The following is a 41,074-nucleotide window of genomic DNA, read 5'->3' as shown; positions in this document are numbered from 1 at the left end:
ACAACCCCCACCCCCCCCCCCCCCCCCCCCCCCCCCCCCCCCCCCCCCCCCCCCCCCCCCCCCCCCCCCCCCCCCCCCCCCCCCCCCCCCCCCCCCCCCCCCCCCCCCCCCCCCCCCCCCCGGGTGGTGCCTGGCACGTCCGTGGGCACCGGCACGACGCGGTTCTCCACCAGCCCCTCGAGCAGCACGCCGGCTTTGGCCAGCAGCGACTCGTAGCGCTCGTGGGAGAGGACCTCGACGGTGTCGAGCAGTTCGACGCCGGTGTAGGCGCCCCACGGCAGCCGCAGGCCGCGGCCGAGGGTCTGCTCGGTGAGCACGTCGGAGATGGACGGCCGGAGGGAGCAGATGACGTAGATGTTCTTGACGTCCCAGCCCTCCTTGAGCATGTCGACGCTCACGATGACCCGGACCGGGCTGTCGGGCTCCTCGACCGCTGCCAGCCGGGCGAGGGCGTCGTCGGCGGCTTTGCTGTGCACGGTGAGCACTCGGGACTCGTAGTCGTGCTCGTACATGCCGGGGCGGCGCAGGACGGTGCTGACCGCCTGGGCGGCGTCGATGCTGTCGGCGACGACGAACATCACCGCGTTCACCCGCGGCAGTCCCTGGGCGTCGGCGTAGGAGTCGGCGGCCTTCTGCTTGGCCGCCAGCAGCGTCAGGCCGTCGCGCAGGCGCACCTCGACGCTGTCGGCTGTGTCCGTGCGCCCGACCAGGACCGGGGTCTTGACGTACTTGTCGGCGATCGCGCGAGCCAGCGGGTACTGGTAGACGACCTTGTGCAGGTCCGACTTCGCCGGGGTCGCGGTCAGCCCGACCAGGGCCAGCGGGTCCAGGTCGCGGATGGCGGCGGAGAATGCCTCGGCCGACTCCGAGTACACGTGGTGCTCGTCGGCGATGACGACCAGGTCATCACGGCCCTGCAGGTAGGCGTACAGGTCCTCACCGAGCCACTCCTGGAACTTTCGGGTGCGGCGGGTGGCCTTGTCCGGCTTGGTCAGCGACTGCACGTTGAACACGAACACCTTCACGGTGTCCTCGTCGGCGAGTGCGCTGGCGACGTCACCGGTGTTGAAGTTCTCCACCGTGATCACGGTCGGCCGGGTCACCATCCCGCCGAGCACCGACTTCTTGTGGCCGTCGGTGAAGTTGGCGACCGTCTTGTCCAGGATCGTGCGCCCCGGGGTCACGAACAGGACGTTGCGCACCCCGGAGTCGGCCAGGTACTCGATGAGGCCCGCGGCCAGGTAGGTCTTGCCGACCGCGGTCGCCAGATCGCAGACCAGCTCGACGCTGGTACCGGCGGCCGCGTCCAGCTCCTTGGCCACCGCGGCCAGGGCCTCGGCGTTCGGCGTGCGCAGCTCGAGCCGGGAGGCGATGTCGTCGATCAGACCTTGGTCGAAGGACACGGTGGGGTGGCTCATGACGTGGCACCGTCCGTAGTAGAGGTCAGCGTGACCAGGCGGCTGGGCAGGATTCCGCGGCGAGCCAGGTCGCGCGGCATCTTGCGGACCTTCGAGCCACCGCGACGAGCTGCGAGCAGCTCTTCGACACCGGGCTCGATGGCCTGCGCGACCACCAGCAGCGTCTCCTTCTCGGCCAGCTTGGACAGCAGCAGCTCGGCGACGCCGGCGGTCAGCATCCCGTCCAGCACCGCCAGCCGGCTACGGCCCTTGCGACCGGTGAACGGACCGACCGGCTCGTACTCGTAGCGCACCTGAGCGCAGACGGCTCGGGCCAGCTCACCACCGACGGCCCAGTCAGCTAGGAAGAGGTCACCATCCTCGTCGGCCTCGAACATGCTCGGCGCGACGCGGAGCAGGCGGAACCCGCCGCCGCCCTCCCAGCCGGTGGATTCGGTGATCCCGCCGTCGTCCTCACCCTTGACGACCTTCTCCAGCCGGGGGCGGACGAAGGTTTCGAGGTTGTCCTCGGACAGTTCGACGGTGACGTAGCGGCGGCCCATCTTGTGCGCCACCGCCGCGGTCGTACCCGAGCCAGCGAAGCAGTCGAGCACGATGTCTCCGGGGTCGGTGGCGATCTGGAGCACCCGCTGCAGCAGACGCTCCGGCTTCGGCGTGGCGAAGGGGACCTGGCCGGGGAAGAGCTTCTTGATCTGCTCCTTGGCGCGGCGCGTGGTGTCGACCTCGTCGGCCCGCCACAGAGTTCGCGGCGGCGTCCCGGTGGCAGTCCGGGTGGTGAGGAACTTCTTCAGCTTGGGGAAGCTGTAGTTGCCCGTCTTGCCCCACCAGAGCAGGTCCTCGCGCAGGTGGCGCTCGTGCTCCTCCTGGCCGTAGGCCCACACGCGCTCCCGGCGTGGCCACACGTCCTCGCCCGTGCGCGGGTGCTTGATCGCGTAGTACAGGTTGGGACGCTCGTCGGCGGTCTTCGGGCCCTTGTAGTCCACCTCACGCCAGGGGCCGCGGGGGTCATCGTCGGGGTTCTTGTAGGCCGCGTCCGCCTTCGCTGTGTGCGCCGTCTGGTGCGGCCGAAACAACGCGGCGTTCTTCGCGTAGACGATGATGTAGTCCTGGTCGGTGCTGAACAGCTTCGCGTCGTTCCGCCCGCTGGTGGTCTTCTCCCAGATCACCTGGCCGGCGAAGTTCGCTGCTCCGAACACCTCGTCTAGCACGCACCGAGCGCGGTGCGCCTCGGCGTCGTCGAGGTGCACCCAGACGCTGCCGTCGTCGGCGAGAAGCCGGCGGATCTGCACCAGCCGGTCGCGGAGCATCGTCAGCCAGATCGAATGCTCGACGGCGTCGTCGTAGTGCGCGAAGGTCTCGCCGGTGTTGAACGGTGGGTCGATGTAGCAGAGCTTGACCTTGCCGAGGTAGTCGCCGGCCAGCTCAGGAGTGGAGCTCAGCGCGGTCAGCGCGTGCAGGGCGTCGCCGTGGATGACGAGGTTGTCCGCCGCGCCCTCACCAACGTCGGCGACCTCCTCCAACAGCCGCACCTCGGACACGCGCCAGTCGGTGGGCTGCACCCACTCGTACTTGTCCGCCCCGTGCGACAGCAGCCGCATGTCCTTGTTGGACCAGGACAGCTCCAGCCGTCGACCACTCGCCACAGTTCCTCCTTGGTCACGCACGGTACGTCGCTCACGGACCGTGGGGGACCGCATGCCTAGTGATGTCGCCTCTGCGGTCCCGAAGGCACCATGCGCGCCACCGGCAGCAGCGCATTCACCAGGGCCGCGTACCACCGGGGTGTTGCGCGAGACCACAGGCCGGCGGCGCGTGTCGGCCCGCGCCTGCCCGCTCGACACCCCGCCCCGCGGGCGCCCCCGGTGCCGGCGCCCGGTCAGGTACTTAGGCGCACTCGGTGCTCGTTGCCGTAGCGGGCCGGTTCGACACCCCGCCCTGGAACGGTCACTGCTGGGCAGGCCACTCCACCAGCGCCACTCCCCACCGTGGGGCGCCGCCGGTGGCATGCGGGCCATCGAACTTGACCCGGCCGACGATCGGCCGGACACGGGCGCCCGGGTCGGAGACGTACGTTTTCCACCACACGGTCGTCACCGCCGCGGGGATGAGGGACACGACGGTCGTGCCGCCCCGGGCGGTCTCGACGCAGCGGGCGAGGAACGCCGACAGCGTGGCCGGCGGGGTGAACGGCGGGCAGCAGTAGACGACACCGCCGGGGCCAGCGAGGTCGCTCCAGCGCAGGTCGGGATCCAGCGCGTTGCGAAGGTCACCGGGGTGCTCGGGGCCGATCCACTGCTCGACGAGCGCACTCCGCGGGCACGCGCACGCGTCCAGAGTCACGTTCCACTCGGCGAGGAGCTCCGCTCGGAGCCAGTCGGGGGTCCACCAGGCGTCCCGGTGCTGTGCTGCGGCGGCGCGTCTCGTGCGGGCCACGCTGGCGGCCTTGCGGCACGCACCGCCGCAGAAGCGGCGCGGGCGTCCCGGACCCTTCGGCTGCTGCAGCGGCGCCCTGCAACGCCCGCACACCCGCGGTCGGGTCACCACTGCGCCGCGCCCATTTCGCTACCTCCAACGGTAGCGAAAAGCGCCGCCGACACCGGGGAGGGGGCCAGCCAGCAGGGGGCGAACCCGGGCGGCACTACAGGACCCCGATCGGCACGCCGGCGGCCTGCGCGACGCGCATCAGGGTGTCGGTGCGCGGCCACAGCTTCCCGTTGAGCAGCGGCCACAGCGTCGCCTGCCCGACCCCGGCACGGCGGGCCAGCTCCCGCTTGGACACCGAGGTCAGGTCCCCGGCGGCAAGCTGCGGAGGAGGCCATGCGACACATCACGGGGGATGCGCGCCGCGCTGCGGCGCGCTGCGGACACACCCGGGGTGGGCGTCGTGGCTGACCCGGTCTTCGCCCGTTCCGGCGCGGCAGCGCGAAAGGCGTCCGCCCCTCCGTCCACGCGTGCGCCGCGGCGGACGACGACCCGGGCCACGGCCGCGCCCGGCGCTCGTGAGGCGGCGGTCACGCAGGTCGACGAGGTGAAGGTCCGGCTGGCGATCGCTCTCGACGCGCTCGATGAGACGACCCGCCGCCGGGTGGCCGGCTACCGGGGTCAGCTGCTGAGCGATGCCGAGTGGACGCAGGTCGCCGACCTGGTCCACCTGGGCCTGGCCGTCTCCCCCACCGCAAGCACGCGGGCCATGCCTGGCCTGGCGGCCGCGCTGGCCACGCACGCCCGCATCCACCTGCTGCTGGGCACCAGCCGCACCATCGCCGGCTGGTACGGCCACGACGCCATCGAGACCTCGCTGACCACCCGCCGCGTCGGTCGGGGCGCGGCCGCATTCACGCCGCCGGAGCGGTTCGCGTCCAGCTTTCAGAGCCGGCTGCGGGCCATCGGCCGCACGCTGGTGCCGCACACGCCGCCTCCCCCTCCCAAGCACGGCGCCTACGACCCGCAGGCGCCGCTGAGCACCGCAGAGCTCGAGGAAGTCTTCGACTTCTGCGACGCCCACCGCAGCCCCCGCTTCGGCGCGCGCCTGGGCGAGCGACTGGCCCGGCTGGTGTGGCTGGGGTGTGGCACCGGCGCCCGCAACGCCGACCTCGTCGAGGTCCGCGACGGGAAGGCCGTGCACGTGCTCGGCACGGCCGTGCAGCGCACTCCGCACGCCGTCGTGTTCACCACGCTGGGTCCCACACCACGGCAGGTGCCGGTGCTCGGCGCCTGCGAAGCCGCCGTGCTCAACGCGGCGATCGGAGCCGGCGACGGCCAGCTGCTGCGCGGGCTTCGCGCCACCGGGGACGTCACCGACTCCGTCGTCCGCGCGACCGGCTGGGACCGCGACGAGCGGTTCCCACTGACCGCCGGCCGGCTCCGCCAGACGTGGCTGGCCGCCGTGTTGTCCGCCGACGTCCCCTACCCGGCCGTGCTGCGTGCCGCCGGCATCAGCGGCGGACGAACCGTCGCCGCCCTGGTCGCCCGGCTGCCGCAGCTGGACGAGGCCGCGTACGAGACCGCCCTGCGCTGCGCCACCGGGCCACTGCCGACTCCCGGCCAGCTGCTCCTGCCCGGCGAGCGGCACCCCGCCCCGCACGTGCCACTGCGAGCGCAGTCGTGAGCGTCGACCCGGTCACCGGCGAGATTCTCGACGACGAGCTCGCCGACGGTGTCGAGGGTGACGTCGATGTCGCCCTGCCCGTCCGCCGGTACACGGCGGTGGCCGCGGCCAGCCGCAAGGCGCCACTGGTCGGCGCCGACAAGGTCAACGCGGTCAAGGTGTCGGCCAAGCTGGTGCGCCTGGCCGAGGCCGTCGTCGAGCGTGGCCCGCTCGTGCCCTACCTGGAGTCGCTGCTGCCCGCGCAGGAGCGGCGTCCCCGGGGCGGCCGCACCCGCGTCCTGCAGGTGCGGGCGCTGGTCGTGGCGCTGCTCCTGCTCGCCCTCACCGAGCAAGCCATGATTGTTCGCGACGCCGTAGCCCTGCTCAACGGCCTGCACCCCTCGACGAAGTACCGCCTGGGCATCCCGCGGACCGTCACCGAGCGCATGTTCTCCCGCCTGTTCAACCAGATCGCGCACGCCGTCGACCCCTCACCGCACTCCCCGCACAACGCTCAGGCCCGCCGGGACGCCCACAACGAGATTCGCGTCGCGCACCCCGGCCCGGAGAACAAGGACCTGCGCCGGCAGCTGCACGAGGCCGTTCGCGAGGCGCACGCCACCGAGCTGCTCGAGCGCCTCGCGCGGCTCCGGTACGTGCTCGACCGCGGCCTGGACACCACCCTGCCCGACGAGCCGCACACCGGCTCCTACGCCATCGACTCCTCCGAGGTGGCCAGCTGGGCCCACCAGTTCCACCGCCAGCCCAAGCTGCCCGCGCACATCTCCGACCCCGACGCCCGCTGGAACGCCAAGGGCTCGGGCTGGTTCGGGTACTGGCTGCACGGCGTCGTGCGGGTCGGCGAGGTCGGCGGCCCAGACACCCCATGCCTGGTCGAGCGCATCGAGCTGACCGCCGCCAACGCCGACATTCGCGTCGCCGGCCTCGACGTGCTCACCCGCATGGTCGCCGACCACGAGCGCGCCGACACCGCCGCCGACCGCCCGCACCGGCCGCGCCGCGACGTGCTCGCCGACCGGGCCTACACCTCCGAGGTCGGGCGGGCCGACGACTGGATTTGGCCGCTGTTCGCCCTCGGCTTCGACAACGTGCACGCCCTCACCGAGGACCAGGTCGGGCAGGGCCGGCGGCCACTGACCAACGGCGCGATCGTCGTCGACGGGCAGCCCTACAGTCCCCGCCTGCCGCAGCACCTGCGCGACCTCACCCCACCGAAAATCGGGTCGCCGAGGTCAGCCATCACCGCCTACCAGGAGCAGGTCGCGCTCCGTGCTCCGTACGCGCTGCACGCCGTCGGTGGCCGCCGCGACGACGGCAGCTGGGACTTCGGCTGCCGCGCCATGAGCCTGCTCGGGTCGCTGCGGTGTGACCTGAAGCCACAGTCGATGCTCAAGCCGCCGACGGTGCGCCGACCGACGACTGACCCGACCGTGTTCACCCCGCGGCGGAAGCCAGCGATCTGCGGGCAGCAGAAGTCCCGGGTGCAGATGACCGAGCTGCCGTTCTGGCAGCCGACCGCGCATGGGTCAGCGCAGTGGTGGGACAGCTTCAACCGGCGGAACCGCATCGAGGGCATCTTCGGCAACGTCAAGAACGACGCCGCGCAGAACGTCACCCGGGGCCGGTTCCGCGTCATGGGCCTGGCCAAGGTCAGCCTGATGACCCTGTTCATCGTCATGGCCGCCAACCTCCGCCTGACCCAGACGTTCCAGGCCCGGCAGGAGAAGGCCGCCGCCGGCGCCGCCCGCGAGGCCGCCGGCCACGTTCGTCAGCGTCGCCAGCCGCGGTTCCACAACCGTCTGCGCACCGAGATGAGTGCGCGGATCGCTGCGGAGAAGGAGCTCGCCGCCATCGGCGACGCCCGCGCCGCAGGACCACCCGGCCCGTAGCCGCCGACCCCGGCACCGACTCACCGCATCGCTCCGCTCGCACCACCTGGCGCCTCGGCCTGCCCGAAAACGGGCGCCGGGGCCCTTGGCGTGCCCGAAAGGCGCCCAGAAGCGAGCGATCGGCGGCCGCCACTGACCGCTGAGGGCAGCACATCCACGAGAAAGGCCCCGGCGGACCCGTTCCTGGGTCCGGCGGGGCCTTTCTGCGCTTTCTCGGTGACCAACGGTCGGCCAGTTGTTTGACCAACGGTTAGCACCGGCTGGTGCCCCCGGCAGGATTCGAACCTGCGACACACGGTTTAGGAAACCGATGCTCTATCCCCTGAGCTACGGGGGCCACGGCGCGGCACCAGCTGCCCCGGGACCAACGCCAGCAGGCTATCGGGTGGCCGAGGGAACCCCGGCGGGACCCGACTCGTCGGTACGGCTGAGAGAGCGAACGCCTCCAGCGGGTTACCGTGCTGGGGTCGAAACGAGCTCCGGCAGCGTGGCCGGGGTCAGAGAGGTGGGCCGCAGCGATGGAGACCACGGTGGTCGACGTCCCCGAGCGGGGTCGGTTCGAGATCCGGCAGGGCGAGCGCGTCGTCGGACTTGCCAGCTACCACGTCGAGCACGGGCAGATGACCCTCCCGCACACCGAGGTGGACCCCGCCATGGGCGGTCAGGGCATCGGGAAGGCGCTCGTCGCCGGGGTCCTCTCCGCGGCCCGCGAGCGGGGGCTGACCGTGCTGCCGTACTGCTCCTTCGTCCGCCACTACATCCAGCAGCACCCCGAACTGGTCGACCTCGTCGCGGTCGAGGACCGGCCGCACTTCGGCCTGGAGACCGCCGACCACTGAGCAGGGGACGCGCGGCGCCACCTACGCTGCGCGGGTGCCCGAAGGCCACACCCTGTACCGCCTGGCGCGGCAGCTCGAGCTGCCGTTCGCCGGCCGCCCGGTGCACGTGACCAGCCCCCAGGGCCGGTTCGAGGCCGGCGCCGCCCTCCTCGACGGGCGGGTGCTCGACGAGGTGTTCTCCTACGGCAAGCACCTGTTCGCCCGCTTCGGCGGCGACCACCTGCACGTCCACCTCGGGCTGTACGGCACCTTCCTCACCGACACCGGCAGACCACCCCCGGCCAAGGGCGCGCTGCGCATGCGCTGGGTGGGTGACGGGCCGGACGGCGCCGGGGCATGGGGCGACCTGCGCGGTCCCACCGCCTGCGAGGTGCTCACCGCCCCGGAGGTCGAGCGAATCCTGGGTCGCCTGGGGCCGGACCCGCTGCGGCCCCGCGCCGACGGGACGGTCGCCCACCGGCGCATCGCGGGCAGCCGCACGGCGGTCGGGGCCTTGCTCATGGACCAGTCGGTGCTGGCGGGCGTCGGCAACGTGTACCGCGCGGAGCTGCTGTTCCGGCACCGGGTCTCACCGTTCCGGCCCGGCCGGCAGATCGACGCCGCGCTGTGGGCCGGCATGTGGCGGGACCTGGTGACCCTCATGCGCTCCGGCGTCCGGATGGGCCGCATCGTGACCACCCGCCCCGAGGACCGCTCCCGGCGCAGCGGTGCGGTGACCCGCGAAGACGCCCACTACGTCTACCGGCGCACCGACCTGCCCTGCCGGATCTGCGGGACCGCCATCCGCACCCAGGTCCTGGTGGGGCGCAACCTCTACTGGTGCCCCGTCTGCCAGGCGACCTGACCGGTACCGGCGGGTGCCGCTCGGCCGCGCGTACCGTCGAGGGCAGTGAGACGCAGATCATGCACGATGGTGGCCCTCGCCGCGGTGGGGGCGCTCCTCGGTCTGCCCGCGACCGCCTCCGCCGCACCCGTCGAGACCGCCGGCCCGACGCGCACCGTCGGCTACGACGTCTCCCACCCGCAGTGCGGCACCGAGCTCCCCGAGGACGCCGCGTTCGCCGTGGTCGGGGTCAACGGCGGGCTCGCCACCCGGGCCAACCCCTGCCTCGCCGACCAGCTGGAGTGGGCCGCCGGCTCCTCGGGTGCGGCCGGCCAGCCGCGGGTGCAGCTCTACCTCAACACCGCCAACCCCGGCGAGCTGCGCGAGCAGGTCACCACCTGGCCCGAGGCGGGCAGCACGCCCTACGGGCGCTGCGACGGCGGCAACTCGACGGCGTGCTCGTGGCAGTACGGCTGGGAGCGGGCGCGCGCGAGCGTGCAGTCGTTCTTCCGCCCCGCCGCCCGCGCCGCAGGGCTGGGCAGCCAGCCGGCGGGCTACACGTGGTGGCTGGACGTCGAGACCATGAACACCTGGCAGAGCGGGTCCTCCGACGCGCGGGCCCGCAACCGGGCCGCGCTCGAGGGCATGACCGAGTACCTGACCGGGCGGGGCGCACGGGTCGGCGTCTACTCCACCGGCTACCAGTGGGGCCGCATCGTCAGCGAGGTCCCGGAGGAGAGCCCGCTGGCCGGGCTGCCCAGCTGGCTGGCCGGCGCCACCACCCGGATCGGGGCCGTGGCGGCCTGCGGGAAGCCGCCGCTGGTCCCCGACGGGGAGGTCGAGCTCACTCAGTACGTCCCGGGCGAGCTCGACCACGACCACGCCTGCCGCTGAGCTCGCTCGACGTCAGAGCGCGCCCTTGCCCGGCTCCCCCGCCGGGACGGCGGTCAGCCGGCGCACGTCCAGCGGCGCGGCGAGCTTGTCGGCCAGCGCCGCGCCCAGGGTGGTCAGCGCCTCGGCCTTGCCATGGGTGCGCAGCGCCTCGGGGCTCTCCCACCGCTCCACCATGACGAACACCCCGTCCCCCTCGTGCAGCGCGTACAGCTCGCAGCCCGGCTCGGCGTGCACCTTCGGCACGGCGGCGAGGATCGCCTCCCGGACGGCGTCCACCGCCTCGGGCTTCGGGGTGATGGTGGCGACGACGACAACGGACACGCAGACCTCCTGGGACGGGGGGACGACAACGGCCCGGACAGTTGCCCTGGTGGCGCGGCCCCGGCCGGGTCAGGATGCCAGGGTGGTCGACGACGGCGCTCCTCCTCCCCCGACCGCTGAGCACCCGCTGCGGGTGGCGGTCGTCGGGGCCGGTCCGGCCGGCATCTACGCCGCCGACGCCCTGACCCGGCAGAGCGCGGTCCCCGTCGCCGTCGACCTGCTCGACCGGCTGCCCACCCCCTTCGGGCTGGTCCGCCACGGCATCGCCCCGGACCACCCGAAGATGCGGGCGATCCGGGACACCCTGCACCGCAGCCTGGACCACCCGCTGGTGCGGTTCGTCGGCAACGTCGAGGTGGGCACCGAGCTCTCCCTGGCCGAGCTGCGCGCCCACGTCGACGCCGTCGTCTACACCTACGGCGCGGCCCTCGACCGGCGCCTGGGCATCGAGGGCGAGGAGCTCCCCGGCAGCCTGGCCGCCACCGACCTCGTGGCCTGGTACACCGGGCACCCCGACGCCGACCGCGCGACCGTGGAGGCGGCCCTGGCCGGCGTCCGGCACGTCGTGGTCGTCGGGGTGGGCAACGTCGCGCTCGACGTCGGGCGGATCCTCGCCCGGACCGCCGAGGAGCTGGACCCCACCGACATGCCCCAGCACGTCATCGACGTCCTCGCCGCCGCACCCGTCGAGGAGGTGACGGTGCTCGGCCGCCGCGGTCCGGCGCAGGCCACCTTCACTACCCAGGAACTGCGCGAGCTCGGGGAGCTGGCGGCGGCCACCGTGCTCGTCGACCCCGCTGACCTCGACCTGGACGCCGACACCGAGGCCCGCGCCGCGGCCGACCGCAACGCCAGCCGCAACCTCGCTGTCCTCCGCGAGTGGTCCGGCCACGTGCCCGCCCCCGGTCGCACCCGGCTGCGGCTGCGCTTCTACACCCGCCCGGTGCGGCTGCTGGGCACCGACCGGGTGACGGGCGTCGAGGTGGAGCGCACCGCCGTCGACGGCGACGGCCGGGCGATCGGCACCGGGCAGTTCGAGGTGCTGCCCGCCGACCTGGTGGTGCGGTCGGTGGGGTACCTCGGCACCCCGCTGCCCGGGCTGCCGGTCGACGAGCGCACCGGCACCGTCACCCACGACGGCGTGGGACGGGTGCTGCGCGACGGGCGGCCGTCGGCCGGGGAGTACGTGGCCGGCTGGATCAAGCGCGGCCCCACCGGGGTGGTCGGGCACAACAAGCACGACGCCCGGGAGACCATCGCGGGCCTGCTGGCCGACGCCGCCGACGGCACGCTGCGGGTGCGTGGCCCGGCCGACGACCTGGTGCGCACGCTGCAGAGCCGCGGGGCCGAACCGGTGCTGCTGGAGGACTGGCGGGCGATCGACGCCGCCGAGCAGGCGCTGGGTGCCAGCCGCGGCCGGGCCCGGACGACCCTGCACGAGCGGGAGGCGCTGCTGGCCGCCGTCCGGGAGGCCGCCGCCCGTCAGCGCTGAATCAGCGCAGCGCGGCCAGCAGCTCGCGGGCCGCCGTCTCGTCGGCGGCGGCCACGAACCGGATCAGCGCGTCCGTGTCGGGTGCCAGCTCGAGGGGCTCCCCCGCGTCGGTGAGGACGACGCCCCCCGCGGCGGCCAGCACCGCCAGTCCGCCGGCGACGTCGTGCACGTGCGTGCCGCCGCGGTCCAGGTCGTGCCAGGCCGCGGCCGCGCCGTCGGCCACCAGGCACAGGTCGACGGCGGTGCACCCGGTGATCCGCACCCGGCGGGCGGTCACCGGCACGGTGACCGCGCCGCCCCGCGGCCCGCTGGGGACGACGACGGTGCTACCCGGCCGGGTGCGCACCGGCACCCCGTCCCGGACGGCGCCGTGCCCCTCGACCGCCGCCCACCGCCTGCCCGAGGAGAGGTCGGCGACCAGCCCGGCGACCGGCCGGCCCTCCTGCACCAGCGCGGCCGAGAACGCCCACGGCGGCAGGCCGGCGGCGAAGTTGCCGGTGCCGTCGAGCGGGTCGAGCACCACCCAGGGCCGGCCGGGGGCCACCCCGGTGTCGCGGCTCTCCTCGCTGAGCACCGGCACGCCCAGCGCGCCGAGGACCTCGACGGCGGCGGCGTGGGCGGCGGCATCGGCGGCCAGCGCAGGGCTCCCGTCCCGCTTGGTCCGCGTCTCCCCGGTGCCGTGGGCGAGCGCCACCGCGGTCTCCACCCGCGTGGCCGCGAGCGCCGCCAGGTGGGCGAAGCGCAGCGGCAGGGGGGCGTCGGCCGGTGGACCCGGCACGTCGATCGCCCGCCCGGTCGCGAGGTGCCGCACGCGGTCGCACCCCCACCCCGCCGCGGCGGCGAGCACCACGGGGTGGTCCAGCGGCACCCCTGCCCGGCGCACCACCACGGCCGCGGTGGTGGCGTCGTCGGTCCACTGCCGGCGGAGCAGCACCACCTGGCCCTCGTCCCCGACCAGCACCCGCGCCCAGGGGTCGAGCAGGGCCGGGGCCAGCGCGGCCGCCGACATCCCCAGCGCCTCCGCCGCGGCCGGCAGATCCGGGCTGGCCGCGGTGCGCAGCCCCGGCTCAGCCACTGTTGCGCAGCGCGGTGGCGATGCCGTTGATGGTCAGCTGGATGTTGCGGCTGGTGAGCTCTTCGTCCTCGCCGCTCCGCCGGCGCCGCAGCATCTCCACCTGCAGGTGGTGCAGCGGCTCCAGGTAGGGGAACCGGTTCCGGATCGACCGGGCCAGCGACGGGTTGTCGGCGAGCAGGTCGTCGTCGCCGGTGACGGCCAGCGCCATCCGGCAGGTCCGCTCGTGCTCGGCGGTGATGCGGTCGAACACCCGCGCCCGCAGCTCCTCGTCGGGCACCAGCTCGGCGTACCGGGCCGCGAGCTCCAGGTCGGTCTTGGCCAGCACCATTCCCATGTTGGACAGCACGGTGCGGAAGAACGGCCACCGCCGGTGCAGCTCGCGCAGCCGCTCCAGCCGCTCCGCGGAGCCCCCGACCCACTCCTCCAGCGCCGATCCGGTGCCGTACCAGCCGGGCAGCATGATCCGTGTCTGCGACCAGCTGAACACCCACGGGATCGCCCGCAGGTCGGCGATGGAGTTGCCCGCCTTGCGCGACGGTGGCCTGCTGCCGATGTTGAGCTCGGCCAGCTCACCGATCGGGGTGGCCGCCCGGAACCACTCCACGAAACCGGGCGTCTCGTGCACCAGCTCCCGGTAGGCCCGCTGCGCGCGGGCGGCGAGGTCGTCGAGCACGGCGTAGGCGTCCTCGGCGTCGGCGCCGAGGCCTTCGACGTCGAGCAGCGTCGACTCCAGGGTGGCGGCGACGAGCGCCTCGAGGTTGCGCCGGGCGAGGTCGGGGTCGGCGTACTTCGCGGCGATCACCTCGCCCTGCTCGGTGATCCGCAACGCCCCGGCCACCGCGCCCGGGGGCTGCGCGCGGATCGCCTCGTAGCTCGGGCCGCCGCCTCGGCCGACGGTGCCACCGCGGCCGTGGAACAGCCGCAGCCGGATCCCCTCGCGGCGCGCGAGCTCCACCAGGTCGAGCTCGGCCCGGTACAGCGCCCAGTTGGCGGCGAGGTAGCCGCCGTCCTTGTTGCTGTCGGAGTACCCGAGCATGACCTCCTGCACGTCGCCCCGGTTGGCCAGCAGGGCCCGGTACAGCGGCTGGTCGAGCACCGCCCCGAGCGTCGTGGCGGCGTTCTGCAGGTCGGTGATCGTCTCGAACAGCGGGGAGATGCCGACCGGGCAGGTGGGCCCCTCCGGTCCGGCCGGGTCGAGCAGGCCGACCTCCTTGAGCAGGACGGCGACCTCCAGCACGTCGCTGACCGACTCGCACATGCTGATCACGTAGTTCGGGATGGTCCGCGGGCCCAGCAGCGCGACCCGCTCGGCCGCGGCCACGAGCACGTCGAGCTCCTTGCGCGCCTCCTCCGACAGCTGCGCGTCGGGACGCACCAGCGGACGTCGCAGCGTCAGCTCCCCGGCGAGCAGCTCCACCCGGGCGGTCTCGTCGAGCGCGGTGTAGTCGTCGCACACCCCGGCCCAGGCCAGCAGCTCGCCGACCACCTGCTCGTGCACCGACGAGTTCTGCCGCAGGTCCAGCCCGCACAGGTGGAACCCGAAGACCTCCACGGCCTCCCGCAACCGCAGCAGCCGGTCGTCGGCCAGCGCCCCGGCCCCGTGGCTGCGCAGCGACGCGTCGACGATGTCGAGGTCGGCCCGCAGCTCGTCGGGCGTCGCGTAGGGCGGCAGCGCGGGCAGGGACCCCGCGTCCCCCGGCACGACCCCCGGAACCCGGGCGGCGGTGGCCGCCAGCCGCGCCGAGATGCCGCTGAGCGCCCGCCGGTACGGCTCGTCGGCCCGGAACGGGGAGTCGTCGCCGGAGGCGTCGGCCAGTGCGTAGAGCTGCGGCGTGGGCGTGACCAGCCGGTCGGACATCGACAGCTCGCTGCGCAGCGCCGCGAGCTCGGCCAGGTGGTGGCTCAGGGCCGTCTCCGCCTGCCGGGACGTGGCCCGGCGCAGCGCCTCACCCGTGACGAACGGGTTGCCGTCGCGGTCACCACCGATCCAGGACCCCGGCAGCAGCATCGGCCGGCGCAGCACCCCGGCCCCGGGCCACCGCTGCTCGACCGCCCGCCGCACCTCGGCGTTGATCGCCGGCACGACCTCGAACAGGGAGAGCTCGTAGTAGCGCAGCGCCTCGTCGATCTCGTCGGTCAGCCGCAGCCGGGACAGCCGCAGCAGCGCCGTCTGCCAGAGGGTGAGCACCGCGCGCCACAGCTGCCCCGACCACGCCGGGTCGACGTCGCCGCCGGCGCGGTCCCGTTCCCGGATCAGCTGGGTCACCTGCCGCTGCACCTGGAACACGGTCTTGCGTCGGACCTCGGTGGGGTGGGCGGTGACCACCGGGCAGACGAGGGCCCCGGCGAGCTCGCGGGCCACGGTCTCGCCCGGGATGTCCGCCTGGTCCAGCAGGGCGAACGACGCCGCGAGGCTGCCCTGCTGCGGCGGGGAGCCGGCGCGGCGGTGGTGCCGGCGGCGGCGCTCGTGGTGGATGTCCTCGGCGAGGTTGGCCAGCAGCGAGAAGTGGCTGAACGCCCGGATGACGTGGTTGGCGGAGCGGACGTCCAGGTCGGCGAGCCGGCGGGCGAGCTCGGCCCGGTCGACCTCCGAGCGACGGATGCGGAAGGCCTCCACGCGGGTGGACTCGACCAGCTCCAGCACCTCGGGGCCGGCCTGCTCGCCGATCACCTCGCCGAGGACGCGCCCCAGGAGCCGGATGTCCTCGCGCAGCGGCTCGTCGTCCGCGCGGTCACCGGTGCCGGGTGCACCGTGGTGTCGGAGGTCTGCGACGTCAACAGTGGCTTCGGACACACCCCGAGTATCGGGGATCGATGTGACGGGCAGGTGTCGGCCTCCACCTCGGTCCCGGCGCCCGCCCTCGAGGGGCGGGCGCCGGTAGCGAGAGCCGGTCCCTGCGGGGTCTCAGCTCCCGTCGGCGCTGCGGCGCCGGGCCGCGACCAGCAGTGCCCCACCGGCCAGCAGCGCACCGGCGCCCAGCGCCGCGGGCAGCAGCGGGTCAGCGCCGGTGTAGGCGAGCTGACCGACGACGGGGGTGACCGCCGGGGCCACCGTCACGTCCAGCCGGAGGAACCGGTCCGATCCGTCCGGCGCGAACCCGGAAGCCACGAGTGAGTGCACGCCCGCGGCCAGGTCGGCCGGGATGGTCACCGGGGCGCTGAAGTCGCCGTTGCCGTCGGTGGTCACCGTGGCCAGGACCTGCGGCTCGGAGTAGATGACGACCTTCGCCGTCGAGTTCGGCATGAAGCCCGTACCGAGGACGGTCAGCTGCTCGCCGGCCGAGGCCCGGGTGATCAGGCCCTTGTCCGTCGTCAGCGTGAGGGACGTCGAGGGAACCCGCGGCGGCACGGTCGGCTCGCCAGCCGGCGTGGCGACCGGCGCGGGCGGGGCGGGCGGCGCGGGCGGCGCGGGCGGCGCGGGCGGCGCGGGCGGCGTCCACGTCGCGACACCGTCGGCCGCGATGGTCAGCGGGGTCTGCGGGTTGCTCTGGTTACCGCACAGCATCGACTGGACGACGAAGGAGTGGGGACCCTCGGTCAGGCCCGTGACGGTGGTCGTGACGACCCCGGTACCGACGTCCTCGGTGAAGGCCCCGCCGTCGAGGTAGGGCCGGGCGACGCCGTCCACCTTCAAGTAGTAGGAGGTGTAGACGACGTCGGGGTGCTCCTCGGGCTTCGCGGCGGTCCAGTTCAATGTCACCTGGCCGGCGGCGGAGGAGGCCGCCGAGACGAAGACGACCCGTGGCAGCGGCGGCGGCGGCCGGTCCATGCTGTTCCAGTAGTCCTGGTAGGGGCCGCACTGGTCGACGGCCGCCGGCGCAGTGCCGCCCCGACCCTCCGGAACCGCCGTAACCTCGGGAGACGTCGCCTCCGACGGCTGGACGGCGACGTCCGCGCCCGGCTCCTCGGCGACGGCGACCCCGGCCCCCGTGGCCCCTCCACCGATGGTCACTGCCAGCAGGGCCGCGCCCCCGGCCAGGGCCCGGGCGAGCCGGCGCCCCCGATCCAGCCGTCCGTCCACGTGCATGTCCTCCCCGTCCCCGCCCGGACGGTCGACCCCGTCCGGCGCGTGCACGAGGCTTTCGGCAGCGGAGCGCCGTTCCTCCAGGGCAACCGCGGGTGGCTCGTACCGGAGGGCCCACTGCACCGCCCCATGCGCCCCACCGGCCACGCGAGGCGCAGCAGGCTAGTCGTGCTCGAGCTCCCGCAGGCACTGCGCCGCGAGCTGGTCGCCGGCCGCCGCCCCCAGGCGGAACTGCTCCACGGCTCCCTCGAGGTCCCCGCGGTCGGCCAGCAGCACGCCGAGGTTCTGGTGGCAGTAGGCGTCACCGGCGGAGATCCCGCTGCGGTAGGCCTCCTCGGCGGCCTCCTCGTCGCCGAGCTCCTCGCGGTAGAGGTTGCCCAGCGGCAGCCAGGCCACCTGCTCGCCGAGCTTGGCGCCGCGCTCCAGCACCGCGCGGGCCTCGGCCGAGCGGCCGGTCTCGCGCAGCAGGTGCGCCAGGTCCGCGCGGGCGGCCGGGAAGTGATGCTGGCCGGCGCGGAGGTCGTCCTCCAGCGCCGGGTCGAGCGTCGAGCACCAGCGCCAGCAGGCGACGACGGCGGCGGCCTCCTGGTCACCCGCGGCGGCGAACTCCTCGGCCACCGCCATGGCCTGCTCGCGCTCCCCCTGCTCCCGCAGCAGGAAGGCCAGCTGCAACCCGCCCTCGAGGTCGCCGGCGGCCGCCGCCCCCCGGTAGGCGCGCATGGCGCCGGCGAGGTCACCGAGGTCCTCCAGCACCAGGCCGAGGTTGCGCCAGGCGTCGGCCTCGCCGCCGCGCAGGGCGACCTCGTAGGCGTCGACCGCCTCCTCCCAGCGCTGCTGGGCGGCCAGCGAGTTGCCGAGGTTGAACGCGGCGACGGAGTCCCCCAGGTCGAAGGCGCGGCGGAAGCAGGCCTCCGCCTCGGTCTGCCGGCCGGCGTCGGCCAGGTCGCAGCCGAGGTCGATCAGCGCGTCGGCGTCGTCGGAGGCGAGCAGCCGCCGCAGCCGCACGTCCAGGTCCTCGGTCATGCCGCCGATGATCGCGGCGAGGAGGCGCCCGGCGCGCCCCCTCGCCGCCGGACCTCACCCCAAGGGATCGGCCCGGAGGCCGAACGGTCACCCGATCAGCTGTCCCCTCCGGCCGGTCAGCTGCCGAACGCCTCCCGCCAGGCCGGCATCAGCGAGCTGCGCACCCACTCCAGGTAGGGCTCCTGCTGGTCCCCGCCGATCTGGACCAGGGCCAGGTGGGTGAACCCGGCGTCGGCGTACTCCTTCGCGGCCTCGATCACCGCGCCGACGTCGTCCCCGCACGGGATGCTGCCCTCGACGTCCTCCTCGCGGACGAACGAGGTCGCCGCGTCGAACGCCGACGGACCGGGCAGCTCCGAGTTGACCTTCCAGCCCAGGCCGAACCAGCGGAAGAGGCTGTGCGCCCGGGTGACGGCGGCGGCCTTGTCGGTGCCGTAGCTGATCGGCATCTGGGCGATCTTCGGCTTGCCCGCGCCCCCGGCGGCCTCGAACGCCTCGACCAGCTCCGACAGCGGATCGGTCGCGACCAGCACGTCGGCCAGCTCGCCGGCGATGGTGGCCGCCTGCTTCCCGCCGGCCGCGAAGCCGATGGGCACGCGCTTCTCCGGCAGGTCCCAGAGCTTGGCCGACTCGACGTCGAAGTGCTCACCGCGGAAGTTGGTGTAGCCCTCCCCGTCGAACAGGTCGCGGATGATCTGCAGCGCTTCCATGATCATCTCGTGCCGGACGTCGGCCGGTGGCCAGCCGGCGCCCACGACGTGCTCGTTGAGGTTCTCCCCCGCCCCCAGTCCGAGGGTGAAGCGGCCGCCGGAGAGGATCTGCAGGGTCGCCGCCTGCTGCGCCACGACCACCGGGTGGTAGCGGAAGCTCGGGCAGGTCACGTAGGTCATCAGCGGGATCCGGCTGGTGGCCTGCGCGGCGGCCCCGAGGGTCACCCACGCGTTGGGCGAGTGGCCCATCTCGTCCAGCCACGGGAAGTAGTGGTCGCTGCTGACGGCGAAGTCGAAGCCGACCTCCTCGGCGCCCACCACGTGGCCGACCAGGTCCTTCGGCCCGGCCTGCTCGGTCATCATCGTGTAGCCCAGCTGCATCACCATGCCGCGCGGCTACCCGGCGCGGGCCGGGGCGAACCGACCCGCGCCAGGTGGTCACACCCGCTCGGCCTTCAGCGCCTCCCGCATCGTGATCTTCCCGCCCGTGCGCAGCAGCGCCGCGGCGTACACCCGACCGCCGAGCCGGACCACCAGGACGATGGCCGCGACCATCAGGGCGGCCGACAGCACGATCTCCCAGACGGCCACGCTGCCCGCGGCCTGCCGCACCGGCATCACCAGCGGGGACAGCCCGGGGATGTAGGACGTGACGACCGCCAGGGTGCCGTCGGGCTCCGCGGCGGCCTGGATGCCGACGACGAAGGCGACCACCAGCACCATGATCGTGGGCATCACCACGGTGTTGAGGTCCTCCTGCCGGCTGACCAGCGAGGCGGTCACCGCGAAGATCGCCGCGTAGAACGCGTACGCGAGCACGAACCAGGCGACGACGGCGACGGCCGTGCCGATGAGCTCTCCGGGGATGTCGACGATGTCGAGGGCCAGCGCCCCGGCGACCCCGACGACCACGATGAGCACGATCTGCGCCAGCCCGAGCAGTCCCAGGCCGATGATCTTCCCGGCCAGCAGCTGCCACGGCCGCATGGTCGCCAGCAGCAGCTCCACCACCCGGCTGGCCTTCTCCTCGACGACGCCCTGGGCGACGAACTGGCCGAAGAGGATGAGCAGCCCGTAGAGCAGCGCGACGCCGATGATCGCCATGCCGATGCGCTGGCCGTCCTGGTCGGCGTCCGGGTCCAGCGGCGTCACCGCCACCTCGGGCACGACGAGGTCGTCGACCCCGGCGGCCGCCAGCTGCTCGGCCAGCGCCAGCTGTGTGACCGCGCCCTGGACGACCGACTGCAGCGTTCCGCCGGCCGACTGCTCGACCAGCAGCTCGGGCTCACCCCCGCCCTCGGCCAGCAGCACGCCGTCGACGTCGCCCTCCTCGATCGCCGTGCGGGCGGCGGCCTCGTCGTCGAGGGCGACCACCGTGACGTCGACGTCGAGCGCCTCGCCCTGGGCCTCCAGCGTCTGCTCCAGCCCGGCGCCCCCGCCGACCATCCCGATCCGGGTGGCGTCGCCGCCGGAGCCGAGCGCCACCTGCATGCCCAGCGTGCCGAGCAGCAGCACCAGGATCACGACCGAGCTGATGATGAAGTTCTTGTCCCGGATGCGGGCGGAGACCTCGCGTGCGGCGACGAGCCGCACGAGTCCCGCGCTGCCGGGCGTACGCGACGGGCTCACGCCGCCACCTCCTGGGCGCTGGGGGCGGCGACCGCCCCGCGGAAGAGTTCGACGAGTGTGGGCTGCTGCCAGGCGAAGTGGGTGACCCGGCCGGTGTGCAGCGCGGCGGCCAGGACCGCCTGGTCGTCGGCGTCCGACGCGAGCTCCAGCAGCGTGTCACCGGCCTGCTCGGAGACCACCCGGACGCCGGGGAGCGCCGCGGCCCACCCCGGCGCGGCGTCGGGCACCACGACGCGCAGCAGCCGGCCGGCCTCGCGCCGGCGGAGCTCGTCGACGGTCCCGGTGGCGACCATCCGCCCGCGGGCGAGGATGCCGACCGAGTCGCAGAGCCGCTCGACCAGGTCCAGCTGGTGGCTGGAGAAGACCACCGGGACGCCCGCGCGGGCCTGGTCCAGCAGGGCCTCGGCCAGCGAGTCCACGCCGATGGGGTCCAGGCCGGAGAACGGCTCGTCGAGGATGAGCACCTCGGGCCGGCTCACCAGCGCGGCGGCCAGCTGCACCCGCTGCTGGTTGCCCAGCGACAGTTTCTCGACGGCGTCGCCGCTGCGCGGCCCCAGCCCGAGCCGCTCCACCCACTCGCCGGCCGCGTGCGTGGCCGCGGCGGAGTCCATGCCGTGCAGGCGGGCGAAGTAGGCGATCTGCTCGCCGACCTTCATCTTCGGGTAGAGCCCGCGCTCCTCCGGCATGTAGCCGACGCGGCGCCGGGACTCCTGGTCGAGCGGGCGTCCCTGCCAGCGCACCTCCCCGGCGTCGGGCCGGACCAGCCCCATGGCCACGCGCATGGTCGTCGTCTTTCCCGCACCGTTGGAGCCGCAGAAACCGAACATCGATCCCGGCGCCACCGTGAAGCCCACGCCGTCGAGGACGCGGACGTCCCCGAAACTTTTCTGCAGCCCGTCGAACTCGAGCACCTGTTCCTCCTGCCGTTGGGCACGTCCGCCGGAAACCGTAGCCGAGCTCATGATCACGCCAGGGTGATCGACTCGCGGGCGCGACGTCGGGACCCCGAGAGTTCATCTCGCGACGGCCGGGAGGGTGCGGTCTGATCGGTGGATGAGCGAGCGCGACGGCGTGGCGCGGCCACCCACCGGGGTGGGCCTGGAGCAGCTGCGGTCGGCGGCGGCGGGCTGCCGGGCCTGCGAGCTGTGGCAGGACACCACCCAGACCGTGTTCGGGGAGGGGCCCGAGACCGCCCGCGTGGTCTTCGTCGGCGAGCAGCCGGGCGACCAGGAGGACCGGCGGGGCGAGCCGTTCGTCGGTCCGGCCGGCCGGCTGCTGGACAAGGCGCTGGCCGACGCCGGCATCGACCGGCGCGACAGCTACGTCACGAACTCGGTGAAGCACTTCTCGCACACCGTGAAGGGCAAGCGGCGCATCCACCAGACACCCCGGCCCGAGCACCTTCGGGCCTGCCGGCCGTGGCTGGAGGCGGAGCTCGCCGTGCTGAAGCCCGAGGTCGTCGTCGCGCTGGGTGCGACGGCGGCCAAGGGGCTCATCTCGCCGTCCTTCCGGATCACCCGCGACCACGGGCAGCTGCTGCCCTGGGCACCACCGGGCGCCCCGGCGGCGACGGAGGACGACGACGAGGACGCGCCGCACCAGACCTGGATCCTCGCCACCACGCACCCCTCGGCGGTCCTGCGCACCCCGGACGAGGCGCGCGCCGCTGCCTACGACGCCCTGGTCGCCGACCTGCGGACGGTCGCCGGTGCGCTGGCCTGATCCCACAGAGAGGACTACCGGCGAGTAGGGACCGCCGGTGCTGGTTATGCCTCCCAGCGCCCGGCCGGCCTCGCCACTCTCGGGGGCGGGCGAGCCCGGCCGGGCCCCGGGCCGTCAGCGGGTGCGCTCGACGCCGGAGCGCGAGGCGCGGAACAGCCAGAACGAGGGCACCAGGAGCGCGACGGCGGCCATCGCCAGCACCACCACGATGCCGCCGGAGACCATCGCCACCGTCACCGACGCCGCGCTCGCGAGCGCCCCGGCCCGCAGGTCGCCCAGCCGCGGGCCACCGGCGACGACGACGAGGAACACGCCCTGCATCCGGCCGCGCATCTCGTCGGGCGCCGCCAGCTGCAGCATCGACGAGCGCAGCACCGCGCTCACCATGTCCCCCGCGCCGGCGACGGCGAGGAACAGCACGGCGAGCCACAGCGACGGCGCCAGCCCGAACCCGATCACCGCCCCTCCCCAGACGGCGATGGCGCCCAGGACGACCGCTCCCTGCCGATCGACCCGCGACACCCACCCCGAGGTCAGCCCCATGGCGAGCGCGCCGACCGACACCCCGGCGAAGAGCCACCCCAGCGCGTTCGGCGAGTCGGCGAACCGCTCGGCCGAGAGCTCCGGGAAGACCGCGTTGGGCCAGGCGAACAGCATCGCGATGATGTCGACGACGAACGTCATCAGCAGCACCGGCTGGGTGCGCAGGAAGGCGAACCCCTCCCCCACGCCGCGCACCGCGGCGCCCAGCCGCAGCCGGCGGGCCCGGCCGCCGGGCGGCAGCGCGGGCAGGCCGCGCAGCAGCAGCGCGGCGACCAGGAAGCCCAGCGCGTCCACCAGGTAGGCGAGGAACAGCTCCCCCTGACCGATCAGGACCCCGGCGAGCAGCGGACCGGCGATGACGCCTGCCTGGCGCACCGTCATCGCCAGGGCGTTCGCGGCCGGCACCAGCGCGGTGCCCACCAGCGCGGGGATGGCGGCGCTGCGCGCCGGCTGGTTGACCGCCGCGAAGCCGGAGACGAACGCGGTGAGCACCCACAGCAGCACGAGGTTCCCGCCGCCGGGCAGCAGCGCCTGGAGGGCCAGCAGAGCGCTCGTGACCGCGGCGCCCGTCGAGGTGACGAGCATCAGCGTCCGCCGGTCGACGACGTCGGCGATCGCACCGCCGAGGAGCCCGAACACCACGAGCGGTACCAGCGCGACCAGCGAGGTGAGCCCGACGAACAGCGACCGGCCGGTGAGCTCGTAGACCTGGTAGGGGACGGCGACCAGCGTCATCTGCTGGCCGATCATCGTGGCCGCGACACCGCCGAAGAGCCGGCGGTAGGCCGGGACGCGCAGCGGCGTGGTGTCCACCGCCCACCCGCGCCGCCGCACCGGCTCGGGCACCGGCTCCACCACCGCCCGGTCCGGTTCGACCGGGTCGACCGGCCCGGGCGGCCCGCTCACGGGGCGAGCCGCTGGACGATCCAGCCCCCGCCCTCCGCCGTGTCGCGGACGAACCGCAGCCGGTCGTGCAACCGGTCCCCACCGCCCTGCCAGAACTCGACCCGTTCGGGCACCACCCGGTAGCCGCCCCACGCCGCGGGGCGGGGCAGCTTCCCCTCCGGCGTCTGCTGGTCCAGCAGCCGCACCCGCTCCTCGAGCTCGTGCCGGGAGTCGACGACGGTCGACTGCACCGAGGCCGCCGCCGCCAGCTGCGAGCCGCGTGGCCGCGGGTCCCACAGCGCATCGGAGGCGGCATCGCCGATCCGTTCCACCCGACCGGCCACCCGCACCTGCCGCTGCAGCGCGTGCCACGGGAAGACCAGCGCCGCGCGGGGGTTGACCGCCAGCTGCGCGCCCTTGGCCGAGGCGTAGCTGGTGCCGAACACGATCCCGTCGGTGTCGTAGCCCTTCATCAGCACGATCCGGGCATCCGGGGCGCCGTCGGCGTCGGCGGTCGCGACCACGACGGCGTTGGGCTCCGGGAGGTCCGCGGCGACGGCGTCGGCGAACCAGCGGTCGAACTGCTCGACCCAGGTGGCGGCGAGCTCGTCCTCGCGCAGCCGCCCGAGCGTGTAGTCGTTGCGCATGCGGGTCAGGTCGGGCACGCCGCCATGCTGACACCGGCGGCGCGGGTCGGCTCGGGAGGGCGTCCACCGCGCCCCCCGTGTGCCAGGACGGGGCCGACGGCCTAGGGTCGGCTGGCAATCGTGCGCCGTGTCCTGCGCGCACGTGGGTCCACGCGCAGAGGAGCTTGCGAGATGGCCGACGACTTCGTACCCGGCCTGGAAGGCGTCATCGCCTTCGAGACGGAGATCGCCGAACCGGACAAGGACGGCGGCGCGCTGCGCTATCGCGGCGTCGACATCGAGGACCTGGTCGGCAAGGTCACGTTCGGCAACGTCTGGGCGCTGCTGGTCGACGGCAAGTTCGGCCCCGGCCTGCCGCCGGCCGAGCCGTTCCCCATCCCGGTGCACAGCGGCGACGTGCGCGTCGACGTCCAGGCCGCCCTGGCGATGCTCGCCCCGTTCTGGGGCTACCGCCCGCTGCTGGACATCGACAGCGAGACCGCTCGCGAGCAGCTGGCCCGCGCCGCCGTCATGGCGCTGTCCTACGTCGCCCAGTCCGCCCGCGGCATCGGCACCCCCGCCGTTCCGCAGAGCCGGGTCGACGAGGCCTCGACCATCGTCGAGCGCTTCATGGTCCGCTGGCGCGGCGAGCCCGACCCCCGCCACGTGGCCGCTGTGGACGCCTACTGGACCTCGGCCGCCGAGCACGGCATGAACGCCTCGACGTTCACCGCCCGGGTCATCGCCTCCACCGGCGCCGACGTCGCCGCCGCCATGTCCGGCGCGATCGGCGCGATGTCCGGGCCGCTGCACGGCGGCGCCCCCTCCCGGGTGCTGCACATGCTCGACGAGGTCGAGAAGACCGGCGACGCGGAGAAGTACGTCAAGGACCTGCTCGACCGCAAGGAGCGGTTGATGGGCTTCGGCCACCGGGTCTACCGCGCCGAGGACCCGCGCGCCCGGGTGCTGCGCCGCTCGGCCCAGGAGCTGGGTGCGCCGCGCTTCGAGGCGGCCCTCGCGCTGGAGAACGCCGCCCTCAAGGAGCTGCGGGAGCGGCGTCCCGACCGGCCGGTCGAGACGAACGTGGAGTTCTGGGCGGCCATCGTCCTGGACTTCGCCGAGGTGCCCAGCCACATGTTCACCTCGATGTTCACCTGTGCCCGCACCGCCGGCTGGTGCGCGCACATCCTGGAGCAGAAGAACACCGGTCGCCTGGTGCGCCCGTCGGCCCGCTACGTCGGCCCCGAGCCCCGCAAGCCCGAGGCCGTCGAGGGCTGGGACACCATCAACCCCTCGGCCGCCCAGCTGGCCTGAGCGAGGACCCCGCTGCCCCCACCGCGCACGCCCGCGGTGGGGGCGCGCGGCGGGGCCGCCCGACCCGCACGACCGGAAGGCCCTCCCCGGATGAGCATCACCATCCCCGCCGCACTCCTGCCCGCCGACGGCCGGTTCGGGTGCGGTCCGTCGAAGGTGCGCCCCGAGGCGTTGCGCGCCCTCGCCGGTGACGGGGCGGCGATCATGGGCACCTCCCACCGGCAGCCGCCGGTGAAGAACCTCGTGCGGCGGGTCCGCGAGGGGCTGACCACGCTGTTCGACCTGCCCGACGGCTACGAGGTGGTGCTCGGCAACGGCGGGACGACCGCATTCTGGGACGCGGCGCTGTTCGGGCTCGTCCGCGACCGCGCCGCCTTCGGCACCTACGGGGAGTTCTCCGCCAAGTTCGCCTCCGCGGCGGTGCGGGCACCGTTCCTCGGCGACCCGGTGGTCGTGACGGCCGAGCCGGGGTCGCTGGCGCTGCCGACCGCCACCGAGGGCGTCGACACCTACGCCTGGGCGCACAACGAGACCTCGACGGGCGTCATGGCCCCGATCTCGCGCCCGCACGGCACCGAGGACGCCCTCGTCCTCATCGACGCCACCTCCGGCGCCGGCGGCCTGCCCGTCGACGTCTCGCAGACCGACGTCTACTACTTCGCCCCGCAGAAGTCCTTCGCCGCCGACGGCGGGCTCTGGGTGGCCCTGATGTCGGCCGACGCGCTGCAGCGGATCGCCGAGATCAAGGCCGCGGGCCGCTGGGTGCCCGGCTTCCTGGACCTGTCGATCGCCGTCGACAACTCCACCAGGGACCAGACCTACAACACCCCCGCGGTCGCCACCCTGTTCCTGCTGGCGGACCAGCTCGACTGGATGCTCTCCCTCGGCGGCCTCTCCGGCACCGTCGCGCGCAGCCGCGAGTCCGCCACGCGGCTCTACGGCTGGGCGGAGCAGTCGCCGTACGCGACCCCGTTCGTCCCCCACCCCGAGCACCGCAGCTTCGTCGTCGGAACCGTCGACTTCGCCGACTCCGTCGACGCTGCCGCCCTGGCGACGACCCTGCGCGCCAACGGCATCGTCGACGTGGAGCCGTACCGCGGGCTCGGCCGCAACCAGCTGCGCGTCGGCATGTTCCCCGCCGTGGACCCCGACGACGTGACGGCGCTGACGGCCTGCATCGACTACGTGACCGAGCGGCTCTGAAGAAGGGCCCCCTGCCGCCCACCGCTCGCACGCTCGCGGTGGGTCCCTGCAGGGGGCCGCAGTGGGCAGTTCCGAGGTGAAGGTCCGTAGGCGGGAGGTGAGTGTGGGCCCCGATGTCCCGTCGGGCCCCGGGATCGGCGACCTGTTCGCCGCCGGGGGCGAGGCCGGCCGGATCATGGCCGGCCTCGACTGGGCGAGCACCCCGCTCGGCCCCGTGGCCGGCTGGCCGGCCAGCCTGCGTTTCGCCGTGCGCACGGTGCTGGTGTCCAGGTTCCCGATGGTGCTGACCTGGGGCCCGGACTTCCTGCAGTTCTACAACGACGCCTACGCGCCCCTCATCGGCGCGAAGCACCCGGCGATCGGCCAGGACATCCGGCAGACCCTCGCCGAGGGCTGGCACGCGCTCGGGCCCCCGATCGAGCACGCGATGGCCACGCGCGAGGCCTCCTGGCTGCCGGGGCTGCTGCTGCTCCTCGAACGCACCGGATACCGGGAGGAGACCTACTTCACCGTCTCCCACGCGCCGGCCTTCGACGACGACGGCGGGGTCGCCGGCATCCACGCCGTCTGCACGGAGGTCACCGGTGAGCTGCTCGCCGCCCGCCGCCAGCAGTTGCTGCACACGCTGTCGGTGGCGGGCACGCAGCTCGCCGACGAGCGGCAGACGGTCGCGACCATGTGCGCGGCCCTGCGCTCGAACCCGCTCGACATCCCCTTCGCCGCCGTCTACCTCGCCACCGACGAGGGCACCTTCGCCCGCGTGGCGACGACCGGGGTCGACGCCGCGCTCCTGCCCGCGGTCGCCGACGCCGGCGCGGCACTACCGCCGGTCGCCTCCCTGGGGCTGACCGGCGGTCCCTGGGACGACCCGGTGACCGACGCGGTGGTGCTGCCGCTGGCGTCCGGCCACGACGCCGAGCCGGCAGGCCTGCTGGTCCTCGGCACCTCGCCCAACCGGGCCGTGGACGCCGACTACCAGGCCTTCCACCAGCTGGTGGCCGGCCAGTTCACCGGCGCGCTGGCCACCATCCGGGCGTTCGAGGACGAGCGTCGGCGGGCCGAGTCGCTCGCCGAGCTCGACCGCGCGAAGACCACCTTCTTCGCCGACGTCAGCCACGAGCTGCGCACGCCGCTCACGCTGCTGCTGGGCCCGATCGGCGACGTCCTGGAGAACACCGACCCGCCGTTGGGCGACGACGTCCGCGAGCAGCTCTCCCTGGCGCTGCGCAACGGGCAGCGCCTGCAGCGGCTGGTCAACGACCTGCTGGACTTCGCCGGCATCGAGGCCGGGCGGGCCACCCCGGTCCGCGTGGAGACCGACGTCCCGGCGTTCACCGCCGAGCTCGCCGGCATCTTCCGGTCGGCCGCCGAGCGGGCCGGGCTGCGCCTCACCGTCGCCTGCCCGCCCCTGCACCGCCCGGCCTACGTCGACCCCCGGATGTGGGAGAAGATCGTCGTCAACCTGCTGGCCAACGCGGTGAAGTACACCTTCGTCGGCGGCATCGACGTGGCTGTGCGCGGCACCGGCGACGGCTTCGAGCTCACCGTCGCCGACACCGGCGTGGGCATCGTCGCCGAGGAGCTGCCGCACCTGTTCCAGCGTTTCCACCGGGTGTCGGGCGCGACCGCCCGCACGCGGGAGGGCACCGGCATCGGCCTGGCGCTGGTGCAGGAGCTCGCCGCCCTGCACGGCGGCACGGTGACGGTGACCAGCGAGCCGGGGCGGGGCAGCACGTTCACCGTCGCCCTGCCGTTCGGCGCCCCCGACGCCGTCGTCGACGGTCCTGCGGCCGTCCCGTCGGAGGCCGCCCACGGCGAGGCCGAGGGCTGGGAGCGGGAGGTCTCGCGCCCGGCCGACCGGGCTCCCGGCGCGGCGGACGCCACTGCGGTCCTGGTGGTGGACGACAACGCGGACATGCGCGGCTACCTCGACCGCCTGCTGCGGCCGCACTGGGCGGTGCGCACGGCGGCCGACGGGCAGGAGGCGCTCGCCGCGGTGGCCGAGCAGCGGCCGGCCCTCGTGCTGACCGACGTGATGATGCCGCGCGTCGACGGCTTCGAGCTGCTCCGGGCGCTGCGCGGGGACCCGGCCACCCGGGACATCCCGGTGATCATGTTGACGGCCCGCGCCGGGCAGGACGCCTCGGTCGAGGGCCTGGAGGCCGGCGCCGACGACTACCTGGCCAAGCCGTTCCGCGCCGCGGAGCTGCTCGCCCGGGTACGGGTGGTGCTCGAGCGGGCGGCCGGTCGCGCCGTGACCCCGGCAACGACGCGGGAGGTCGGCGAGCCGCCCCGGCCGGCCACCTCCCCGCTGCCCGCGCCGCTGGTGGCCACGCCGGTGGGCCGGCCGGCGCCGGCGTCGGACCCGGGTCCGCAGCCGTCGACCGGCCCCGACGGCGCCCGGAACCGGGCGCACTGGCAGCTGCCGTCGGTCCTCTCCTCGATCCCGGTGATCCGCCGCCGGCTCCGCGGCCTCCTGGCCGACGCCGGGGTCGGCGCCGACCAGTCCTACGACCTGCTCCTGGCGGCCTGCGAGGCGGCCAGCAACGCGATCGAGCACGCTCAGGAGCCGACCCGGCCCGTCGTCGAGGTCACCGCCGTCGTCGGGGACGGCGCGGTGGAGATCACGGTCCGCGACCACGGCCAGTGGCGGGAGCGGGTGCCGAGCATGGACCGCGGCCGCGGCTCCACGCTGATGAGCGCGGTCGCCGAGGTCACCGCCGTCCCGGGCCCCGAGGGGACGACCGTGCGGATCCGGTCGGCGCTGCAGCCGGCCGCCTGACCGCGGAGCTCCTCAGCGGAGCAGCCAGGTGTCCTTGCTCGCCCGGTCGAGCTCCCCCGGCCGGTCGTCCCGGGCCACCCGGGTCAGGGCGAGCGGCAGGGTGGCGGTGGTCTCGCCGGCCACGGAGAACAGCCGCAGCTCCACCGGCCGGGGACGCAGGCACCCGTCGACCAGCGTCGGCGCCGTCGAGGCGGCCAGCGGCTCCCGGGCCACGAACCGGTGCGGGGCGGCGGCGATCTCGGCCCGCAGCGCAGCGAGCTCCGCCGCCGAGCAGGCCGGGCCGAGCACCACCTGCCGGCCGCCGTACCCGGCGACCGACTCGACCTCCAGCTCCGGCAGCCGGTCGGCGACCTCCGCCCACGCCGCGGGGTCGGCGAGCACCCACGTCCGCGCCGAGCCCAGCAGCGGCTCCTCGCCGAGGTAGAAGCGGATCATGGCCGGGACCCAGGCGTAGCCTGCCGCGTCGTCGGCCACCCCGTTGCCGGGCACGTTGGCCAGCCCGAGCCGCCCGGCCCGCACCGCTTCGGTGAGCGCCAGCCCGAGCGGGACGCCCGCGCCGGTGGGGTAGGCGCCGAGCAGCGCGTCGTCGAAGCGCCGGTAGAGCACGTCGACCGGTACCCGGCCCCCGTCGACGGCGACCTCCACTCCCCCGTCGGCGCGCGGCCACAGGTCACCGGCCCGCACCAGCGGGGCGTCGAGGGCGTCGGCCAGCAGCCGGTGCTCGAACCAGGACCCGTCGTTCTCGCCCTGGGTGAGCACCGCGATCCGCGGCGCCCCGGGCACCGCCGGCGGGGCGGCGGCCGCCAGTGCACCGGCCAGCAGCGGAACGGCGTCCCCCGGTTCCCGCAGCCGCTCCCCGGCACCGGCGAACAGCTCCGGCAGCGCGGCGCGGGCGGAGTCCCGGTCGGCGAGCGCGTACCCGATGCCGGACGGCACCCGCAGGTCGTCGCGGAGCACCACCCAGCGGTCGTCGTCGGTGCGGACGAGGTCGGCCGCGGCGACGGTCGCGCGAGGCTGACCCCGCCACGCGCGGGCGACGGCGTCCGGATCCCGGCCCGGCCCGTGCGTCACGGCCCACTCGGGCAGCGCACCGGCCCGGACGATCTCGGCCGCGCGGTCGGGGTCGCCGCGCCGGCGCCCGGCCGGGCGGTAGGCGTCGGCGAGGAAGGCGTTCAGCGCCCGGTGCCGCTGCGCCATCCCGGCCGACAGCGTCCGCCACGTGCCGGCGTCGACCAGCCGTGGGACGGGGTCCAGGGGCACCGGGCGCAACTGCTGCCGGCCGTCCACCCACGTGCCGACGACGACGCCGCGTTCCTGCCGCCGGAGCCGCAGCTCCGCCTCGGCGGCCGCCAGCCCGGTCGCCCCGAGGCGCTCCAGGGCAGCGATCGGCCCGGCCCACCCGTCGCGCAGCCGGCCGTCGGCAGCGACGGCCTCGTCGCTGCGGGCGGTGGGGTAACCGGCGAAGAGTTCCCCGCTCACAGCCACCGATCGAACCAGGCGGCGAGCCGCTCGCCCAGTTCGACCAGGTGCTCCCGGCCGACGATGGCGTGCCCCTCGCCGGCGAAGAGCAGCAGGTCGGCGCGCGCACCGCGCGCCTGCAGCGCCTGGTGCGCCTGCACCGACTCGGCCACCGGCACGTTCGTGTCGCGGTCCCCGTGCACGAGGAGCACCGGCGCGGTGAGCCGGTCCAGGGCCGTCATCGGCGAGAGGGCGGCCAGCATCTCGCGGTCGGCGACCGGGTCGCCGTACTCGGTCACCGAGGCCGCGGCCATCCACGGCTCGGTGCCGGCGAAGAAGGTGCGCAGGTCGCTCATCCCGGCCAGCGAGGTGCCGGCCGCGAAGAGCTCGGGCCACCGGGTGAGGGCGACGAGGGTGAGGTACCCGCCGTAGGACCAGCCGTGGGCGCCGACCCGGCCGGGCGCCGCGATGCCCGCGGTCACCAGCTCGTCCACCGTCGTCCGGACGTCGGCGAACGAGGACTCGCGCGCGGGCCCGTCGTCGGCGGTCATGAAGGCCCGCCCGAACCCGCCCGAGCCGCGCACGTTCGGGGCGAAGACCGTGAGCCCCGCGGCCACCATGCTCTGCGTGATCGGCGACCAGTTCGGCCGCGCCTGCCCCTCCGGTCCGCCGTGGAAGCTGACCACCGTGCGGTTGGGGCCGCGGGTGCCCTCGGGCACGTACAGCCAGCCGGAGAGCCGGACGCCGTCCGGGGCGAGGTACTCGTGGCGCACCGGCTCGACCACGCCCGGCACCTCCGGGCTGGTGGGCGAGCAGGCGAGCGGTTCGGGTGCGCCCGCGCCGTCGAGCGGCACCCGCCACAGCCCCCGGGGGGCGCGCGGCCCGGACAGCTCGGCGATCAGCGCGTCGCCGTCGGCGGCCGGCGCCCACCCCGACAGCACCGGTCGGGGGAGCTCGATCCGCCGCACCACGGCCCCGTCGGCCCTGGCGTGCAGCCACAGCTGGCTCACCCCGTCGGCGTTCCACACCGCGAGCACCGTGCCGTCCGGGCGCACCGCGTACCCGTCGAGGTCGGCGTCGGCGCGCTGCAGGACCGTCCGGCCGGGTCCGGGCACCCCGTCGGTCAGGGGGACGGCGACCAGGCCGGCGCGATCGGCCCCGGGCGGCCCGGGCAGCGCGGCACGGACGTGCACGGTGGCCCCGTCGTCGGTGAACCGGCCGTCCTCGGAGGCGATGCCGCCGGGGGCGTCCAGGGGGAGGACCCGCCGCTGGATGCCCGTGGCGACGTCGATGACCACGATGTGCCGGTAGGCGCGCGGGCCGCGCCGGGCGAGGACGGTGCGGTGGTCGGCGGAGACGGCGGTGACGACGAGGAAGCCGCCGGAGGCCAGCGTGCGCTGCTCTCCGGTGACCACGTCGACCAGGACCACGTCGGCGTCCGGTCCGCTGCCCGGGGCGATCGAGCAGGCGTAGTGCCGCGGCCCCACCCAGCAGCCGGCGAAGACCGCCGCACGTGGATCGGCACCGGCCACCAGCCGGCGATCCGTGCCGTCGGGGCGGACGACGTGCAGTTCGGCGCAGATGGACCCGCCGGGGCTGACCAGGTAGGCCAGCCGCGCGCCGTCGGGCGACCAGGCGGCGGAGATCACCTCCTGGTCGGTGCCGGACACCTGGACCGGCGAGGTCCGGCCGTCCAGCGCGGCCACCTCCAGCCGGGGCAGCCCCGATCGGTCGGTGACGTAGGCGACGCGGCGGCCGTCCGGGGCCGGCGCCGGGCACCAGGCCGCGGTGGCCCCGGCGATCCCTGCGATGGCGCGGCGGACCCGCGCCGGCAGCACCTCCGGGGGCGCCAGGAGCTCCAGGGCGGCGCATCCCGCGGGCGCGGCCGTCCACTGGTCGGTCACGGGGCTGGCCATCGCTCCTCCTCGGCTCGGTGCGGCGCCGCCGGCGAGCCGCCCACTGTGGCGGTCGCGCGTTTCGGGCGTGTGTCAGTGCTGACATCGGCGTGCGACGACGTCGTCCGCACCCCTCCCCCGGGGGAACCCGCCGCTCCCCGCCGCAGACGCGCCACGCCGGTGCGCCTGCGCGCCGCTCGCGCCCGATCCCGATAACCTCGGGGACCGGGATCGGCGTCCGGACCCACCGCGCCGGCTGCAGGAGGTCGCCCATGCGCACACTGCGCCTCGTGGCGCTCTCCGACGACGGGAAGAGCCTCGTCCTCGTCGCGGACGGCCCCGACAGCCCCGACGGCGAGCGGTTCGAGCTCCCGATCGACGAGCGCGTCCGTGCGGCGGCCCGCGGGGACGCCCGCCGGCTGACCCAGATCGACGTCGACTCCGGCAGCGAGCTCCCGCCCCGGGTGATCCAGTCCCGCATCCGCGCCGGGGAGACCCCCGAGCAGGTCGCCGCCGCCACGGGTGCCCGGGTGGAGCGGATCATGCGTTTCGCCCACCCCGTGCTGCAGGAACGGGAGCGCGTGGCCACCCAGGCCCGCGAGGCGCGGGTCCGGCTCACCGACGGGGCACCGGGGGCGGTGCTCCAGCACTTCATGGTCGAACGGCTGCGGCTCATCGACACCGACATCGACGCCGTCGCGTGGGACGCCCACCGGGACGACGAGGGCACCTGGGTGGTCACCGGCGCGTGGCGCGCAGGGGCCAAGTCCGGCACCGCGCGCTGGAACTTCGACCTGCAGTCCCGCACGGTCTCCCCGGGGGACGCCGCGACGGCGGACTTCGCCGAGGGCACCCGCCTGGTGCGGGTCGTGCCCGAGGTGCCGGCCGGCCTGCCCTCGCCGGCCGCCCGCAACCGGCCGGTCTCGGTGGTGCGCAGCCCGGAGCCGCCCCCCGCCCCGGCCGGGGAGGACGACGCGCCCGTGCGCGACGTGCACGCCCCCGACGGGACCCCGGCCGACGACGAGGCGCTGGCCACCCTGCTCGACGAGGTCGCCGAGCACGACACCGTGGTGCTCGGCCGGGGGCAGAGCACCGACGAGGACGGCGACGAGGACCCGCGCGCCCGCATCCCGGCGTGGGAGGACATCGTCTTCGGGGTCCGCCGCAACCGCTGACCAACCGCACGTGGAACAGCCGGCAGGACTGGGTAGTCGCTCCGGCATGAGTGCTTCGGTGTCGATGCCGCTGGGCGGCGTGCAGGTCGGTTCCTACGACAGCTACGAGCGGGCGCAGGCCGCCGTCGACTACCTCTCCGACGAGAAGTTCGCGGTCGAGAACGTGACGATCATCGGGAGCGACCTGCGCATGGTCGAGACGGTGACCGGCCGCATGACGACGGGCCGGGCGGTCGCCGCAGGCGCCGCGGCCGGCGCCTGGTGGGGTCTGTTCGTCGGCCTCCTGCTGGGCATCTTCGCGCCCGACGGGACCAGCTGGATCGGGTCGGTGCTGACCGGCCTGCTCATCGGTCTGGCCTTCGGCGCCGCCTTCGGCGGCATGGGGTACGCCGCCACCCGCGGCAAGCGCGACTTCACCAGCACCAGCAAGATCGTCGCCAGCCGGTACGACGTGATGTGCCACCCCTCGCACGCCGAGGAGGCCCGCGCGATGCTGGCCCGGTTCTCGCTGCGCGGCTGACTAGCGCAGGGTGGCGAAGGCCACCGCCGCGGCGGCGGCCACACCGAGGGAGTCGACCCCGGTGCGCATCGGGATGCGGGCCCGCACCCGCGCCGTCCGCTGCGCCTCCGGCGTGAGACCCGGCCCCTCGGCGCCCAGCAGCACGGCGGTGCGCGGGTGCGCCCGCGGGTCGACGTCGCCGAGGTCCACCGCGTCGGCCGCCGGGGTGAGCGCGACGGTGAGGTAGCCCGCTTCGTGCAGCCGCGCGAGCCCAGCCGGCCAGTCGGGCAGGACGGCGAACGGCAGCGAGAGCACGTGCCCCATCGAGACCCGCACCGACCGGCGGTACAGCGGGTCGGCGCAGCGCGGGTCCAGCAGCAGCCCGTCGACGCCGAGGGCCACCGCCGAGCGCGCGATCGAGCCCAGGTTCTCGGCGTCGTTGAGCGCCTCGAGGACCGCCAGCCGGCGCGGCCCCGCCGGGTCCGGGCCGGTCAGCACCTCGTCCGGGTCGGCCGGCGGGAGGCGGTCGGCGGAGGCGACCACGCCGCGGGTGAGCCGGAACCCGATGACCTCCGAGAGCACCCACTTGTCCGCCTCGAAGGCCGGGACGTCCCCGGGCAGGCCGAGCGCGGCCACCCGTCCCGGCACACCGAACACCGCGCGCACCCGGTACGGCGAGGCGAGCAGGCGCTCGACCGCCGGCACCCCCTCCACGATGACCGGCCCGGTGCCCCGCTCCCTGCCCGCCGGGCGGTCCCCGGCCTTGAGGTCGCGGAAATCTGCGACGCGGGGATCGGCCGGGTCGGTGATGACGACGGGTGCAGGCACGGGCGCCGATTCTGCCCGCACCGGGCGGGCGACCCTGCGCGCGCCCGGCCGCGGGCGCGCGACCCGTTGACGGCACCCAGCAACTCATCTAGCGTTGAGTTCATCAGCCGTTGAGTTGTGGGGAGCGCGTCATGGACGCCGTCACCGTCACCGATCTCGTCGTCGACCGCGGGAAGCGCTGCGTGCTCCCCGGTCTCTCCTTCGCCGTCCCGGCCGGCCAGGTGACCGGGCTGCTCGGGCCGAGCGGCAGTGGGAAGAGCACGCTGATGCGGGCGGTCGTCGGGGTGCAGCGGGTGCGCTCCGGCACGGTCACCGTGCTCGGGGAGCCCGCCGGCTCCCCCGGCCTGCGCAGCCGGGTCGGGTACGTCACCCAGGCGCCCAGCGTCTACCCCGACCTCACCGTCCGGGAGAACGCCCGCTACTTCGCCGCCCTGTACGGCCGCGGGGCGCGTGAGGCCGACGCCGCGATCGCCGACGTGGGGCTGGGCGGAGCCGCCGGACAGCTCGTCGCCGACCTCTCCGGCGGGCAGCGCGGCCGCGCCTCCCTGGCGTGCGCACTGGTCGGCGAGCCCGAGCTGCTGGTCCTCGACGAGCCGACCGTCGGCCTGGACCCGGTGCTCCGGGTCGAGCTCTGGGAACGCTTCCACGCCCTGGCCCGCGCCGGGACGACGCTGGTCGTGTCCAGCCACGTGATGGACGAGGCCGCCCGGTGCGACCGGCTCCTCCTTCTCCGCGACGGCGCGCTGCTCGCCGACACGACACCGGGGCAGCTGCGCGCCGACGGCCGCTCCGACGACCTGGAGACGGCGTTCCTGACCGTCGTCCGCGCCCGCGAGGCGGTGGCCCGGTGACCGCCGCCGGCCCGCGGCTCACCGCGACGACCGCGGCCCGCGTCCTGCGCCAGCTGCGGCACGACCACCGCACGATCGCGATGCTGCTCGTGCTGCCGAGCCTGCTCCTGGGCCTGCTGTACCTGCTGTGGGCGGACGTCCCGACCGCCCCCGGGCAGCCCGGCACCTTCGACCGCGTCGGGCTGGCGATGCTCGGCGTCTTCCCCTTCGTCGTGATGTTCCTCGTGACCAGCATCGCCATGCTGCGCGAGCGCACGTCCGGCACGCTCGAGCGGCTGCTCACCACTCCCCTGTCCCGGCTGGACCTGCTGCTCGGCTACGGCCTGGCGTTCGGGCTGGCCGCGGGTGCACAGGCGGTGGTCACCGTGACGGTGGCGACGACGCTGTACGACCTGGACGTGGCCGGGTCCGTCGGGCTCGTCGTCCTCGTCGCCGTGGTCGACGCCGCGCTCGGGGTCGCGCTGGGGCTGCTGGCCAGCGCCTTCGCGCGCAGCGAGTTCCAGGCGGTGCAGTTCATGCCGGTGGTCGTCCTGCCCCAGTTCTTCCTCTGCGGGCTGCTCGTCCCCCGCGAGCAGATGGCCGGGTGGCTGCAGGCCATCAGCGACGTCCTCCCGCTGACCTACGCGGTCGAGGCCCTGCGCGAGGTCGGGCGCTCGGCGGAGGCGACCGGCACGATGGTGCTGGACGTCGGCATCGTGGCCGGCGCCGCCCTGCTGGCGCTCGCGCTGGCGGCGGCCACCCTGCGGAGGAGGACCGACTGAACGCCGGCGACCAGCCACCACGGCGACGCACCGGACGGCGTCCCGGCAGGCCCGGCACCCGGGACGCGGTGCTGGCCGCCGCGCGGGAGGCGTTCGCCGAGCGGGGGTTCGACGGCGCCACCATCCGGCAGATCGCCACCGCGGCCGGCGTCGACCCCGCCCTGGTGCACCACTACTTCGGCAGCAAGGACCAGCTCTTCCTCGCCGCGATCGAGGCCCCGGCCGACCCCGCCCAGCTGCTGCCCGAGGTGCTCGCCGGCACGCGGGAGGAGCTGGGCGGCAACGTCGTCCGCATGCTGCTGCGGGTCTGGGACGGGCCGGGGCGCACCGCCGGTCTGGCGCTGGTGCGTTCGGCGGTGGGCAACGAGTGGACCGCCCGCCTGCTGCGCGAGTTCCTGGTCACCCAGGTGCTGCGCCGGGTGCTCGGCTCCCTGGACCTCGACCCCGCCGAGCGCGACGCCCGGGGCGCCCTGGCCGCCTCGCAGCTGGCCGGGCTGGTGGTCACCCGGTACGTGCTGCGCCTGGAGCCGCTCGCGTCGGCCCCGCCCGAGTGGTTGGTGGGCACGATCGGCCCCACGGTGCAGCGCTACCTCACCGGCGAGCTGGACCTGCCCCGCTGAAAGAGGACCCCCCTGCCCCCCACGACTCGCAGGCTCGCCGCGGGACCCTGCACGGGGGCCTTCAGCGGGCGGTACGGGCCAGCTGGCGGCTCTGCGCGACCAGCCGCCCGGTGGAGTCCCAGACCCGGTAGTCCTCGTCGGACCAGCCGCCGGCGATCTCGCTGGCCCGCGCCTCCACGAGGCACCAGCCCGGGGCCGGCAGCGCCCGCACGAGCACCTGCAGCTGCACGGTCGGCGCCCAGCCCATCCGGCCGGTGGCGAAGCTCGTGGGCGGCAGCACGTCGGCGAAGGTGAGCAGCGCCAGCGGGTCGGCCGGGCGGCCGTCGGCCAGCCGCACCCACGCCCGGAGCACCGGCTCGTCGGAGGGCTGCCCGAGCGCCCACGTCGCGGTGGCCGGGTCCAGCCGGCTCTCCACGTGCCGCGTCAGCCCGGGCAGCTGCACCGGCACGGCCGCCAGGTGGGCGTTCGCGGCCATGTCGATGCACTCGTCGGGCCTGGGCACCTCGGGCGCCGGGAGGGAGTACTCGGGGGCGTCGTCGGCGAGCGTCGCCGTCGTCGCCTGGACCGTGAGGACCGGCCCGTTCGCGTCCGCGAGGGTGACCAGCGAGTGGGCCAGCGTCCGACCCGCCGGCCCGGGCGTCACGGCGAGGGTGGCCGGGCCGGCCGCCGCCGCCCGCAGGTAGCTGGCCGACAGCGCGACCGGGTGCTCGTGCGGGCTCTCCAGCACCGCCGCGCGCCCGGCGACCGACAGCAGGTAGCCGCCGTTGAGGATCCCGCCACCGACCTCCCACTCCGGGTGGAGGTCGGCGAGGAGCGCGCCGGCCTCGCCCCGCCGCACGGCGGTCGCGGCGTCGAAGTCGGAGAGGGCCTGGTCAACGTTGTGCGGCACGTCGGACAGGGTGCCAGGGCGGCCGGCGTGGACCGCACGCGCCTCGGCTCGGGCGACCGCGCCGCCCCGCCTGCACGCGGTGACTCAGCCGACCGCCCAGTGGGCGACCACCGTGTACGCCGGCTCGGCACCGAGCCGGCTCTCCCAGAGCCGGATCTCGCGCACCGGCCACTCCGGCCCCCGGTAGCCGGCGAGCCGGTCGGTCAGCGAACCGTCGGCGGGCCGCCCGGGGCGCCAGCGCCCCAGGGTGAGGTGCGGGCGGAACGGCCGGTCCTCCACCGGCAGCTCCAGACCGCGGGCGACCCCGGCCAGCCGCCCGGCCAGCGCGGCCAGCGGGTCGACGTCGCCGTCGAGCCCGGCCCAGGCCACCTGCGGACGGCGCACCGACCCGAACCGCCCGCCCCCGGCCAGCCGCAGCGTCATCGGCGGCGTCGCGGTGACGGCGGGCGCGGCGGCGGCCACGAGGCCGGGCACCACGGCGTCCGGGACCTCGCCCAGGAACAGCAGCGTCAGGTGCCAGCGCTCGGCACGGCTCCACCGCGGCGCCCCCGGGAGCTCCCGCAGCGGGGCCAGCGCCCGCTCGAGGTCGCGGCGCGCGGACTCGGGCGGGTCGACGGCGAAGAAGAGCCGGCGCGCGGGACCGGCGGTCAGAGGGGCACCTGCAGCCCCGCGGCGCGCAGCGCGCAGGCGACCCGGAGGCGCTCGACCTCGCGGGCGCGGTCCTGCCGCAGCGCGGCCAGGTCCGAGGTCACCCCGAGCATCCCGGCCGCCTCGAGGAGGACGTCGTCGTACGCGGCCTGCAGCGCGCGGCGGCGGGCCATCGGCACCCCGGCCGCCACCAGCTCGAGCTGGCGCCCGAGCCGGCGCAGGTCCGCGGCCACGTGCTGCACCGAGCGCCCGGGCGCCGCGGGGTGCCGCGCCGCGTGGCGGCGGGCCGATCGAGCCTCGATCCACCGGATCAGCGGGCCGAAGCCGGCGACCAGGCCGGCGAACGCGGCGAGCAGTGCGACGAGCTGGATGAGTGCGGCCATGGCGTTCCCCTGCGCACGGGCGGTTCCGGTGCCCGCCGACGGTACGCGCACCCCGGCCGCTCAGAGCGACTGCTGACCGGGGGCCTTCTCGCTGAGCTCCTCCTCCACGGTGCGCACCTGCGCGGAGGGGACGGCCGGGCGGGGGGCGGCCTGGACCCGCAGCCGCAGCGGCGTGCGCTGCACCGCCAACCGCAGACCTCCGCGGTGGGCCAGCCAGGCCGCGGCGCCGAGGCCGGCGACGACGCACACCCCGCCGCCGAGGATGAGCCCCCACGGGGCACCCAGGTGCTCGGAGACCCACCCGACCAGCGGCGCGCCGACCGGGGTGCCGCCCATGAAGCACATGAAGTAGAGCGCCATGACCCGCCCGCGCATCTGCGGGTCGACGCCGAGCTGGACGAAGCTGTTGTTCGCCACGCTGAACACCAGCGCCGCCGCGCCGGTCGGTACGAGCAGCAGCGCGAAGCTGAGGTGGGTGGGCATGAGCCCGGCGACGACCGTGCACGCACCGAAGACCACCGCCGAGCCGACGAGGAAGCGCTGCCGGGGCCGCACGCTGCGCCGGGTGGACAGCAGCGCACCGGTGAGCGAGCCGACGGCGAAGCAGGTGGACAGCAGCCCGAACGCCTGGGCGCCGAGGTCGAAGGTCTCCCGGGCCATCAGCGCGATGGTGACCTGGTAGTTGAAGCCGAAGGTGCCGAGGACGAACGCCAGCCCCATCGCCAGCAGCAGGTCGGGGTGGGCCCAGGTGTAGGCGAGCCCGGCGCGCAGCTGCCCCCGCCCCCGCGCCACCGGCGGGCTCGGGGTGAGCTCGTCGGTCCGCATGCCGGCGAGCGCGGCGAGGGTGAAGGCGAAGCTGGCGGCGTTGAGGAAGAAGGCCGGCGCGGTGTTGCCCGACGCCGCTCCGATCAGCAACCCGGCCAGCGCCGGCCCGACCAGCCGGGCCCCGTTGAAGATGGTCGAGTTGAGGCTGACCGCGTTGGTGATCAGCGCGGGGCCGACCATCTCCGGGACGAACGCCTGGCGCACGGGCATGTCGACGGCGGAGACCGCGCCGAGCATCCCGGCCAGCACGAACACGTGCCACAGCGCCACCGCCCCGGTGGCCACCAGTACCCCGAGGACCAGCGAGAGCAGCCCCATGGCGCTCTGGCTGACCAGCAGCAGCCGGCGCTTGGGGTAGCGGTCGGCGAGCACGCCGCCGTACATGCTCAGCAGCAGCGACGGGCCGAACTGCAGGGCGGTGATCAGCCCGAGCGCCACGCCGCTGTCGTCGGACAGCTGCAGCACCAGCCAGTCCTGGCCGATGCGCTGGATCCAGGTACCGGTGAGGCTGAGCAGGTTGGCCGAGGCGTAGCGGCGGAAGTTGCGCACCCGCAGGGCGCGGAACATGCCGCGCCCCGGCTCCGGCGGCGTCCGCTGGTCAGTGCTCGTCCAGGTCACCCCTGGCCAGCTCGTCCATGATCTCGGCCGCCTCGCGCAGGACCGCCCGCTCCTCGGCGGTCAGCTGCTGCAGCCGGCCGGCGAGCCACGCCTCCCGCGCCCGCGCCTCCGCCGACAGCAGCTCCTCGGCCGCCGGCGTGAGCTCGATGATCACCTGGCGCCCGTCGGTGGGGTGCGGCGTGCGGGTCACCAGCCCGGCCGTCTCCAGCGCGACGACGACGCGGGTCATCGACGGCGGCTGCACCCGCTCGTGGCCGGCCAGCTCCCCCGGGCTCATCGGGCCGTGCTGCTTGAGCGTCGACAG

At 75.0% G+C, this 41,074-nt stretch carries 37 protein-coding genes and 1 tRNA gene (1 of these 38 only partly in view); 15 read left to right on the top strand and 23 right to left on the bottom strand.

Annotation, left to right across the window (positions count from 1 at the left end; genetic code table 11):
• The 4 genes from ACI799_RS06040 to ACI799_RS06025 all read right to left on the bottom strand — a co-directional run.
• Positions 1-1,418 (bottom strand): DEAD/DEAH box helicase family protein (locus ACI799_RS06040; protein WP_456612623.1); only part of this gene is annotated, 1,418 nt, incomplete at its 3' end.
• Positions 1,415-3,061: a site-specific DNA-methyltransferase gene (locus tag ACI799_RS06035; RefSeq protein ID WP_456612622.1), complete on the bottom strand. Its 1,647-nt coding sequence runs from the start codon at positions 3,059-3,061 to the stop codon at positions 1,415-1,417. The genes ACI799_RS06035 and ACI799_RS06040, both read right to left, overlap by 4 nt.
• Positions 3,062-3,362: 301 nt before the next feature.
• Positions 3,363-3,851: a DNA N-6-adenine-methyltransferase gene (locus tag ACI799_RS06030; protein ID WP_456612621.1), complete on the bottom strand. Its 489-nt coding sequence runs from the start codon at positions 3,849-3,851 to the stop codon at positions 3,363-3,365.
• A 205-nt stretch (positions 3,852-4,056) separates the two neighbouring features.
• Positions 4,057-4,197, bottom strand: coding sequence for a helix-turn-helix domain-containing protein (locus ACI799_RS06025; RefSeq protein WP_456612620.1), 141 nt, complete (start codon positions 4,195-4,197; stop codon positions 4,057-4,059).
• A 105-nt stretch (positions 4,198-4,302) separates the two neighbouring features.
• Between ACI799_RS06025 and ACI799_RS06020 the strand changes: the two genes are divergently transcribed.
• Together ACI799_RS06020 and ACI799_RS06015 are read left to right on the top strand one after the other, a co-directional pair.
• Positions 4,303-5,526, top strand: coding sequence for a hypothetical protein (locus ACI799_RS06020; protein ID WP_456612619.1), 1,224 nt, complete (start codon positions 4,303-4,305; stop codon positions 5,524-5,526).
• Positions 5,523-7,415, top strand: a complete 1,893-nt coding sequence (locus tag ACI799_RS06015; RefSeq protein WP_456612618.1) for a hypothetical protein — start codon at positions 5,523-5,525, stop codon at positions 7,413-7,415. The genes ACI799_RS06020 and ACI799_RS06015 overlap by 4 nt, the downstream gene beginning before the upstream one ends.
• A 261-nt stretch (positions 7,416-7,676) precedes the next feature.
• Here ACI799_RS06015 and ACI799_RS06010 read toward each other — a convergent pair.
• Positions 7,677-7,752, bottom strand: a tRNA-Arg gene (locus tag ACI799_RS06010).
• 121 nt (positions 7,753-7,873) lie between these two features.
• Between ACI799_RS06010 and ACI799_RS06005 the strand changes: the two genes are divergently transcribed.
• Genes ACI799_RS06005 through ACI799_RS05995 form a run of 3 tightly spaced genes read left to right on the top strand, consistent with a single transcriptional unit; the run spans position 7,874 to position 9,971 of the window.
• Complete coding sequence (locus ACI799_RS06005) at positions 7,874-8,254, top strand: GNAT family N-acetyltransferase (RefSeq protein WP_456588027.1); 381 nt, start codon at positions 7,874-7,876, stop codon at positions 8,252-8,254.
• A gap of 34 nt (positions 8,255-8,288) precedes the next feature.
• The gene (locus tag ACI799_RS06000; RefSeq protein ID WP_456612617.1) at positions 8,289-9,098 is read left to right on the top strand and encodes an Fpg/Nei family DNA glycosylase; all 810 of its coding nucleotides are present in this window, start codon (positions 8,289-8,291) and stop codon (positions 9,096-9,098) included.
• Positions 9,099-9,143: 45 nt separating this feature from the next.
• Entirely contained in the window at positions 9,144-9,971 is an 828-nt protein-coding gene (locus tag ACI799_RS05995) for a hypothetical protein (protein ID WP_456612616.1), read from the top strand.
• A 12-nt stretch (positions 9,972-9,983) separates the two neighbouring features.
• On the opposite strand, the gene ACI799_RS05990 is transcribed toward ACI799_RS05995, so the two are convergent.
• Complete coding sequence (locus ACI799_RS05990) at positions 9,984-10,292, bottom strand: putative quinol monooxygenase (RefSeq protein ID WP_456599106.1); 309 nt, start codon at positions 10,290-10,292, stop codon at positions 9,984-9,986.
• An 82-nt stretch (positions 10,293-10,374) separates the two neighbouring features.
• Here ACI799_RS05990 and ACI799_RS05985 point away from each other — a divergent pair, with 82 nt between their 5' ends.
• Positions 10,375-11,784, top strand: a complete 1,410-nt coding sequence (locus ACI799_RS05985; RefSeq protein WP_456588031.1) for an FAD-dependent oxidoreductase — start codon at positions 10,375-10,377, stop codon at positions 11,782-11,784.
• Position 11,785: 1 nt separating this feature from the next.
• Here ACI799_RS05985 and ACI799_RS05980 read toward each other — a convergent pair whose 3' ends face one another.
• The 7 genes from ACI799_RS05980 to ACI799_RS05950 form a co-directional block, all read right to left on the bottom strand.
• The gene (locus tag ACI799_RS05980; protein ID WP_456599105.1) at positions 11,786-12,859 is read right to left on the bottom strand and encodes an inositol monophosphatase family protein; all 1,074 of its coding nucleotides are present in this window, start codon (positions 12,857-12,859) and stop codon (positions 11,786-11,788) included.
• Positions 12,852-15,653, bottom strand: a complete 2,802-nt coding sequence (ppc, locus tag ACI799_RS05975) for a phosphoenolpyruvate carboxylase (protein WP_456612615.1) — start codon at positions 15,651-15,653, stop codon at positions 12,852-12,854. Before ppc ends, ACI799_RS05980 begins: the two co-directional genes overlap by 8 nt.
• Before the next feature lie 111 nt (positions 15,654-15,764).
• Positions 15,765-16,880, bottom strand: coding sequence for a hypothetical protein (locus tag ACI799_RS05970; protein ID WP_456612614.1), 1,116 nt, complete (start codon positions 16,878-16,880; stop codon positions 15,765-15,767).
• A gap of 165 nt (positions 16,881-17,045) precedes the next feature.
• A complete protein-coding gene (locus tag ACI799_RS05965) occupies positions 17,046-17,906 on the bottom strand; it encodes a tetratricopeptide repeat protein (protein ID WP_456588035.1) in 861 nt (286 codons plus the stop codon).
• Between the two features lie 116 nt (positions 17,907-18,022).
• Positions 18,023-19,003, bottom strand: a complete 981-nt coding sequence (locus tag ACI799_RS05960; protein WP_456588036.1) for a TIGR03557 family F420-dependent LLM class oxidoreductase — start codon at positions 19,001-19,003, stop codon at positions 18,023-18,025.
• A gap of 51 nt (positions 19,004-19,054) precedes the next feature.
• Complete coding sequence (locus ACI799_RS05955) at positions 19,055-20,245, bottom strand: ABC transporter permease (RefSeq protein WP_456588037.1); 1,191 nt, start codon at positions 20,243-20,245, stop codon at positions 19,055-19,057.
• Positions 20,242-21,156 (bottom strand): ABC transporter ATP-binding protein, encoded by a 915-nt coding sequence (locus tag ACI799_RS05950; protein ID WP_456588038.1) that lies wholly within the window; start codon positions 21,154-21,156, stop codon positions 20,242-20,244. Before ACI799_RS05950 ends, ACI799_RS05955 begins: the two co-directional genes overlap by 4 nt.
• A 142-nt stretch (positions 21,157-21,298) precedes the next feature.
• On the opposite strand from ACI799_RS05950, the gene ACI799_RS05945 reads away from it, so the two are divergent.
• Positions 21,299-21,967 carry a UdgX family uracil-DNA binding protein gene (locus ACI799_RS05945; RefSeq protein ID WP_456588039.1) on the top strand — a complete coding sequence of 223 codons (669 nt, stop codon included), beginning with the start codon at positions 21,299-21,301 and terminating at the stop codon, positions 21,965-21,967.
• Between the two features lie 114 nt (positions 21,968-22,081).
• On the opposite strand, the gene ACI799_RS05940 is transcribed toward ACI799_RS05945, so the two are convergent.
• Together ACI799_RS05940 and pdxH are read right to left on the bottom strand one after the other, a co-directional pair.
• Positions 22,082-23,416, bottom strand: coding sequence for an MFS transporter (locus tag ACI799_RS05940; protein WP_456612613.1), 1,335 nt, complete (start codon positions 23,414-23,416; stop codon positions 22,082-22,084).
• Positions 23,413-24,060, bottom strand: coding sequence for a pyridoxamine 5'-phosphate oxidase (pdxH, locus tag ACI799_RS05935; RefSeq protein ID WP_456588041.1), 648 nt, complete (start codon positions 24,058-24,060; stop codon positions 23,413-23,415). The genes ACI799_RS05940 and pdxH overlap by 4 nt, the downstream gene beginning before the upstream one ends.
• A 153-nt stretch (positions 24,061-24,213) precedes the next feature.
• Here pdxH and ACI799_RS05930 point away from each other — a divergent pair, with 153 nt between their 5' ends.
• From ACI799_RS05930 to ACI799_RS05920, 3 genes are all read left to right on the top strand, one after another.
• Positions 24,214-25,335: a citrate synthase 2 gene (locus ACI799_RS05930; RefSeq protein ID WP_456588042.1), complete on the top strand. Its 1,122-nt coding sequence runs from the start codon at positions 24,214-24,216 to the stop codon at positions 25,333-25,335.
• 90 nt (positions 25,336-25,425) lie between these two features.
• Positions 25,426-26,538: a phosphoserine transaminase gene (gene serC, locus ACI799_RS05925; protein WP_456588043.1), complete on the top strand. Its 1,113-nt coding sequence runs from the start codon at positions 25,426-25,428 to the stop codon at positions 26,536-26,538.
• Between the two features lie 103 nt (positions 26,539-26,641).
• Positions 26,642-29,320: an ATP-binding protein gene (locus ACI799_RS05920; RefSeq protein WP_456612612.1), complete on the top strand. Its 2,679-nt coding sequence runs from the start codon at positions 26,642-26,644 to the stop codon at positions 29,318-29,320.
• 12 nt (positions 29,321-29,332) lie between these two features.
• Here ACI799_RS05920 and ACI799_RS05915 read toward each other — a convergent pair whose 3' ends face one another.
• Positions 29,333-30,799, bottom strand: a complete 1,467-nt coding sequence (locus ACI799_RS05915; protein ID WP_456588045.1) for a circularly permuted type 2 ATP-grasp protein — start codon at positions 30,797-30,799, stop codon at positions 29,333-29,335.
• Entirely contained in the window at positions 30,796-32,694 is a 1,899-nt protein-coding gene (locus ACI799_RS05910; RefSeq protein ID WP_456612611.1) for a S9 family peptidase, read from the bottom strand. Before ACI799_RS05910 ends, ACI799_RS05915 begins: the two co-directional genes overlap by 4 nt.
• A gap of 251 nt (positions 32,695-32,945) precedes the next feature.
• Here ACI799_RS05910 and sepH point away from each other — a divergent pair, with 251 nt between their 5' ends.
• Both sepH and ACI799_RS05900 read left to right on the top strand, forming a co-directional pair.
• The gene (gene sepH / locus ACI799_RS05905) at positions 32,946-33,848 is read left to right on the top strand and encodes a septation protein SepH (protein WP_456588047.1); all 903 of its coding nucleotides are present in this window, start codon (positions 32,946-32,948) and stop codon (positions 33,846-33,848) included.
• 46 nt (positions 33,849-33,894) lie between these two features.
• On the top strand, positions 33,895-34,368 hold the full coding sequence (locus ACI799_RS05900) for a general stress protein (RefSeq protein WP_456588048.1): 474 nt from the start codon (positions 33,895-33,897) through the stop codon (positions 34,366-34,368).
• On the opposite strand, the gene ACI799_RS05895 is transcribed toward ACI799_RS05900, so the two are convergent.
• Positions 34,369-35,175, bottom strand: a complete 807-nt coding sequence (locus ACI799_RS05895; protein WP_456588049.1) for a TrmH family RNA methyltransferase — start codon at positions 35,173-35,175, stop codon at positions 34,369-34,371.
• A gap of 131 nt (positions 35,176-35,306) precedes the next feature.
• On the opposite strand from ACI799_RS05895, the gene ACI799_RS05890 reads away from it, so the two are divergent.
• From ACI799_RS05890 to ACI799_RS05880, 3 genes are all read left to right on the top strand, one after another.
• Positions 35,307-36,026 carry an ABC transporter ATP-binding protein gene (locus ACI799_RS05890; protein WP_456612610.1) on the top strand — a complete coding sequence of 240 codons (720 nt, stop codon included), beginning with the start codon at positions 35,307-35,309 and terminating at the stop codon, positions 36,024-36,026.
• Positions 36,023-36,787 carry an ABC transporter permease gene (locus ACI799_RS05885; protein ID WP_456612609.1) on the top strand — a complete coding sequence of 255 codons (765 nt, stop codon included), beginning with the start codon at positions 36,023-36,025 and terminating at the stop codon, positions 36,785-36,787. Before ACI799_RS05890 ends, ACI799_RS05885 begins: the two co-directional genes overlap by 4 nt.
• A gap of 68 nt (positions 36,788-36,855) precedes the next feature.
• Positions 36,856-37,407 (top strand): TetR/AcrR family transcriptional regulator, encoded by a 552-nt coding sequence (locus tag ACI799_RS05880; RefSeq protein WP_456588052.1) that lies wholly within the window; start codon positions 36,856-36,858, stop codon positions 37,405-37,407.
• 61 nt (positions 37,408-37,468) lie between these two features.
• Here ACI799_RS05880 and ACI799_RS05875 read toward each other — a convergent pair whose 3' ends face one another.
• From ACI799_RS05875 to ACI799_RS05855, 5 genes are all read right to left on the bottom strand, one after another.
• On the bottom strand, positions 37,469-38,296 hold the full coding sequence (locus tag ACI799_RS05875) for an acyl-CoA thioesterase (RefSeq protein ID WP_456588053.1): 828 nt from the start codon (positions 38,294-38,296) through the stop codon (positions 37,469-37,471).
• An 84-nt stretch (positions 38,297-38,380) separates the two neighbouring features.
• On the bottom strand, positions 38,381-38,947 hold the full coding sequence (gene thpR, locus ACI799_RS05870) for an RNA 2',3'-cyclic phosphodiesterase (protein WP_456599109.1): 567 nt from the start codon (positions 38,945-38,947) through the stop codon (positions 38,381-38,383).
• Positions 38,944-39,327 carry a hypothetical protein gene (locus ACI799_RS05865; RefSeq protein ID WP_456588243.1) on the bottom strand — a complete coding sequence of 128 codons (384 nt, stop codon included), beginning with the start codon at positions 39,325-39,327 and terminating at the stop codon, positions 38,944-38,946. Before ACI799_RS05865 ends, thpR begins: the two co-directional genes overlap by 4 nt.
• 60 nt (positions 39,328-39,387) lie before the next feature.
• Entirely contained in the window at positions 39,388-40,770 is a 1,383-nt protein-coding gene (locus ACI799_RS05860) for an MFS transporter (RefSeq protein WP_456588054.1), read from the bottom strand.
• Positions 40,751-41,074, bottom strand: the 3' portion of a protein-coding gene (locus ACI799_RS05855) for a MarR family winged helix-turn-helix transcriptional regulator (RefSeq protein WP_456588055.1). 126 nt of this gene lie beyond the right edge of the window; the window shows 324 of its 450 coding nt (coding positions 127-450); its start codon lies off the right edge, out of view; it ends in the stop codon at positions 40,751-40,753. The genes ACI799_RS05860 and ACI799_RS05855 overlap by 20 nt, the downstream gene beginning before the upstream one ends.

Source organism: Blastococcus sp. SYSU DS0753 (genome assembly GCF_054051175.1).
This window is presented reverse-complemented; position numbering and strand designations above follow the sequence as displayed.

Coding starts and splice junctions, on each gene's coding strand:
- serC (WP_456588043.1), top strand. CDS start 25,426: ATGAGCATCACCATCCCCGCCGCACTCCTGCCCGCCGACGGCCGGTTC.
- ACI799_RS05965 (WP_456588035.1), bottom strand. CDS start 17,906: ATGACCGAGGACCTGGACGTGCGGCTGCGGCGGCTGCTCGCCTCCGAC.
- ACI799_RS05865 (WP_456588243.1), bottom strand. CDS start 39,327: ATGGCCGCACTCATCCAGCTCGTCGCACTGCTCGCCGCGTTCGCCGGC.
- ACI799_RS05930 (WP_456588042.1), top strand. CDS start 24,214: ATGGCCGACGACTTCGTACCCGGCCTGGAAGGCGTCATCGCCTTCGAG.
- sepH (WP_456588047.1), top strand. CDS start 32,946: ATGCGCACACTGCGCCTCGTGGCGCTCTCCGACGACGGGAAGAGCCTC.
- ACI799_RS05910 (WP_456612611.1), bottom strand. CDS start 32,694: ATGGCCAGCCCCGTGACCGACCAGTGGACGGCCGCGCCCGCGGGATGC.
- ACI799_RS05960 (WP_456588036.1), bottom strand. CDS start 19,003: ATGGTGATGCAGCTGGGCTACACGATGATGACCGAGCAGGCCGGGCCG.
- ACI799_RS05900 (WP_456588048.1), top strand. CDS start 33,895: ATGAGTGCTTCGGTGTCGATGCCGCTGGGCGGCGTGCAGGTCGGTTCC.
- ACI799_RS05890 (WP_456612610.1), top strand. CDS start 35,307: ATGGACGCCGTCACCGTCACCGATCTCGTCGTCGACCGCGGGAAGCGC.
- ACI799_RS05945 (WP_456588039.1), top strand. CDS start 21,299: ATGAGCGAGCGCGACGGCGTGGCGCGGCCACCCACCGGGGTGGGCCTG.